Raw genomic sequence first — 57,159 nt, forward strand, 5'->3', positions numbered from 1 at the left:
CAGGGCATCCGCCATGCTTACATCAAACGTGGAACTCCACAGCTGAACGGCAAAGTCGAGCGATCCCATCGCTCAGACCAACAGGAGTTTTACCAGCTCCTGTCATACAAAGGCGACGTCGATCTCGAGGCCAAGCTCATCGAATGGGAAAACTTCTACAACTTCAACCGACCGCACGGTGCTTTCAACGGAAAAACACCCTATGAAGCCCTTCGCGAAAGGCTATAATCTCTCCCAGTCGATGTCCCGTTAGATCGTCAACCTTACACATAAATTTCCATGTCCCCGAAGGGTATGGTATTAAGTCATTGAAATATATGGTGAGCCCTGCTGGGTTCGAACCAGCGACCTACTGATTAAAAGTCAGTTGGGATAAATGTTTCACTGAATGTCATCTGCATTCACAATAGCTGTATACAGCATATAAACATTGAAAATAATACATTTTTATAAAGCATGCTGTTGCACCTTGTGTCATCCAATCTCACTCACTATGAAACCTAGGTGAAACCTTTTGAGATGAAGCATGGCAAAACGAGTTCCTGCGCTGACGGCTGTTGCGTTCGCTAAGATAAAACCTGATCCCACGAAGACTATAGAATTAGTCGATGGCGCTGTTGCTGGTTTGCGTTTGAGGGTGACACCTTCAGGTTCGAAGACTTGGTCACTTAACATCCGAGCAAATGGCGTAATGCGGCGCTTTGACGTGGGTAAGGAACTGGGTCTTGCCGATGCCCGAAAGAAAGCCGCAATGTTACGCCAACAAATAAACGATGGTGGTGACCCTACAGCGGAAAAGCGCGAGCAGCGCTCGAGGGCCGTTTCAGCGAAATTGGGTATTGGAACGTTCGAAGCAGTTATCGACGCATACTTTGCCGATGGAAATGGCGCAGGTTTAAAAAGTAAGGCCGAGCAGACCAAGCGGATCAAGCAGGTTCTTGCTGTCCACCTTAAGCGTCCCGCAAAAGACATTACTTCATCTGACCTGCAGCGTGCTGTTGATGCGTATAGTGCAAAAGTTGCGGCTGCACGGGCGGTTGGTTACGTTAAGCCTCTTGTAAAGTGGGCGCAAAAGCGCGGGCTGATGCAGGGCGTGTTTGATATTGAAAAGCCAATGCAAGACGCGCCCAAGCAAAGAGTTTTAACGGAAGATGATCTTGCCAGCCTTCTACCGACATTTACCGATCCCTATGGACGCTGCTGCCGGATGATTTTGCTAACAGGTGTGCGTCTTAATGAAGCCAGCAACGCAACGTGGGGGCAGTTTGATGTCGCGAATGCTATCTGGACAATACCCGGGGAGGCGCGAAAGGACACGCGGCTGCAAACGAAGCGAAGGGTGACGCCCAAGAGAGCGATGTCCATCCCGTTATCCCGACAAGCACTATTGCTACTGGAAGAAATTAAGGCTGCAGAACTATCACGCCGGGAGTTGGCAGGTAATGGTGATGACATTGCGCCAGGAGATATGGTTTTTGTCGGTCAGAAAGGCGGGAAGCTCGATAACTGGGACCGTTGGCTCAAAGCCCACTTTAAAAAATCTGGTGTTGACGCGTGGTCTGCACACGCACTGCGTCGAACGACGGCCACACTGGCGGGCGAAACGGGTGCTGCGCCACACGTCGTGTCTGTCATACTCGGACATGCGAACCTTGGGGGCCAGCTAGTCGCCGGCTACAACAAAAGTAGGTATGAGACCGAGCATGCCAAGGTCTTGCAGGATGTAGCGGATCGTATTGATCGGCTGCATCAACCAGGTCAGCAAACCGTTGAGGCGGCCTAGATGGTGAAGCGGTCAAGTAATCCTCCGAAGGACACAGTGAAGCTGCTACCTCCCTGGCACGAGGATATACTCGACGAGCACTTCAAGGGTCTGCCTGGTCTGTATGTTCGCCAACTTCTGGATAAAGCAAGCGCTGCTGATAGATCGGTATCTGCAACGAAACGTGTAAGCGAACGCCACAAAAAAAGGAATGAAGTCAAAAGCCTTGCGCGAGATTACTACCTTGCGAACCGAGATCGTTACAGGAGTAATAAAGAAGCGGCTAGGGATCTTTATAACCAATTTAAGTCTGCAGAATTTCGAACCTATGTAAACTGGGTTTCTAAATGGTCATCAGAATAATCACGCTACGCGTAGCGTGATCATGACCCTTTGCAGCTTGAAGCCAAGCTAGGCATCAGCGGGATAAATTCAATCTCGTGGGGATTCATAGTGGTCAAGCTGGTTTCATCAAAAAAGTCGGGCAGGCCGACGTTCGACTTCGGTCAGCTTTCGGATACTGCCTTCGTGCGTATTACGCAGATCGTAGGTCCATTGGTGCCGTGTTCGCGCTCAACTTGGTGGCGGTACGTCAAGACCGGGAGGGCGCCACAACCCTTTAAACTAGGCGCGGGCGTAACGGCTTGGCGCGTGGGTGATATTCGCGCCTGGCTGGCAGGTCAGCAACCATGACCCACCCATTGGTTCAATTCGCGCATCTACTCGACCCTTCGCCTAAAGTGAGGTTTAGCCTCGTCGCGATGCCGCACCGCGTCTCACGGGAGGCCTGCAATGCAGACTGCCAGTAAACAACTGCAACCCAGCCAAGACGTGATTGAGAACTTTCTCTCTGGCGTTGTTCAAACGGACATACATCTGGCTGCCATAACGCCTGACGGGGCTATATCAGGCAAGTACTTCGGTAGCGATGTGGAAGCTGCGACGAACTGGGCTGTGGATCAAAACGCGCAGGGGAGGGGGCTGTACTATACAGGCAACAGGTGCCACGCGGGCGTAACTATCAAGCCGACAAAGGCCGATATCACCTCGGCGCGGTTTGTATATGCCGATCTCGATCCCCCGAAGGATGGCTCGCCCTTCAATAAGGCTGCCGTAGTCAGTGCCTTGTTAAACTGTACCACTCCACCAACCCTCTTAAAAGACAGCGGTAATGGCATTCAGCCAATCTGGTTTTTAACGGACGGCTCAAAGGACTTCGATCGCGTTGAAGCAGTCAACAGGTCAATTGCGTCGCAGTGGGGCGGAGACAACTGCCACAACATCGAGCGTCTGCTTCGGTTGCCGGGTACAGTAAACTACCCAAATCAAAAAAAGCTTGAACGCGGCTGTGCTGAAATCCTATCGTGTGTGCTAAGCCAAGACCTCAACCTGACTTATACACTCGACGAACTTGAGGCAGCTTGGGGCCATGAAGCTGCTAAGCCGAAACCATCTCCCAAGGTAGCCATTGCGGTACCGAGCAACTTGACGCTGCTTGAAAGTGCCGACCTTAAGCGCGGAAGCATCGCGACGTTGTCGACCATGTTGGATGACCCAGACAAGCACTTCCGGGTGCCCGACCGTTCAAGCTGGGCTTACGGCATCGCGTGCCAAATGGTCGACGACGGCTACGGCGATGAAGAAATATTGGGCGTGCTTTTAAACCCAGCGAATGCGGGTTGTGCCCATATAGCCGATCAGTCTGATCCTACCCGTGCGGCCACGCGCGCCATTAGCAGGGCAAGGCAGCGCTATGTCCTTCCGCCCGGCGGTTCGATATTTGGAAACAAGACACTTTCCACCAGCAACCGGCCCAAGATTAAGATTGTAGGTGGCGACCTTGCCAACATGGCAGACCAAGCCGAGCAGTCTTTAATTGATGCTGACGTTGGTTACTATCAGGCGGGCGGCAGGATCGTTCGGATAGGCATTATTCCCAGTGCCAAGGTTTGCGACATGCTTAACGGACGCGTCCGGGTTTTTGATGTTGGTGAAGCAGAGTTGATCGAAGCATTTACGTCGATAGCTGACTGGATGAAGTTAGAAAAAGAGAGAGAGACCAAGGTTAACTGCCCGACAATAGTTGCTCAAACATACATGGCGAGGGGGGGTAAATGGAAGTTGCCACCTTTGACGGGTGTAATCGACATACCCACGATACGGCCCGACGGAAGCCTGCTTACTGTAAAGGGATACGATGCCAGCACTGGGCTACTGTATTCGCCCGGTAGTACAACTCTGCCAGTTATTGCGCAGTCACCGACAAAGGCAGAAGCGCTAGCAGCGTTGACTAAGCTGAAGGCGCCGCTCAGCAGCTTTCCGTTTCTGACAGACCCTGACGAAGCAGTAGCCTTATCTGCGATGTTGACCTCGGTTTGTCGGATGGCACTAAGTAGTGCTCCTCTACATGGGTTTTCTGCACCGACGGCAGGGTCTGGGAAGAGTATACTTGCCGATCTTGCCAGCATTCTGCGCACTGGCCGGGAAGCTGCTCCTATTGCTCAAGGTAAGACCGCTGAAGAACTCGAGAAGCGGCTGGGTTCAATGTTGCTTGAAGGTGACGGGTGCGTTGCCATCGACAACTGCGAAACGCCGCTTGGAGGAGAGTTTTTGTGTCAGGCGATTACCCAGCCCAGCTTAAAGGTGCGCCCGTTAGGTAAGTCGATGATGATAGAAGTGTCTACCGCTGCATTGTTCACGGCTACAGGAAACAATTTGACCTTCATCGGAGACATGGGGCGCCGCGCGTTGCTTTGTCAGCTTGATCCCGGCGTTGAACGGCCTGAACTGAGGAAGTTTGCATTCGACCCTGTGAAGGTTGTCAAAAATAGCCGGGGGGAGTTTGTTGCTGCCGCTCTTACCATCCTTCGTGCCTATCATGTAGCCGGGCGTCCGTTTCAGGTGGCCCCGCTAGGTTCCTTCGCTGACTGGTCGAATTTGGTCCGCAGTGCGCTTCTTTGGCTCGACTGTGCCGATCCTTGTGACACCATGGATAAGGTCCGCAAAGCAGACCCTGAACTCGCCCAGATAAAGCTGATGATGACCCAATGGGATCGCGTGAACGGCCAGAATGGTGTCACCACAGGCCAACTCACTGCACTGGCGGCAGAAATGGTGGAAGCTGGCACTGGTATCTTCGCGAAAAAACTGAAGCACCCAGAATTCAGGGACGCCCTGCACGCAGTGGCCAAAGATGGGCAGCATATTAACGGCAGGCGGCTTGGTAACTGGCTCTCAAAGCATCAGGATCGCGTGGTGGGCGGTAAAAAGTTCATCTCGACAGGCACGCGTGGTGGGCAGTTAGTTTGGCGCCTTGAGCATGTCGCAGCAGTTTCCAGGGCTACCACCCAATAGGGGGTTAGGTGGTTTAGGGGGTTATCTTTGGCTTATTCTTAAGAAAGTAAAAGGAGAAAGAGTATGATTATAAATAGTAAAGTGGGCGGAACTAAACCCCCAAAACAACCTAACCACCTCACCGGTGGGCGGATGCCGTCGCCTTCTAAGCTGGGTGCAAGGGGTATATTCCGCAACGCTATGCAGGAGCGGTTAACCAGTCGCCCATTTGACCGGATCAGCGCCTATAAAGTCCGTGAGAGCCGCAAAAATATTGAGCATGAACTTCGGGTCGTTTTGGGGCTTGAAGCCTATCTGTGGACAAAACCAAGTCGTCGTAATCCCTATGTGCTGGTGGGTTGCACACCGGAAGACAAGGCGCAGCGGTTGAAAAAGATCCCAGGTGTTATTGCTACGGAGCTTGGCGAGAACCTTATCCCAGCAATTGAAGCGCTGCACGTTGAAGGTATCCCGCGGCAGGATGTAGATGCATTCGTGGCGTCAATTAAATCGTCCGTCTTTAGGCTTCTTGACGACTGCGATAATGTGCTGGCGGTTACAGCGAGGTCAATCAGGGACGAATATGGTGCGGTTAGGAACGGGACATCGGGTTCAGAACAAATCTGCCGTGATGCACTGCGCATCGCCGACGTGGCTATGGACTTTGCAAAGAAGCATGGGGTGCTGTGATGGCCCAGCCCTTCAACCATGAGGTGAAGGTTTTTTGCAACTTCTCGTCGTCCTTCGGACCTTCTGGGGGATAAAATGCCTTTGAAAACGATACTATCAGGACGGGCAGCGCGTTGCACCGCGAAGGCAAAGAGCACTGGCGTCCGTTGTTTTCGGCTTGCGAACGCCAATATGGGCTGCCGGGTATGCCATGTCCACGGCGCCCGACGGCGCTCCACTATACGATGCGGCAAGGCGCACTGGGCCTACAAAGACGGCTTGGCAACTAAACAAAAGCGCGAACAAGACCGTCTTATTGCAGTTGAGCTAAGACTATTAGAGGACGTAGCGTTCCGCCTTGGCATTGCTTCCGGTCGCAGGTGGGTCGGCCGCAAACCGAAACTATAACTTCCCATTTTTGGGCAGATGTAAAAAGGCAGAAAAATTCGCCATCATCTCTCTGGACGACAAGAGACTGTTGCTATTGTGAGAGTTTAATTGTCAAACACGTCGGATGGGCCAGCAATTCTTTGAAGATCCGATTCTCAACTCACCATATGACCAACCCGGCCAGCACTGGGAACTCAGCAAGTCTGGGCAGCCGACCAACATAATCATCGACCAGCGGCGGCGTAGCGACCTAGTTTCGCCAATCCCCCCGTCGAAGAAGAATAAAGGCAAGGGGGACGTTGATACTAGTCTCTTCGCCGATGGAAATGACAGCGAGCGCTACAACCCGATCGAGTCCATCAACGGTATTCGTTCCGCTGTAGAAAGTTGGCGCCAGCTTCCTGAGAGCCAGTGGCAGGTTTCCCCTACAACCGCGCGGCTGCTTGGACATTGGCGCCATCATGAATTCCAAAACCAGCGGCCATTCTTTTGTCAGGTTGAAGCGGCCGAGACAGTCATTTGGATGACCGAAGTTGCGCCGAAGTCATCCGCCCAGGGCAAGCGCTTCTGGGAATTTCTTGAACGGGCTAACAAGGAAGCCAATCCCGAACTAATCCGCATGGCGCTGAAGCTGGCGACGGGCGCAGGCAAAACAACAGTAATGGCGATGCTAATCGCATGGCAGACGTTGAATGCGGTTCGGCACCCTAATAGCAAGAAGTTCACGACGGGTTTCCTTCTGATCGCCCCTGGCCTGACCATCAAAGACCGCCTGCGTGTCCTCCAGCCCAACGATCCGGATAGCTATTACAAGAGCCGCGAAATCGTACCCGACGACATGCTGGGTGATCTGGGTAAGGCCAAGATCGTAATTGCTAACTATCATGCATTTAAGCGTCGCGCCGAAGTTCCGCTGAATAAGGTGCAGCAGGCTGCTTTGCAGACCGAAGAAAAGCCTGAGACTGACGGTGCTATGGTACGCCGCATTGCTGGCGGCCTGATGGGCATTAAAAACATCTGCATCATAAACGACGAGGCGCACCACTGTTATCGTGAGCGCCAGCAGAGCGAAGAAGAAAAGCTAACTGGCGACGCTCTAGAAGAGGCTAAGAAGAATAACGAAGCCGCCCGGCTTTGGATTTCCGGCATCGAGACAATAAAACGCGAGTTGGGTGTCCGCATGGTTTATGACCTGTCGGCTACGCCGTTCTTCTTAAAGGGTTCTGGCTACCGCGAAGGCACGCTGTTTGGCTGGGCGGTAAGCGACTTCAATCTGATGGATGCCATTGAGTGCGGCATTGTGAAGCTTCCCCGCGTGCCAATTATCGATAACGTGCCGCAGAGCGATATGCCCATGTTCCGCAATTTATGGGACCATGTCGGTAAGAAGCTGCCCAAGAAAGGGCGATCGCAATCCGGCGTTATGGACCCGCAGAAGCTGCCGCCCGAACTGCTGACGGCCATCGACGCGCTCTATGGGCACTACGAGAAGACTGTCGACCTTTGGCGGGAGGCGAACATCGGCGTTGATCCGGTCTTCATTGTGGTATGCAACAACACGACGACATCCAAACTGGTTCACGACTATGTCGCTGGTTATGAGATTGAAGGGCCAGATGGTTCTATCCAACAAATCGCCGGGCGGTGTGAACTGTTCCGCAACTTCGACCCCAATGGCGTTGCCAAACCCCGGATGCGCACGCTGCTCATCGACAGCGAACAGTTGGACAGCGGCGAGGCCATAAGCAAAGAGTTCCGTGAAGCAGCCGCCGAGGAAATTGAACGGTTCCGAGCCGAAATGATCCAGCGCACCGGCGACGTACAAGCAGCGCAGAAGATTAGCGACGAGCAGTTGCTGCGTGAAGTTATGAACACTGTTGGCAAGCCTGACAGGTTGGGTGAAGGCGTTCGCTGCGTTGTTTCTGTCTCAATGCTGACCGAAGGCTGGGACGCCAACACAGTGACCCATGTCCTTGGTATCAGGGCGTTCGGTACGCAACTCTTGTGCGAGCAGGTGATCGGCCGCGCGCTTCGTCGGCAAAGCTATACTCTGCAAGCCGATGGGCGCTTCGCGGCCGAGTATGCCGATATTTTTGGCATACCTTTCGACTTCACTGCCCAGGCGGTGCCATCGAAGCCACACAAGCCGGTGGATACAGTTCACGTCCACGCTATCAGCCCCGATCGCGACGCACTTGAGATACGTTTCCCCCGGGTCGAGGGCTACCGCACCGAACTGCCTCAGGATGTCCTGCGGGCCGAATTCACCGAAAACAGTCGTCTGCAACTTGACCCAAATCTAGTCGGAGCATCGGAAACCAAGAACTCTGGCATAGTTGGTGAAGCCGTCGATATGACGTTAGAACATTTGGCCAGTGAGCGGATGTCCACTATCCTGTTCACGCTTACCGATCATATCCTCAAGAGGTACTTCACCGAGGCTGGCCAACCCCCGCAACTCCAACTATTCCCGCAGTTGAAACGCATCGTGCGAGAATGGATGGAAAACTACCTGACATGTGTCGGCCAGACCCATCCCGCTCAAGTGCTTTATCAAGTGATCGCAGATATGGCGGGTCAGCGCATTCATGCTGCCCTTGTCCGCGCCACGATCGATAATGGCAATGTCAAGGTGATCCTCGATGCCTTCAACCGCGAAGGGTCCAGTCGCCACGTCAGCTTCATAACATCCAAGCCGCGCGTCGAGACACAGCCCGACAAGTGCCATATCAACTATTGCGTACTGGACAGCGACTGGGAGGGCGAATTCTGCCGCGTGGTAGAAAAGCATCCCAAAGTTCTGGCTTATGTAAAGAACCACGCGATGGGTTTTGAAGTGCCATATAATTTTATGGGAGAGGTGCGCCGCTATCGGCCTGATTTCATCGTGAAGGTGGATGATGGGAACGGCCTTGACGATCCTCTCAACCTGGTGGTCGAGGTGAAGGGCTATCGCGGTGAAGACGCGAAGGAAAAGGCCAGCACCATGGAAACCTATTGGGTCCCCGGCGTGAATAATTTAGGTCGCCATGGCCGCTGGGCGTTTGCCGAATTCACCAATGTGTGGACCATGCAGACTGAACTGGACGATACTGTCACCCAGTGGCTGGATACCGTGCTGAAAGCGCGTGAAGCATGACCGGCGGCATCCTCTCAACCGCAACACGACCCTACCGTATTTTCCTGAAGGCAGCCCAATAATGGCCAAGAAACCGCTCTCCATCGACACACTGACCCATGAAGACGCGACGCGCCTGAATGCGCCGACGGCGGAACTGGAAGCCTTTGTCAGCAAGGAAATGAAGCGGCCGATCCAGGTCGCTTACGAACGTCGCAACCCTGATCTTGATCCGCAGTTGGTGTGGCGTGGCAAGGATATGGCCGACTGGTCCGACCTAGTAGTGGAGGCACCACCACTCTATATCCAAGAGAAGATCCACCCAAAGGCGATCATCGAAGACCTGAAGCGTTCGGCCGCACGTAAGGCAGAGCCAGAACCGATGGCGGACCTGTTTGCTGATTTCAACGGCATTCCGCCCGACGCGAAGACCGAATTCTATGCCCACGAGCAGCACTGGTCGAATCGGATGATTCTGGGCGACGGGCTGAAGGTAATGGCTAGCTTGGCTGAACGTGAGGGGCTGAAGGGCAGTGTGCAGAGCATCTTTATCGATCCACCCTATGGTATCAAATTCAACTCCAACTTCCAGTGGTCGACAACAGATACAAAAGTTCACGAAAGCAAAGCAGATCATCTAACACGTGAGCCGGAACAGGTGAAGGCGTTCCGCGACACCTGGCGTGACGGGATCCATTCCTACCTCACTTATCTGCGCGACCGCCTGACAGTGGCGCGCGACCTGCTAACAGAGAGCGGGTCTGTATTTGTTCAGATTGGGGAGGAAAATGTTCATCGCGTTCGGGCGTTAATGGATGAAGTGTTTGGGGAAGATAACTTTATCGGAATGATCTGGTTCCGAAAGAAAACCATGCCACTTGGAGCTACCTATCTGGAACGAATGGGTGACTACATAATATGGTTCGGTAAAAATAAAGATCGTACAAAATTTAGACGTCTTTTTAAAAAGATCGATATTGTTGGTGACTTCCATTGGAACTGGCGAGAAGCCGACGAAGTATCTCGCAGAAAATTTTCAAAGCAAGAACTCGAGCAGAACCCTGAAGGCGACCCATTTCGTCTTGTGTCAATGTGGCCGCCGTCTTTCAGTGCAAAGGATGTATATGCCGTTGACTTTCGAGGAAAGCGTTGGCTGCCTGGGGGCGGGCAGTGTTATCCTTCTGGCCCCGAAAAACTAGAACGTTTGATTAAGGCAAACCGGCTTGAACCGGAAGGTCAGTATCTTCGGTATGTGATGAAGTTATCGGATGACGATACTACCAAGCTGAATATGACTTGGACGGATACTGCAGGAGCACGAGACAAACGTTACATTGTCGAAACCAGTGAATTTGTCGTCCAACGCTGCATTTTGATGACTACCGATCCCGGTGACCTTGTGCTTGATCCCACTTGTGGCTCGGGTACTACAGCCTATGTCGCCGAACAATGGGGCCGCCGCTGGATAACGATTGACACCAGCCGCGTCGCAATGGCGCTGGCCCGTGCTAGGCTGATGGGTGCGCGTTATCCTTGGTATTTATTAGCGGACAGCAAGGATGGCCAGTTGAAAGAAGGCGAAGTCACCCGCTCCGTCCCGCGCGATGGGCAGACTTTTGGCAGGGTGCGGCAGGGGTTTGTCTACAAACGGGTGCCACATATCACGCTCAAATCTATAGCTAACAACGCCGAGATAGACACCATCTGGGAGCAGTATCAGCCTGGCCTTGAGGATCTACGTCATAAGATAAACCAAGCGCTAGGGACTACCTGGCAGGAATGGGAAATCCCGCAAGTGCTGACTGACGAACACCGCCAGAAGATCTCGCAGAACGAAGCGCAAGATGGGTTCTATACTGCTGATGATGGCCCGGAAAACTGGCTTTCTTACTGGTGGCGCGACCGCATCGACCGCCAGAAGGAGATCGACGCCAGCATCGCTGCCAAGGCGGATTCTGAATATCTTTACGATCAGCCTTACACCGACAATGCGCGCGTAAGGGTCGCCGGACCATTCACCGTAGAAAGTCTATCTCCTCACCGCGTACCAGCCGTGGACTTCGACGATAGCCTTTTCGATGAGATGGAAGCAACCGGTGGCAAGCGCGAGAAGCTCGGCGATGGAGGCGAAAGTGGCAACTTCACTAATATGGTGCTGGACAACCTTAAGAAGTCCGGTGTGCAGCAGTCGCATAAGGTCGACCGGCTGGTGTTCACCTCGCTGAAGGGTTGGCCCGGCCAATTTATCTGTGCTGAAGGAATGGTGCGTCAAAAGAGCGCGGACGAAGCTGCCGATGACGATACCGTCCCACAGAGGCGCGCTGCGATTCTCATTGGTCCAGAATATGGCACAGTCTCTCGCTCTGACTTGACCGCTGCCGCACGTGAAGCGGCCGAGGCAGGTTTTGACATGCTGATCGCGGCTGCGTTCAACTTTGATGCCCACGCTAGCGAAATGGACAATATGGGATCTCTGGCTGTTTTGAAGGCCCGCATGAACCCCGACCTGCACATGCCCGACTTGGCCAATACAGGGGCTGGCAACCTGTTCACTGTATTCGGTGAACCCGATGTGGTGGTGCATGAGGAGGACGATGGCCGTATCTCTATCGAGGTGCAGGGCGTTGACATGTACAAGGCGGGCGAAATTGTGAGCGCCAATGCCGATGACATAGCCGTGTGGTTCCTGGACACTGATTATGATTATGAAAGCTTCTTTGTGCGTCATGCGTACTTCCCGGGCGCGAACGACCCTTACAAGGCGCTCAGAACGACACTGAAGGCGGAAATCGACGAAGACGCCTGGGAGAGCCTGAAGCGCACCCGATCACGTCCATTCGAGCGCCCAGCCAGCGGTCGTGTGGCTGTGAAGGTCGTCAATCACCTGGGGGATGAGGTGATGAAGGTGTTGGAGGTATAACTTGGGACGCTATCGCCGCTCAGGACATTATCGTACAAACAGCAACGGTACGACTTTTTGGGTGAGTGGCCATAGAGTAGATAGGGACACATGGGGTTACTCATCGGCCGGACCTTCTATGGACGGATCTACCGAACGGAGAGACTTGTTCGGAGTTTCTCCGAGAAAAGCTAGTGGGAAAACGGACGGCACCATTCCGAGCTTTACAGTACCTAATGCTCGCTGCCCTGAATGCGGAGCATTAGTTTTCTTTTACCAAAACGCCTCTGGAAGTAGGGTTTTCTTCGACGACATTGGTCCACCTTGGCCGAAGCATCCTTGCACGGATTTTGTGGCTTCGAGTGGTAGCAAATCGAACCAGTCAGCAAAGACTGATACATCCCTATCGACCGCGGCGACATCGCGGGATGATCCTGAGGATTTGTTATCAATACTGCTGATGCCGGAAGAACTGACTGAAGACTACGCAAGTGAGCTTTTAGAGTTAACCAAGGATGGCTGGGACCGATGCATCGTCAAGAGAAAGACCATCAGGCATATCGGCGAGGCCAGCCGAATATACTATGTTGTGCATTCTGCGCTCGATCCAAAGGAGAAATCAGTTCGTTTTTCAACTGCATGGAGAGTGCCACACCCATTCGCTAAGGACACTGTCTACCTGAAGGGCAACCTTCTATCTTACTTTGATTTTGAGATTTTTGCACCTCGCGAAGTGATGATTGAAAGGAAGTTCACAAAAGCTGGTAGTGCAACGAAACGTCGCTCAAAAAAGCGGAAGGGTAAACGGAAAAAGACATGACGCTCCTCTATGCATCCACCTTTACTGACGCATTAGGCAAGTTATCTGCCCCTGAGCAGAAACAGGCCAAGCTGACGGCTTTCGATCTCCAAATGGATCCGCGTGGCAATGGGCTGCAATTGCACCGCATTGAAAAATCGCCTGGATTTTGGTCGGTCCGAGTTAGCGGCGATATTCGGATAGTCTTATTCAAAGACGCAGAAACCACACTGTTGGCTTATGTCGATCACCATGACGCAGCGTATCGCTGGGCGGAACGCAAGCGGGTAGTGGCCCATGAGCGCACAGGCGCGATGCAGTTTGTCGAAGTGCCCGTTGTTGCCGATGAGGTTGTACCTGTCCCTGTTGCGCAACCTGCACCGCAAGTGCCTACGACTATTCCGTTAGCAAAACCCTCCCATCAGCCCTTCGCTAACCTGACCGATGACCAGATGCTCGACGTGGGTGTTCCGCGCGAATGGCTAGATATCGTTAGGGCTACGCCTGAAGACGGCCTGTTCGACTTGCTGGATAAGCTGCCCGCTGAAGCAGCAGAGGCATTGCTGGATCATGCCACTGGGGGCAAGATCGAGGATCATGTTGCTGTTAAGTTGCCTGGCGCAGATCCTTTTGCCCATCCGGATGCCCAGCGCCGTTTCCGTGTTGTGGAGAACCTAGAGGAACTGAAGGCGGCTCTTGACCAGCCTTTCGAGAAATGGGCCGTTTTCCTGCACCCCGCCCAACGTGCTCTAGTAGAACGTAATTGGTCAGGCCCAGCACGGATTAGCGGCAGTGCGGGCACCGGCAAAACTATCGTAGCTTTGCATCGTGCAGCATTTCTGGCCAAATCGCGAGGCACGGGCGTATTACTGACGACATTTTCAAAGCCGTTGGCCTCTGCCTTAGCAAAGAAACGTGATATTCTAGCGCAATCAGAACCGGAATTGCGCGACTTAGTTACCGTGGCAGCGTTGGACCAGGCGGCTTTCGAAATTTACACCCGCCAATTTGGCCAACCCACCATGGCAACCGCTTCGCAAGTGCGGGCAGCGATCAAGGCTGCGCAGGATATAAGCCTAGGCACTAATTTCACCCCGCAATTTCTTTTTGAAGAATGGACGGAACTTGTTGACGCGTGGAATGTCACTGAAGGCTCTGCATATGCTCAAATACCCAGGTTGGGGCGCCGCACCCGGCTAGGTCCAGTGCAACGTGAAGCTGCCTGGCAGGTGTTTACCTTTGTCCAACAGCGGCTGACAGAGCGCAACGTTACCACCTGGTCGCAACTCTATGCGCGGCTGGCCGAATGGTTAGTCGAAAAGAATGGGCGGCTGTTGTTTTCTCATGTTGTGGTGGACGAAGCGCAGGACCTGTCTGTAGCCCAGGCGCGCTTTTTGGCTGCTATCGGCAAGCTGGATAAAGAGGCTATCTTCTTCACCGGCGATCAAGGTCAACGGATTTTCCACCTGCCGTTCAGTTGGATTAGCTTAGGTATCGATATACGGGGTAGGGGCCACAGCCTGAAGGTTAATTACCGCACGTCGCATCAAATCCGCTCTACTGCCGATAGGTTGTTACCATCGGTAATTGTGGACGTAGATGGGGTCGAGGAAGGTCGGCGAGGAACTGTCTCGGTATTCGATGGCCCAGACCCACAAATAATTTTGGCTGCTAACGAGGGCGAAGAGATCGAAATGGTGGCGGGTTACTTGAGGACCTGTTTAGCTGATGGGATGGAACGAGGCGACCTTGCGATTTTAGTACGTTCGCAACGGCAATTGTCGCGTGCACGGTCTGCTGCTGACGCGGCGGGACTGGATTATGACGGCCCAAACGGTGTCACAATCACTGCAATGCATGATGCCAAGGGGCTGGAATTCAGGGGCGTCGTCGTGATGGCCTGCGACGATGACGTTATACCGGATGGGGAGCGCATCGCCGCTATTGGCGATATGGCTGAGATGGAGTCGGTGTATGAATCAGAACGCCACCTGCTTTACGTCGCCTGCACCCGCCCCAGAGACCGGCTGATGGTTAGCGCGGTTGAACCTGGTTCAGAGTTCCTTGAGGATTTTAGGCATCGCCCAAGTTTGATCGGCTGATTAGAATAGCTGTAAAATAAAATGCAGCCAACTGAACGAGTAGAATAATATGTAAGAAGGAACTGTGGGTCCCATCAGCCAGAATAAGGGGGTGCGACCCCGGTAGGGTCTCGTTAGGTAGGTTTTTGAAGGGGGTAGGGGGGTAAGTTCACGAACCGGCTGGGCAGCGTGCTGAACGCCTGCAATGCAACGGTGAAACCTAGGTGAAACCTTTTTCCAACATAAATTTCCATGTCCCCGAAGGGTATGGTATTAAGTCATTGAAATATATGGTGAGCCCTGCTGGGTTCGAACCAGCGACCTACTGATTAAAAGTCAGTTGCTCTACCGACTGAGCTAAGGGCCCCCGCTTTGAACTATCATGGGTTCAAAGGAGAGCGCCCCCCCTAATGGCGGTGGGGGGTACGGTCAAGCGCCTTTGGTCGGTTTAATCGCGATTGCAGGTGACGAATGTTAAGGCCCGACACGGGGTCGCGCCAATCAGGGGCAATCATCGCGGCAGGTGTGAGGACAAAGCCGCGTGACCGCAGGCCCGGATGCGGAATGGAAAGTGCTGGATTGCTGTCGGCCCACATGCCGCCGGACCATAAAAGAATGTCGAGGTCCAACACCCGCGCGCGCCAGCTTTGGCCGCGACGGACGCGTCCGAAATGACTTTCGATTTCATGCAGGCGGGCAAGCAGGGCAGGCGGATCAAGTGCGGTTGCCACTATCGCCGCGGCATTGGCAAAGCGGCGTGACGATGGCCCCATCGGGCTTGACTGAATGATGGCCGAATGTGCGAACACATCAATGTCATCCATCTCCAGCGCAGCTATTGCCTGCGGGATGATGCGGTTTGGTGCGCCAATGACGGGATGTGGCTGATTTGAACCTATGCCAATAAGATAGAGATGCGACAGATCAAATATCCTGGGCCAAGCGGGTGTATAATGCGGGCCTGCGGTCGCGGAAGAAGCCCATGCTGGCGCGGTGCGCGCGGGCTTGGTCGAGGTCAAAGGTCGACACTAATATGCCGGTTTCAGCGTCGTCCAGGTCGCAGACCACATCGCCCCATTCATTGGCGATGAAGCTGGTGCCGTAGAATTTTTGCGCTGCCTGTCCGTGGTCATCTTCGCTGCCGACCCTATTGGCCGCAATCACGGGCATACAGTTCGACACGGCATGGCCAATCATCGCCCGCCGCCACATGTGCCGCGTGTCCAATGTCGCATCCTGCGGCTCTGCACCGATGGCTGTGGGGTAGAATAACAATTCAGCGCCCATCAATGCCATCGCCCGCGCACATTCGGGGTACCATTGGTCCCAGCAGATGCCGACACCAATGCGCGTGCCGAAGACGTCCCACACCTTGAACCCCGTATTGCCGGGACGGAAATAATATTTCTCCTGATAGCCGGGGCCGTCGGGAATATGGCTCTTGCGATACACACCCATGATTTCGCCATTGGCATCGATCATGGCGATGCTGTTGTAGAAATGCGCGCCGTCGCGTTCGAAGAAGCTGGCGGGGATAGCAACATTCAGGCGCTTGGCGAGCTTAGCCATGGCCCGGACGGCAGGATGTTCCAAGGTTGGCCGCGCGAGCGCGAAATGGGCTTCTTCCTGCGTTTTGCAGAAATAAGGGCCGGAAAACAATTCAGGCGGCAGGATAATTTGCGCGCCAAGGTCGGCTGCCTGCGACACAAGGTCGCTGACGGCATCGATGTTTTCGGCTTCGTTTGCCGACAAAGGCAATTGCAACGCGGCTACAGTGATGTTCCTAGTCATGCCGCGTCTATAGCCGCACGCAGAAACGCGCCGCAATCACCATTGTCGTCAGAGCGCATATTTTGCATGTTTTGTTTTTGGACAATATTTGACGCTACACTTAGCAAATGGGCGGCAGCGACACGCATTTGCGTCGCTGCCGCTACAAAATCATCAGTCCCGCTTTTTGAACAACAATGTCATCCGGTCTGTTTCGCCAATCGCTTCATATTTTGCGCGATCAACATCCTTCAAACGCAGCGCGGGCGGTAATGTCCACACGCCATCGGGCCAGTTTGCACTGTCCTTAGGGTTGGCGTTCACTTCGCTCTTGGCGGCAAGTTCAAAACCATGGATTTCCATGAAGTTGATGATGTCGGCTTCGCGCATATAGCCCTTACTGCCATTGGTGTAGCTGTAAGGCGCGTCCGCTTTCGCACGGTGTTGCTCAATGCCCAGTAGGCCGTCTGGCTTCAACAGATCGCGCATCGCCTTTATTTCCGAGTCCGCGATGTTCCAGTTGATCATATTGTGCATCATCCGCATCACCAAAATTCGATCAAAGCTGCCCTTGGCACCTTCCGGAATTTCGCTGAGGGAAAATGCGTTGAAGTCGGTTGCCGGACGGCCGGACACCGCCGCTACATCCGACGGGAATTTGGTAACTGCCGCAGCTATGCCCTGCTTTTGCTGGTCGCTGAAATATGTTTTTGTTCCGAAATACAGGCCAGTATATTTGCCATTTTCGTTCACGTAACGGCCAAGAATCCGCGACACCCATGCCCCGCCAGGGGCATATTCACCAACGACATGATCGGGATGAATACGAAAGAATTCAAAAGTCTCGGCAGGATGACGATACTGGTCGCGCTTTGCATCATTGGCACGGGCGGGGTCGACAAGTATCTTGGCTAACCGTTCCTGATGCGCCTTATGCATTTTGTCATGGTCGGCCTTCTTGGCACCATGATGGTCGGCAATTGCTGGAACGGCCAAAGTGGCGGCGGCGAGGGCGAATAGAAAAGCTTTTTTCATGGGAAATCCTCTTCTTGGTTGCGTGCTCCGGATATGGGTATGTGCGCTTAAAATTCCAATAGAGTTATGTCGGCACTTGTTGGCTGGAGCAATGAAAGCTGCCGCCGCCTGTCAATACTGCGTCCGCCATGACACCGACAACCTTTCGGTCGGGGAACAATGACGCCAAAACGGCAATAGCTGCATCGTCACTGCGCACGCCATAGATCGGCACGACAATTGCGGCATTGCCGATGTAGAAATTCATGTAGCTTGCCGGAACGGCTTCTCCATCCTGCAAGAAGCGCCCGACCGAAGGCATGAGGCTGACCCGGCACCCAAATGCTTCCGCGCGTTTCCGGGCATCTGCAAAAACGGCTTCATTGGGGTCATCGGACCCTGCGCCTTGCGGAATGAGGATATGGTTCGCACCCACAAAGCGAGCGAGATTGTCGATATGCCCATCGGTGTGATCATTCGCCAATCCGTCGCCCAGCCATAGCAGGCGTTCGATCCCAAGGTCATCGCGCAGCCGCGATTCAATCGCCTCCTTATCAAGCGAAGGGTTACGGTTCGGGTTCAACAAGCAATCGACCGTGGTCGCTGCCAAGCCATCACCGTCCACATCGATGGAGCCGCCTTCCAAAATCCAATCCGCCTTCGTGACGTCAAATCCCGCAGCAATAGCGAGGTCATATCCAATGCTTTTGTCGCCGGGATAATCGAAACGGTCCCCCCAGCCATTAAAGCCAAAATGGCGGGCGATACGCAGATCGCCGTCCTTCACGATAATACAGCCCGTGTCGCGTAGCCATATGTCGCCTATTTGCTGCTGTTCTACATGAACCCCGCTGTCCACAAGGTCCTTGGCAATCATTGCGGCTTCGGCGCTACCTGCGATCACATGGACAGCCTCCCCGTCGCCTGATGCGAGGACGGCGTTGGCAAATGCGGCAATCTGCAACTGGGCGCGATGCAGCGGTTCACCCCAAGCATCGGTCGAACTTGGAAAGCCGATCCAGACAGATTCATGGGGTGCCCATTCTGCGGGCATGCGAAACGCCATGGGTTATTTCCCGCTGCGGCTTTTGTCGCGAACGGCGCGGAATTCATCGCCTTCGTTCCAGTTTGGCCATGCATTGGTCATCGCAAGCATCCGGCCAACACGGTAATAAAGCTTCAGATCAGACATGACACCGGACCAGTCCCAATTTTCGTCAAATTCATCGCCGGGGGCGTGATAACGGTTCTTTTCATAATCATCTGCTGCTGCTTGGGCCGCTGCTTTACCGCCATTGACCAGATCATCGCCACCTTCAAAATAGACCATCGGCACGCCAAGTTTGGCGAAGCTGAAATGGTCGGAACGATAATAGAAACCTTTTTCTGGGGTCGGCTCCATTTCGGGCGTGCGACCTTCCGATTTCGCCGCCGCTTCCAAATAGGCATCAAGTTGCGACTTGCCTTTGCCAATGACGGTCAGGTTCTTGGCAGGGCCGGACATCGAAAACGCATCCATATTTACGCCGCCAACGGTCTGAGACAGCGGGAATACAGGGTTTTCGGCATAATATTTGGAGCCGAGCAGGCCGCTTTCTTCGGCAGTGACCGCAAGGAACACGACCGACCGGTCTGGTGCGCCAGCTTTGGTATAGCCCTCCGCAAGCGCAACCAGCGCGGCTGTCCCCGTGGCGTTGTCAACGGCGCCGTTGCAAATATCATCGCCATCCGCCGCGGCCGTGCAGCGCCCCAGATGGTCCCAATGCGCGGTGTAAAGCACATATTCGTCGGGCCGTTTTGTGCCTTTCATGACGCCAACAACGTTCTTGCTGGCTTTGCGCGCAATATCGTTGTCAAAGTTCAGCGAGGCGGTGAGGTTCAACGGCACGGCCTTGAACCCCTTTTGCTTTGCTGCAGCCATTTGCTTTTCCAGGTTCTGGCCTGCTGCGGCGAAAATATCCTTGGCGACGGATTTCTGAATCCAGCCATTGGCCTGAGTTTGGCTTTTGCCGCCATCTTTGGATTGTGCGAGGAACTGCGTCCCCGTCCAACTGGAATTGACGACATTCCAACCATAAGCGGCTGGCGCGGTGTCGTGGATGATCAAAACGGCAGCGGCCCCCTGACGCGCCGCTTCTTCATATTTGTAAGTCCAGCGGCCATAATAGGTCATGGCTTTGCCGCCGAAGGGACCATCAAGGCCGTCGTTTTCAAAATCGGGGTCGTTGACCATCACGACGACGGTCTTGCCCTTCACATCAACGCCCGCATAATCGTTCCATCCCTTTTCCGGGGCGACAATGCCATGGCCGACGAAAACCATATCGCTTTGCTTGATGTCGGTTTTGGGGGCTTCGCGATAGCTGCCGATCACATAGTCACTGCCATAGGCAAAAGACATGGCCTTTCCGTTCCGGTCGGCAATCCTTAAGGCTGAAACGTTTTTCGCGGTGATTTCGATCAGGGGGACGTCCTGTGTCCAACTGCCATTATTTCCCGGTTCGAGCCCTGCCGCTTTGAACTTTGATATCAAATAGGCGACTGTCTTTTCTTCGCCAATAGACCCAGGCGCACGACCTTCATACGCATCAAGCGACAATTCGCGGGTGACGTCCTGCATTGTCTTTTCCGACAGTGCAGGAACCGTTACGTCAGGCAGCGCTGATACCGCGACATCCGGCGATGCCGCCTTCTGGCACGCGCTGGTCAGGGCAAGCGCGGAAACAAGGGCCAAGGAAAGCAGGCGCATGGAAATCTCCTAAAGTGAAATATTATTGCGCGCCTTGTGCCAGACCCGTTCGTGCGGCTCAAATGAAAAAGGCGGCCACATGGACCGCCTTTTTTGTAATCTTTGCGTGGAAGATTAACGCGAATAGAATTCGACGACCAGATTTGGTTCCATCTTCACAGGATAAGGCACTTCATCAAGCGTAGGGACGCGTGCGAAGGTTACCTTGTCATTGCCATCAACGGCAACATATTCAGGAATGTCACGCTCGGCGAGGCCTTGGGCTTCGATAACCAACGCCATTTCCTTAGCTTTTGGCCCGAGGCTGATGACGTCGCCAACGGCAACCTGACGGCTGGCGATGTTGCACTTCACGCCATTGACGCGGATATGGCCATGGCTGACGATCTGGCGTGCAGCAAAAATAGTTGGTGCGAACTTGGAGCGGTATACGACCATGTCCAAACGACGCTCCAGCAGACCGATAAGGTTCTGCGACGTATCGCCCTTCATGTTGCTGGCTTCTTGATAGGCGCGCTTAAACTGCTTTTCCGTCACATCGCCATAATAGCCCTTAAGCTTCTGCTTGGCGCGCAGCTGGATGCCATAATCAGACAGCTTGCCTTTACGGCGCTGACCATGCTGGCCTGGGCCATATTCGCGCTTATTTACAGGGGATTTTGGACGGCCCCAGATGTTTTCACCCATCCGGCGGTCAAGTTTATACTTCGAGCTTTTGCGCATCGACATATTCAGTCTCCAATTGCTAACAACGTTGTTTCCGGTCCCGCGCGACACATTTGAAATGTGCCGGACACCTGCTTCACCGGAGTGCAGGGTCGATTGCGAAGCGGCGCCTATGGCCGTTGATGGGCGTTATGTCAACATCTGGCTCGACTTTACGGGGGCTGAACCGTAAAGGCGCTGCCATGAGTAGAACAGTCAGCCCAATTGAACCCGCCAAGTGCAATGATATGTCCGAAGTGCGTGCGGGTGTTGATTCGGTTGATGCGCAATTGGTCGAGCTTCTGGCTGTTCGCTTTGCGTATATGGATGCCGCCGCCCGGATTAAAACAGAACGCAACGCCGTGCGTGACGAAGCGCGCAAGCTGCAAGTTCTCAAAAACGTCCATGACGCGGCAAATGGCTCGGATATTCCCGTCGAGTTGGTTGCTGACCTGTGGGAGCGTTTGGTTGAAGCTTCTATCGCTTACGAACTCGATAAATGGGATGCCAATCGCGTCCGATAGTCTGGCCAGCGGTGGGCTAAAGAGCGAAAAACTCAACCTTCGGGCGGTCGCCGTCTATTCAACGTTGTGAGCACGCCGCGCAACGTCCTGACCTCAAGTGCATTCCATGCAGGCTTCGTCAGCAAATTGCGCAATGTGCGGCGGGTGACTGGCGCGCGGTCAATGGGCGTGAAATAATTCAGCGGCTCCAGCATGGCGTCCAATTGTGCAATAAGGCCATCCAATTCGAACTGCGTCGCAGGTGGCTCTAAATCCGTTTTGGGTGGGCTCGCGAGCGTTTGCGTTTTTGACCATTCATACGCGCACAGGATAACCGCTTGTGCCAAGTTCAGCGAACCAAATTCAGGATTAATCGGCACTGTAATGATGGCGCGGGCAACATTGACTTCGTCGCTTTCCAGGCCTGATCGTTCGGCCCCGAACAATATCGCGCTTCGCCCTATGTTGCCCAATACCTCTCGGGCGGCCGCTTCGGGGGTTATAACCGGCTTCGTCACGCCGCGCTTGCGCACCGTTGTGGCATAGACATGCGCAATGTCTGCGGTTGCCTCCCATAGTGTTGGAAAAACTTGGGCATTCGCTAACACAATGTCCGCGCCGGATGCCGCTGGACCTGCATTGGGGTTTGGCCATCCGTCGCGTGGGGCGACAAGACGCATTTCGGTTAGGCCAAAGTTGAGCATAGCCCTTGCAGCCTTGCCAATATTCTCGCCCAATTGCGGACGGCAAAGAATGATGATGGGCGGCGCGCTCATTTCAGCGCCGCTTCAACCACGCTTCCGGCGAAATCCTCAAAATCCTTGGCTTCGCTAAAGTCCTTATACACTGACGCGAAACGAATATAGGCAACGCTATCAAGCGCCTTCAACCCATCCATGACGAATTCACCAATGCGTTTGGTTTCGATTTCGCTTTCACCCAAGGTTTCAAGTTGCCGCTGGATAGCAGAGGCAAGCTTTTCGATTTGCGTACTGTCCACCGGGCGCTTTCGGCATGCGACCGACAGCGATCGTTCCAGCTTCTCTCTGTCGAACGGCTCGCGCTTGCCTTCGCTTTTGATCACCACCAACTCACGCAACTGAATGCGCTCAAAGGTTGTGAAGCGCCCACCGCAACCCTCGCACTGCCGCCGACGGCGGGTCGCGCTGTTGTCTTCAGTCGGACGGCTGTCCTTTACCTGGCTATCGTCATGTCCGCAAAATGGGCAGCGCAATTATTTTTCCTGATTCTTTTTCTTGTTTACGTGGCGGTAGGCAACAATAGCTGCACCAATCAATGCGCCTGTTGCCAGTCCGATTGGGGCAATGATACCGGCTGCAGCGCCGATGGCGGCACCACCCGCAACTTTCTTGACGGTATCTTGATCCGCTAAATGCTTGCCGGTGTGGAACGCATCCTTGGTCGCGCCCCACAATTCGTCCGCAGCCTCACCGACGTAATGCCGTGCCTGATTGGGTATGCTTTCGGCGGCCCGTTGTTCAGGCGTTTTGGCACCGCAATTGGCACAAAACTTAGCGCCGTCGCCATATGCCGCATCACATTCGTTACAAAATCCCATGGTCAATTCCCTTCTGTGTATTAGATGGGTAAGGCACCTGTGTAATTCAAGATGAGTAAATTGGGAAGCGGCTGCACAATTCGCGGACACGCAGTCGGACCTCGGCCTCGACCGCCGCATCGCCGTGCTCGCCCTTTTGACGCAAACCTTCAAGCACGTCAGAGATCATGTGGCCGATCTCCCGGAATTCAGCGACGCCAAAGCCGCGTGTCGTTCCGGCAGGCGACCCAACGCGAATACCGCTGGTTTTCATCGGCGGCAGCGGATCGTTTGGAATGCCGTTTTTGTTGCAGGTAATAGCCGCGCGCTCCAACGCCTCGTCAGCATCGCGTCCGGTGATGCCGAGCGGGGTCAGGTCAACCAACGCCAAATGCGTATCGGTGCCGCCGGAAACCAAGTTTGCGCCGCGTTCATGCAGTGTTGCGGCCAGAACCTTCGCATTGGCGATTGTCGCTGCGGCATAAGTTTTGAAATCGGGGCGAAGCGCCTCACCAAAGGCCACAGCCTTGGCGGCAATAACATGCATCAATGGACCGCCTTGCAGGCCCGGGAATACCGCAGAGTTGATCTTCTTGGCGATAGCCTCATCATTGGTCATGATCATGCCGCCACGCGGTCCACGGAGCGTTTTATGCGTGGTGTTGGTTACGACATGCGCATGCTCGAGCGGGTTGGGATGAACGCCGCCAGCAACAAGGCCGGCAAAGTGCGCCATATCAACATGGAAGATCGCGCCGACTTCGTCAGCAATAGCGCGGAAGCGTGCGAAATCAATAATACGCGGATACGCAGAACCACCGGCAATAATGATTTTCGGACGATGTTCCTTGGCAAGCCGCTCGACCTCGTCGAAGTCAATAAGATGGGTTTCTGGATTCACGCCAAACTGCACCGCGTTGAACCATTTGCCGGACATGGCGGCCTTTGCGCCGTGCGTTAAATGGCCCCCTGCATCAAGGCTCATACCCAATATCGTCTCGCCCGGTTTTACCAGCGCCAGCATGACCGCGCCATTGGCCTGCGCGCCGGAATGCGGTTGGACGTTGGCAAAGCCAGCATTGAAAAGCTTCTTGGCGCGTTCAATGGCTAATGTTTCAACTTCGTCCGAGGGCGCACAACCCTGATAATAACGCTTGCCGGGATAGCCCTCAGCATATTTGTTAGTGAAGACGGACCCCTGCGCCTCAAGCACAGCTTTCGACACAATGTTTTCGGACGCAATCAGCTCAATCTGGTTCTGCTCGCGGTCCAGTTCATGGGTAAGGCCGGCAAACACTTCAGCATCGGTTTCGGCCAAGCCGCGTGTGAAAAAGCCGTCGGGCTGAACATCGGAAAGATCGTGTGCGGGGCGCGTGCTCATGCTGGTTCCTTAGTCATGATGGGGTTGGATAATTTATCAACGCGCCGTTGGTGCCGGTCGCCACCAAATTCGGTTGAGAGAAATGCATCAACACAGGCCTTCGCCATTTCGATACCGATCAGGCGCGCGCCCATGGCAATGACATTTGCGTCATTATGTTCGCGCGACAGGCGTGCCGAAAGTGGTTCAGACACCAGCGCAGCGCGCGCGGTAGGATTGCGGTTTACGGCGATGGAAATGCCAATGCCGGACCCGCATAAAGCCACACCGCGTTCCGCCGAACCGTCGGCTATCGCGCTTGCAAGCCTGTATCCGTAATCGGGATAGTCCACTGAAGCTTCATCATGGGGGCCAAGGTCGGCAACATCATGTCCGGCAGCGCGCAGATATTCAGCTAGCGCTGATTTCAGCGCGAGAGCAGCATGATCTGAGGCGATGGCGATACGCATGGCACATCCTGTAGCAGCTTGAGTCGAACTTCGCCTGCCCTATGGGACCACGGCGCAAAAGGCCATGCTGAATTTCCCCGATTGCGAAGCTTATCCACCGTCTTTATGGATACGATTATGCTTAATGCCTTATTGTCCATCGCTATGCTGTCTGCTTTTCTGCTGCTTTATGGCGCGTGGAAACGCTGGCGGCAGGAGGGCGCTAGCCAGCAAATGTGGCTGATGGTCGCGGCGGTTTTAGTAATATTTGCTAATGTGGCGATTTGGGTGGTGCCGGATGAAAAGGGGCAGTCTTTGGTCACTGGGGCGGTTGATCGGCCCTGACTTGTTCACGCAGGGGCGCAGAGGGCGCGGAGATTGCAAAAGCTGATGTGATTCTGAACTTGTTTCAGAATCTTAATAATTGGCGACCACAGAAGTAAGACCCTGAACCAAGTTCAGGGTGACGGATGATAACAAGTTCAGAATGACAGCGGGAAAGCCTCCGCGTGCTCTGCGCCTCTGCGTGAAAAAATCACTTAATGGGCGAATTAGGGTCCAACCGGAAATCGAGATAGCTGTTCACCGACGCCATCAGCATGTCCATTTCATTTTCGAAGAAATGGTTTGCGCGGGGAATTTCGTCATGATGAATGGTGATGTGCCGCTGGGTGCGGAGCTTGTCGACGAGCTTTTGCACCGCGTTCGGCGTCACAACTTCATCATTCACGCCTTGAATGATGATACCCGATGAAGGGCAGGGCGCCAGAAAGCTGAAATCATACATGTTGGCTGGAGGCGCGACCGAGATGAAGCCACGGATTTCCGGGCGACGCATCAAAAGCTGCATTCCGATCCACGCGCCAAAGCTGAAACCGGCGATCCATGTGGTGGAAGCTTCGGGGTGGAAGCTTTGGACCCAATCGAGCGCAGACGCGGCATCAGACAATTCACCGATACCATTGTCAAATTCGCCTTCGCTTCGGCCAACGCCGCGAAAGTTGAATCGTAAGACGCCAAAACCGCGCGCCACAAAGGTTTTGTAAAGCTGTTGCGTGATGCGATCGTTCATTGTCCCGCCCGCTTGCGGATGCGGGTGCAATATCATTGCAATCGGAGCTCGTGGGCGCGGCGGCGGCGAAAAACGGGCTTCAAGGCGGCCTTCTGGACCTGGAATAGCAATGGCGGGCATATAAAATTTCGATTCTAAGAATGTGTGCCGAGCGGTGCCCGACGGATCGGGCTTTGCATGAGTTGGAAGCGGTATATAGAAGCAGTGACGATTTTCGCAACTGTCATGGAAATTATGCCCGACCAAAGCCGCATCTATCTTGATCATGCCGCCACGACGCCCGTCATTCCGGCGGCGCGTGCGGCGATGGCCGAAGCCATGGTGCACTGGGCCAATCCGTCATCGCCGCATCAAGAGGGCAGGGCAGCCCGCTTTGCGCTAGAGGACGCACGCAGGCGGATTGCAGCCGCGCTGGATTGGGATGGAGAAGTCATCCTGACGAGCGGAGCCAGCGAAGCGATTGCACTTGGGCTTCGGGGCACAACCGCGGTGGCGAGTGCGGTGGAGCATGATGCGGTGCTGGCGGTGGCTGGGCCGAACCGTTTGCCGGTAGGGGATGATGGGCAGGTCGATGTCGGTGCGATTATTGGCAACGCCCGATTTGCCGTTCAATCCGTGAACAATGAAACTGGCGTCATCCAGCCCATAAAGGAGATTGCGGGCGCTGTGCGGGCCGTTGGCGGCATATTCTTCGCCGATTGTTCCCAGAGCGCTGGAAAACTGCCGCTCCCCGATGCGGATATGATTGCGGTCTCGGCGCATAAATTGGGCGGACCGCCGGGCATGGGTGCATTGCTCGTGCGCAATCTTGGATTATTGTCACCGACGGGTGGTCAAGAGCAAGGCTACCGACGCGGGACGGAGAATTTGCCTGCGGCGATCGGATTTGCAGCGGCGCTTGAGGCGGGGTTTTTGTGGATGGAAAACGCGGTGCGCCTCCGCAAAACATTGGAGGTCGCGGTTGTCGAATCTGGCGGCGTTGTCATTGCATCGGAAAGCAACCGGTTAGCAACCATCGGCAGTTACCATATGCCAGGCGTTGCCGCATCGAGCCAGCTTATCAATTTCGATATGGCGGGGATCGCAGTTTCTGCGGGCAGCGCCTGCTCGTCGGGGACGCTGAAAACCAGCCATGTGCTGGGTGCGATGGGATGGGATGATAGATCCGCGTCCGAAGTCATCCGCGTCAGCTTTGGCGCTGCCACGAATGACGTTGACATCACCCGTTTCATCGATGTTTGGCGCAACATTGCCGCCCGCGCAAAAGCCGCATGATATATCTAGACTATCAAGCCACGACGCCGCTCGCGCCCGAAGCCTTTTCGGCAATGGAGCCTTGGCTAAAGACCGGATTTGCGAACCCGCATAGCATGCATGCAGCGGGCAGAGCAGCGGCAGCGGCGGTTGAGGTCGCCCGCGATCGGATCGCGGCTTTGTTGCCGCCCGGCGGGCGCGTTATCTTTACCTCAGGCGCGACAGAAGCAATAAATTTGGCGATTATGGGAACTGGTCTGCCGGTCAGCGCCGCTGCGACTGAGCATGCGGCGGTTCTGGATTGCGTAAAGCATTTGGGTGGTAATATCCTCCCCATCGACTTGCGATGGGGAGGTGGCAGTTGCCTTGCAACTGACGGAGGGGCTTCTTCAATATTGGGACAGGTTGTATCCAGTTCCCCTCCACCGCTCGACCTTGTCGAGCGGTCCCCCTCCCCATCGCAAGTCGATGGGGAGGAATTGCTCGCCATCATGCTTATCAACAACGAAATTGGAACCATTCAACCTATTGCCGATCTCGCCGCCGCCGCCCACGCTCAAAATAAGCTGTTCCTATGCGATGCCGTGCAAGCATTTGGCCGTATGCCTATTCCAGACGGCCCGGACATGATCGCGATTTCCGCGCATAAAATATACGGACCAAAGGGCATCGGCGCTTTGTGGGTGCGCGATGGCGTTTCACTGGCCCCACAAATGCTGGGCGGGGGGCAAGAGCAAGGCATGCGCTCTGGCACGCTCTCACCTGCTTTATGTGCTGGCTTTGGCGCTGCTGCAAAATTGGCGGCAGAAAGGATGGAAACAGATGCGGAGCATGTCTCCGCCCTGTGGGACCGCGCTTTGGCAGCGTTCGCAGACTGGACCATCAATGGCGCGACGAATGAGCGCTATAAAGGTAACCTCAACATCCGCCGCGAAGGTATTGACGCGGGACGGCTGATCTCGGAATGCCGAAACATCGCATTTTCCGCCGGCAGCGCATGTGCAAGCGGGTCCGGTCGGCCAAGCCATGTGTTACGCGCGATCGGTCTGACTGACGCACAGGCAAAATCTTCCATCCGCTTGGGCTTTGGCCGCTATACGACGGCTGCAGAGATTGATATTGCAGCCGAGGCTATCAACCGAGCAGCAGAGGCGATGTTATGATCACAGTCACGTTCATCAATGCCGACGGCGAATCGCGGGAGGTGCAAGCGGTTGACGGCCAGAGCTTGCTTGATCTCGCGCAAGCCGCCGGACAGCCGCTTGAGGGCACCTGCGAAGGCCAAATGGCGTGTTCCACCTGCCATGTGATCATTGATAAGGATTGGTTCGACAGGCTCCCCCGCGCGGTTGAGGATGAGGAAGATATGCTTGATCTCGCTAGTGGCGCACGACGCACGAGCCGCCTGTCGTGCCAAATCATCCTGACGCCCGAACTTGACGGGTTGCTTGTCCATGTTCCGGCGGAAAGCCGAAATATGCAGGGTCTGTGACCGCCTTCACTTCCCATTCACGAAAAAGCGCCTATATGTGTCGTTGCCGGGTTCGCCCGGCTATGGTGATAAATTGCGATGTGCAATAGGTGCAGCGGACCCGGGGGCGGTACCCGGCAGCTCCACCAAAATCTCTGTTTGTCAGAGGTCTTGGAGGGGCTGAACTAGGATCGACGTGCGTTGAAAAGCATTGTTTTTGCCCGGCATGAATAAGCCGTGAAATGGTTCATAACCAATAGGTGCAAACGATAACTCAGCACTTGCTCTCGCAGCGTAATTTTGGGCCTCACGGTCTGAATTTACACTAAAAGAACGCGGCCGAACCGGCCGGGCAACAGAAAGGTTACAGCGGCCCCCCGGAGCCGGGCAACAGAATCCGGGACCTTTTTTATACGCGCGTGCCGGGCAACAGAATCCCCCCGCTAACGCCACGCATTTGCAGCGACAGGGATGTTTGAGTCCTATTTGCAGATTAAAGTCCGAACTGCGCGCTTCTGGTAAGACTTTCGATGGTCAGGCGAGCGCGATAAGGTCCGTGGCTCTCAACAACGCCAATCGCGCCGACCGGACCTTATTCAACAAGTCGGGGTCGCCAAGCTGGTTCGGCGCAATGGTTTCGGGCCAGTGCGCGGCAACAACTTCCTTTATGGTGTCCAGTTTTTTCGCATCGGCGATAAAGCGTGGGTCAACGGTTGCAGGGTCGGCAACGACACGCAGGCGCAAGCAGGCCGGGCCGCCGCCATTTGCCATCGATTGGCGCACGTCCACCGGTACAAGCTTGCGGATGGGGCCATTACCGTCGATCATTTCGGTCAGCCAGCCCCAAACCCGCGCATTTTCTTGCGCTTCATTGGGCAGGATAAGCGCCATGCCGCGGTCGGGCAGTGTCACCAACTGCGCATTGAATAAATAGCTTTGAATGGCGTCTGCGAGGCTAACGCGGTCTGCTGGGACGATGATGATCTCTGCCTCAGGCATAAGTCGTTTGATGTCGGCATAGGTCTGTTCTGGGTGCTCAAACGCCTGTTCATGCGTGAAAAGCACGCGTTCATTTGCCACGGCGACGACATCATTGTGAAACGCCCCAGCGGCGATGGCCATTTCGGATTGCTGCACGAACAAAGTTTTGGCCGGATCAAGCCGGTGCGCACGCGCTATGGCCTTTGACGCCTCAATATGCTGCCGCGCAGGGAAGGGCCCGCCGGTTTTGCCATAGACAAATATTTCGATACCCGCTGCATCATGCGATACACATAAACGCATGAAATTGGCTGCACCTTCGTCGCCAAATGGCGCTGGCACCGGTCCATTCACCGCAAAATACCGTTCGTTCGCGAAGGCCAACTGCAACTGCGCCAGCGTCCCTGTCCACTCATGGCTTCGGTGGGCCATGGTGAGCAGATTTGCCGCCGACAGATGGCATTTGCCATCGGCTGTGTCCGGTGCAGGCGAAACGGTAGCTGCGTTTGCCGCCCACATGGACGAAGCCGAAAAAGCGGCAGCCCGAATATGTGGCTCCGCCGATTGCATATCGGTTGCAAGTCCGCTGAGCCAATGGTGGTTTGGTCGGTCGAGCGGCATGAAGAATCCTTGTGCCAGCCCAAGAGCAATGTTGGCGCGCATTTTCTCAATGCCCTGCAACGCCGCAGCTTTGGGGTAAGATGCCGCGCCAGCGTTGTTTGACGATGCCAAATTGCCAAGGCTTAGCCCGGCATAATTATGGCTTGGACCTATGATTCCGTCAAAATTGATTTCGAGCAAAGCCATTAAGACCGCTCCACATAAGTCACCTGATCGCCTACCGAAATATTCAGCGCCCGCGCACATTCCGCATCCATAATGACGTTATCGCCGCGATCATCAATCCAGCCATAAGCGGCCTTAAATGCGTGCAAGCGGCCTAAGGTAAGCAACTTTTTTTGGTCGCTTTTCTGTTCGCCTGCGGAATGGCTTATCTCCGTTATCGTCACATCCTTTGCCTCGCGGATGCTCCGGATTTGGTCCGTGCGGGCGGTCATGGTGGGGCCGCCGTCAAAAATGTCGATGTAATTTTCCCATGCGAATCCCTCATTTTCCAGCATACGCATGGCCGCGCGGCCAGAAGGATGCGGCACGCCAATAACGGTCTTTGCGCTTTCCTGAAGCATGGCGATATACACTGGGTGCTTGGGCATGAGGTCGGCGATGAATTGGTTGCCGAATTTCCCATTGAATTCGTCTGCTTCTTGAAAGCTCATCCCGAAAAAGCGTCCGGCAACACCATCCCAAAAAGGAGAGCCTCCCGCCTCGTCAATCACGCCGCGCAATTCGGCAATGGTTCTGTCGGCGAACCTTTCGCGGTGGTTACGAATGAAAAGATAACGGCTGCGCGCTATCAGCATGCCTAGCCCGCCAGCGCGTTCACCGGGGTGCAGGAACAAACCGCCGACTTCGGTGGTGCCTTCAAGATCAGTCGAGAGGTTGAGAATGTCCGCCCGGAATGTGCGTTCCAATTCCACACTATGCTGAGTCAGCGCGCCAATGCGATAGCTGTAAAAAGGCCATCTCTGTCCAACTTTGCCAAAGATCTGGCAAGTGCCGCGCACTTCGCCGGTGAGGCTGTTCTGCAATACAAACACATAGAGGTCGTCGGCAACATCATCCGCCACTCGGTCAAATCCAGCGGCAGACCGTTCCAGTTTTTCGGACAGCGCTTTCTTGTCCGGCGGCAGGTTGGTGAAACCACCGCCGGTGCGTTTCGCCATTTCGTAAATTGGTTGCAAATCGCCCATATTCGCCGGGCGGATGAGGAAAGTCATAAGGCCCCTTTTTCTGATAAACGCATGATGGTCAGTGCGGACAATTGCGCGCGCTCGGTTAGGCTTTCGACGATGAGGAATTCATCCTTGCTGTGAATATTGCCGCCGCGAACGCCCATCGTATCGACCACCGGGACGCCACAGGCCGCGATATTGTTACCATCGCACACACCGCCGCTGGAGCGCCAAGCGATGGATAGACCGAGATCAGCACCACATTGTTTGACGAGGCCAAATAGCTTAGCGGCTTCGTCGTCGATTGGCTTGGGTGGGCGACCAAAACTGCCATGCAGATGGGCGCGCACCTCATGTTCGCGTTCGATGTCGGCGATGATCCGATGCAAATCTGCCTCAGTTTGTGTCACAATCTTCGGAGTGCGTGGCCGGAAGTTCACGCGCAATATTGCGTGATCGGGCACGACATTATTAGGACCGCCACCTTCGATTTTGGCGGGGTTAATCGATAGCCCTTCGCGCGAGAGCCGCTTGAGGCGAAGCGCGAGATCCGCTGCCGCCAATACCGCATTGCGGCCATCATCGGGGTTGCGGCCAGCATGAGCGGCTATGCCTGAAAAAATCACCGAGAAATTGCCACTCCCGCCACGTGCCCCAGCCAGCGTGCCGTCGGGCAGTGCAGGTTCATAGGTCAACGCTGCCAACTTGTTCTGCGCAAGCTCGGCAATCAGTTTCGCGGATGAAGGTGAGCCAACTTCCTCATCGCTGTTAATGAGGACTTGGTACCCTGTACGCGAAATTTTTGTCGAAAGTTCCATCGCGCGCAATGCGGCGAGCATGACGGATATGCCGCCTTTCATGTCGGCAACACCGGGACCATTTAGGACGCCGTCATCTAACCAGCGCAGCTTCTGAAACTCATGGTCTGCAGGAAAAACCGTGTCCATATGACCCGTGAACAACAATTGTGTTGGCGCATGAGGGCGCACGGTAACCAAAAGATGTTGCCCATGCGCGACCGTTTTGATCGATCCGTCGGCTAGTACGCGGTCGACCGGTTCGGGATTAACCAGAGCAACCTCGCCAGGAAGAACCGAAAACGCGTCGGCCAACATTTTCGCGGTCGTCGCTAAGCCATCGAGATTGCTTGAACCGCTGTTCACCGCGGACCAGCTTTGCACTTGCTCAAGCATGGAGCGCTGTTGAATTGTTTCAAGAACCTGTCGTTCGCTGTCGGTTAGCCTATGCATGACCTGATCTTAGCTTTGGTCGCTTAAAAGGACCACCCCTAGCGTATGGGATTATCCAACTTCCCGTGCGAGCGCGCACCATTCGGCTATGTTTATGGTTTCAGGACGTCGATCTTCGGCAATGCCGGTTTTATGGAGTGCCTCCAAAGCGCCAGGGACGCCCTTCAGGCTTTGTCGCAGCATTTTGCGCCTCTGCCCGAAGGCGGCACCCGTCAGATTTTCCAAAACGGACATTTTAACGCCACTGGCCGCGTCCTTTGGCGTGATGTGCACTACGGCGGACATGACCTTTGGCGGCGGGGTAAAAGCGGAGCGATGGACTGGCATTGCAATTGACGCATTCGAACGCCACTGCGCCAAAATCGCTAAGCGGCCAAAAGCGCTGGTGCCAGGGGAGGATACTATCCTGTCAGCAACTTCGCGCTGGAACATAAGCGTCAGGCTTTTCCAAATTGGTGGCCATGCATTGCCGCTAAGCCAGCCAACGGCCAGTGCCGTCCCAACATTGTAGGGCAGGTTGGAAACGATGTGAAATGGCGCGCCGATTTCGGCAAAAGGATCGATTTTGAGGGCGTCCCCTTCAATAAAGCGCAATTGGCCGGGAAATGCCTCCGCCAACTCGGCAAGCGCTGGTAAGCAGCGATGGTCGCGCTCTACGGCCACAACATGTGCGCCAGCGCGTAACAGCGCGCGTGTGAGGCCACCGGGACCTGGTCCTACCTCATACACATGCTCGCCCGCCAACGGGCCGGGAATAGCTGCGATGCGATCCAGCAGCTTCTCATCAAAAAGGAAGTTTTGGCCAAGTGCCTTGCTGGCAGACAGGCCATGGCGGGCAATGACGTCCCTAAGTGGGGGCAGCGAAACCGTCATCAACCACCATCGGTGGCGGCAAGGCGGTGTAATGCCGCTGACTCCGCCATTTTGATTGCTGCGATCATCGAATATGGCAGGGCTTTGTTTTGGCCAGCGATATCGAAAGCCGTGCCATGATCTGGTGATGTCCTGACGACGGGCAATCCAAGAGTGATGTTGACAGCATCATGGAAATACAGCGTTTTCAGGGGTATAAGCGCTTGGTCATGATAAGCGCATAAGGCGGCGTCATATTGTGCGCGCGCCTCGGCATGAAACATCGTGTCGGCAGGCAGGGGGCCTATGACGTTGAATCCTTCACTCCTGATCTGCGCAATGGCGGGCTCAAATATTTCAAGCTCCTCGCGGCCCATATGGCCCGATTCTCCGGCATGGGGGTTGAAACCAGCGACCGCGAGCCTTGGATTTTCAATTCCAAAATTGCGCTGCAATCCCTTTGCCGTGGCGCGCAGGCGTTGACGGATCAGCCGAGCATCCAGCGTCGTTGCTACATCGGCCAGCGGGATGTGTGTCGTCATTGGGACCACACGCAGGTCCGGGCCGGCGAGCATCATGATCGCATTATCCTTGGCTACGCCGCAGCGTTCAGCAATAAATTCAGTCTGGCCAGGATGCGTAAACCCAACGGCATAAAGCTGCGATTTGGAAACGGGGCCAGTGACCAAAGCGGCGGCGCTCCCTGCCCGGGCAAAGCCGATCGCCATTTCCAGCGCTTGGTATGCACAATGCGCACCGTCCAAGTCCGGAATGCCGGGGACGACCGAAAGGCAGTTGTGCAGTTGAATGACGGGAAGGGCGGTATCGAAATGCTTGAACGTATCCGCTGGGTCTTCAATGCGGACAACTGGGCCGTGCCAGTGCGGCGCGAAACTTCCAATGTCGCCAATGGCAAAGAATGGCGCCAAGCCAGAGGCGTGACGGGCTTCCCACGCTTTTCCTATAATCTCCGGCCCGATACCAGCCGGATCACCGACCGAAATGGCCAGCGGCAGTTCCAATCGGCCGGGCGGCATCAGTTATATTCGATAACCGCATCGCGGCGCAAATCGCGTAGGTAAATGCGGGCGCGCTTGTTCACGCGCTCTTCTTCCAATCGCGACATGATTTCGTCGAAACTTTCGGACGCAGCCTCTTGCGGTGCGTCGCGACCACATAGGACGAACACGCGAACGCCATCTTCCAAAGATCCATAAGGTGGCGTTGATTGGCCAACCTGTAAATCGAGCATAACCTGCTGCAATGGAGCGGGTAGTTCGCGGATTTTGATACCGTCTCGGTTAACCACATCGGCGCCAAGTTTGCGTGCCATCTCGTCCGCGACACCGCAGCCAGAAATTTGTTGTGTTTCTTCGCTGAACGTCTTGATCAATGGCGTTACTTGAGCTTCCGTTGTGCCCTTCGGGAAGTTGATTGCAATTTGCTTCAAGCTTAACACGGAGTCTCTCGGATCAGAGGTCGCCACCTGACGCTTATCGATCAGTAACAGGATCGAGATACCGCCAGGCGATGCAACGGCGTTAACCTCGTTACTGTTCATGCTAGCTGCTGCCGTGGCCAGTGACTGAGGTAATTGCGCGAGCGATAACCAACCGAGATCCCCGCCGACGGATGCAGTGGACGCTTCAGAAAACTGACGAGCGTAAGCTACAAAATTGCCGCCTTGGCGCAATTGATCAATTATTTTTCGCGCGTTTTCCTGAACTGCCGGCAAGGTTTCAGGCGTCGCCGCCAAATAAATTTCGCCCAAGCGATATTCCGTCGTGCCTTTGGTTGCCTTAATGCGTTCAATGATAGCGTTCACTTCGTCGTCGCTTACATTGGCAGATGGGCGAACGTTGCGCGAAAGCAGTCGGCTCCAAGAAAGTTCGCCCTTAATTTGCCGCTTGAGTGTTGCGACCGACGCACCAATGGATCCCAGATATTTTTCGACCTCGTTTGCTGGGCGGTTAAAGTTCTGCTGGGCGACACGGTCGAAATATTGATTTACTTCAGCCTCAGTGACTTCAATTTCATTGGCTGCTGCCTCTTGGATCTGCAGTGTTTCATCAATCAAATTCGTCAAGATTTGTGCGCGAAAACGGGCGAGTTCTTCGGGCGGTAATTTGTTTTCATTCGCCGCTACGATGAGCGCTAGGCGATGATCAATGTCGGTACCCGTGATGATTTCACCATTTACCTGCGCGGTCGCACGACGCACATTGGGGTCATTTTTGCCGAACAACTGCTGCCCTTCGGGTATATCCAAATTGGACTCAGAGGCGATAGTATCAGAGGCCGTTTGCGCAATTAGTGGTGTCAGTGCCGTTGCAGAAACGAGCACGGCAACTAAGGACAGGCGCGTGAATAACTTCATTGATATTGATCCAATACAGTATCAGTTTCGGACGGCCAATTAGCCAATGCCTGCTGAACAACAGATGAGCGGCCAGAAGCCCGTCAGAATATTTCTTAACGACGCCTTACACACCCAGATTGCGAAATGCCAGACGGAACAGGAAGCTGTTGCCGCGCTGGGAATCGCCCACAGGCTGATAGTCACGCCGCCACGTTAGGCTTAGCGATAAGCAATCGTCATCATAAGAGACGCCAAGCCTGTGCCGGATTGGGTCGAAGCCATCCGAGAGTATTGTGGGGTCTTCGTTGGTACCGGTAAGGTCAAGAATGGTCGATCCAAAAACCGACCAAAAGCGCGCCACACGTACACGACCAGCGAGCCGAATTTCTTCGCGGTCCTTTAAATCTTCTAGCGTCGGACCAATGTTGCGCTTCAACTTAAGATAGCCAGCCTGCAAATAGGTTCCGCGCGAACCGACAGTGGCGTCGATTTCGTTACGCCGGAAGGCTAAATTGTCCTTATCCAGTCTGAAACGGTGCGTTAACTTTACGATGTTTTTAAAGCGAAATTCTGAACGGCCGACAATGTCTGATGCTTCGTCCGACAGTCCTGTCCCGTCAGGGAAGATCGAAGCTTGGTTGGACAGGCGATAGCTTTGGCCCAAATTAACGTCGGCCGTAAAATAGGTTTTCCGTAAGGCCCAGTCAAAACCATATGTCACGCGATAATCGTCTTCGAACCGGTCATAGCCTGGAAACCGGTTCAGCGCGAAGATATTGCTATCCTCAAGGTCGACAGCCCGCGAATCTTCGTTTGGCATCTTCAGATTGCTAATGGTCGGCGCTGCCACGACCTGAAGGCGTGGCGTGAAAATCTGCGTACCGCCAAAGGCCTGTCCTATGAAAGGCCATTTAACGTCTGCCGCCGCTGCAAATATGCTGCGCGTTTGCCAGCCTGTTTCACCGCGGTAAATTGCCGTTAACGTGCTTGCATTGTCGTCACTGTTGTAAACATCGCCCCGCGCAAGCATTATAAAGCTCACTTCTTGACCAAGGCCATTAATTGTCCGCAAGTCCCATTTGGCAGAGGCAAAGGCCCGTTGTGTGTCTTGTCCCTCCGTGCGGGCAATGGCTAGGCTGTTGGCCTGAAGCTGGATAGTTCCCCCAACCACCGGGGCATCCATACGCAAGCGGTAATCTAGTTCGGGCAGAGCAATGGGCGCAATCCCCTGCGGGTCGGCCGTACGCAAGGTCTGTACAGCCCAGCCTGCCAATGAAAAGTAGCTGTTCTCCCCGATGCGTTCCGCCGAAAATGTCGACCGCAGCCTGTCGTCGCGGCTTATGTCATAGCGCCGAAGGAATGTTCGGTCGGATGCATAGCGACCGGATGCCGAAAATGACCAATGTGGGTCGAATTGAAACCGGCCAGCGCCCTCCAGATATCCCCGAAACACATTTGACCCAACAGAGGTTGCAACGCCGCTGGTGCTAATGCGGTCGCTATATGTGCCATATGCCGTCAGGTCGACTGCGCCATATTTTTCCAATGACCGAAAATTCACGCGGCCCAAAGGCGCTGCATCGGAAAATGCAGTGACTGATCCAGTAAAATCCCGATTTTGGGTGATGCGCCAATAATAAGATTGCCCCAGCTCAACGCCGTTGTTGCGGGAGAAACCAATGCTTGGGACGAGAAAGCCGCTGCCCGCATTTGTACCGACAGGGTGCGATAAAAACGGTAACGGTATAACAGGCAACCCAAAAAGCTCGATACGCGCGCCTTCGTAATCAACACGTTTCTTGGCGGGGTCATAGACGACTTTGACGGCCTTTACCTCCCAGCTTGGCCTCTTCGGGCAGCCATTGGCGGTTTCGACGCTACATGCGGTGTAGGCTGCATAGTTTAGCGTATAGACTCCATCTTTGCGTGCGCCGCTATTGGCGGCGAGGCGGCTCTTGTCGGCCAGCACCACCAGCAGATTGTTGATAACGCCGTCTTTTAGGGCGTCAGTAAGCCCGATTGTGTCGCCATAAGCGACGTCGCCTTCTGGTCCAACCGTCCGGATATTGCCCTCGGCCACAACTCGGCCGGTTGTGCGGTTCCATATAATGGAGTCTGCGCGGACGAAATACCCGTCGCGATTTGCAATTACGTTGCCTTTGGCCGTTACAACTTCGGTATTCGAGTCATATTCCACAACCGCCGCAGAAAACCCAATCTGGTCGCTGGTCTGCTGCGTTGGTTCGGCGGATGCTGCGGTTTGGGCCATCGCGATTGCTGGCAACGAACCGCATCCGAGCAATATCGGCATCAGCAGAATGCGAACAAGGGTGGGCCGGGGGGCGGGAATAATCATAAAAACCAAACTGCCCTTTATCGCCGCTATTGCCGTGGGTCCACCCATGTTGCCACGCATGGCATTATTTGCGGCTAAGCGCTGGCATATTCTGACCATCTTTTGCTTTAATCGGAACGGATAATAGGCCTATAGAAATGTCAAACATGACACCCAGCGGAAAGGCTGTTTATTTCCATGAAAATCAATTTTATCGATGCGCGCCCCAAAGATGCCGACGTGATCGCATTTATCGTTACCAAAAGCACTTTTGCCGATTTCGAATTTCCCTTGGAAAAAGCGGACATTATTCACGCGACCGCAAAGCTTGCGCGGTTTGAAGGTGTGGCGGGGCAAAACTTCCTGTTGATCAACGAACAAGACGGCAAGTTGGTGCGCATCATGCTGCTTGGTGTGGCGGAAGGTGAGGCGGCGGATTACCAGAAAGCTGGCGGAGACATTATCGCCAAGGTGCAGACATCTGGCGCAAAGCACATTGCCCTTCATGGGGCTAATTTGACGGCGCAGTTCGCGGCAGAGGTTGCTTTTGGCGCAACGCTGCGCAACTGGCGGATGGACAAATATCGCACCAAATTGGCCGAAACGTCAAAGCCGACGGTGGAGTCGTTCACCGTCGTTGCTGCGCCTAAAGAAGCCAGCGCGCATTGGACAAGTTACCAAGCGGTCGCGCAAGGCGTTGTCTTGACCAAGGAATTGGTGACGGAGCCTGCAAATATCATTTATCCAGAAAGCTTTGTTGATCGTTGCCAGCATTTAAAAGAACTGGGCGTCGAAATCAGCGTGCTGGATGATAAGGATATGGCGGCGCTTGGCATGGGGGCGCTGTTGGGCGTGGCGCAAGGCTCACGTCGCCCGGCACGGCTGTTGGTGATGAAGTGGGACGGCACCGACGGCGCGCAGCAACGGCCAGTCGCCTTGGTCGGCAAGGGTGTGACGTTCGATACAGGTGGTATTTCCATCAAACCAGCCGCAGGCATGGAAGATATGAAATGGGATATGGGCGGTGCCGGCGCGGTTGCAGGTGCCATGAAGGCATTGGCGGGACGCAAGGCCAAGGCCCATGTCGTTGGCGTTTGCGGCCTTGTGGAGAATATGCCCGACGGTAATGCGCAACGTCCCGGTGATATCGTTACGTCCATGTCGGGCCAAACGATTGAGGTGCTGAACACCGATGCAGAAGGCCGCCTTGTTTTGTGCGACGCGCTCCATTGGGTGCAGGAGAAGTATAACCCAGAATATATCGTCGATTTGGCGACACTGACGGGCGCGATCATCGTGTCGCTTGGCAGTGAATATGCGGGGCTATTCTCGAACAGTGACGAACTTGCCGATAAGCTCACGGCAGCGGGTAAGGCATCAGGCGACCCTTTATGGCGTCTCCCCTTGTCAAAGGCTTATGACAAGATGATCGACAGCCCGATTGCCGATATGAAGAATATCGGCGGGAAAGGCGCAGGCTCCATTACCGCCGCGCAATTTTTGGGCCGCTTCATTAAGGACGGCGTGAAATGGGCGCATCTTGATATTGCTGGCACCGTGTGGGCCGACAAGCCGGGCCCCGTATGGGACAAGGGCGCAACCGGATTTGGCGTGCGTTTGCTTAATCGCTTCGTCGCCGACAATTTCGAAGGCTGATGTAGCGGCATCATGCAGGTCGATTTCTATCAGCTCACCCGCGATCCTGCTGAAAAAATACTCGCCCTCATCGCCCAGCGTATATTGGACGATGAAGGGCGGTTATTGATCGTCAGTGACGACAGCGTGCAATTGGACGCCATATCGTCCGCGCTTTGGACGGCAAAGGCGGACAGTTTTCTCGCGCATGCCAAGGCAGGTGAGGGGGAGGATGCCCTGCAACCCATATTGTTGTCACATGATGTCGCAGCCACGAATAAAGCGCGGTTTGTGGCCATTGCCGATGGAAACTGGCGCCCGATTGAAAAAGAATTCGATCGCATTTTTTACCTCTTTCCGCCCAGCCACACCGACAACGCGCGGGCCGCGTGGCGCAGCTTAAGCGAAGGCGTGGAGCGACGTTACTGGAAACAGGACGGCGGTAAATGGGTGCAAGGCCCATAAAGCTTGCCAAAAAGGCCAAGCATCGTTATCTGCGCGCCAAATTCACCCCTATATATTTGGAGTATCTCATGGCGGTTACGCGCACATTTTCGATCATTAAGCCCGACGCAACACGCCGCAACCTGACAGGTGCCGTGACCAAGATGCTTGAAGAAGCCGGCCTGCGCGTCGTGGCTTCAAAGCGCATCCACATGTCGCGCGCACAAGCCGAGGGCTTTTACGCCGTACACAAAGAACGCCCGTTCTTTGGCGAACTCGTCGAATTCATGATCAGCGGACCAGTGGTCGTGCAAGTGCTTGAAGGCGAAAATGCCATGCAGCGCAACCGCGACATCATGGGCGCAACGAACCCTGAAAATGCGGAACCCGGCACCATCCGCAAGGAATTGGCCGAAAGCATCGAAGCCAACACCGTCCATGGTTCGGACAGCGATGAAAACGCCGCCATCGAAATCGCCTATTTCTTCAAGCCTGAAGAGATTGTTGGTTAAACTATTCTCGAAAAGGCGATTTTTTCCATAAATCGTCGAGTACTTGCAGTGTATCTTCACTGATCCGCTCGGCAGGCGGCCAAGGACCGTCTGCCGACATCGCGCGAAACTCTTTTTCGCGTGCAACTTCAGTAGGCCAAAGCGCAATTGCGACTAGTTCTTCATTTGCGCCACGACCAAGGCATGAGCCAAAAGACCCATGCTCGGACCCTTGGCGTGTTACTTCGCACCAACGATTTCGAAAATCAGTCTCATGTTCAGGAGCCACCCGCCACCGATAAATGGCAATAAATCCGGTGCTAGCGTTAGAATTCATTGGCCACATCCATAAGCCTAGTCAGCTTCTTCGGCGCAACAGCGCGCCAGCTTTTGGCGATCCAGTCGCCAATATGGTCCCAATCGGTGTCGCCAAGGTCCAGCCTGATTGCCACCCAGCCATCCCCGAAATAGGCAGGGCGGTAGTAACGCCCGGCGTCGCTGTCGATCAGCATCGCTTGCTCCTCCGCGCCGCTGATTTTGACCAGCAAGGCAGTCTTGCCGTCGCCGTGATGGTCGATAGACACATAAGCGAATTTCTTGCCACCAACGATGCCGAAGCACGGCATGCCGTGGGACATAACTTCATCGGCTTCAGGCTGGGCGAGGGCGAGGGTACGGACTTGCGCCGTCAGATATTCCGGGTTGGTGTCGCGCGCGACAAAATCTGCCAGCGTCTTGGGGTATAATTGATACTCCGCCATTTTAACGCGGTCGGCGAGCGTATCTGCTGTGTCGCCGGACAAAATCGCCACTTCGATTTGGCCAAGCACGGGGCCATCGTCCAATTCCGCCGTGACCAAATGCACGCTGGTTCCCGCGACTGTGTCATTAGCGTCAATAGCTCTTTGATGGGTGTGCAGGCCCTTATATTTAGGCAGCAAAGACGGGTGGATATTGAGCATGCGTCCATCCCATTTTGCGACAAATTCTGTAGACAATATCCGCATATATCCAGCCAAAGCGACATAGACCGCACCGGCTTTGACGATCGCGTCATGCATGACCGCGTCATGCGCGGCACGGTCAAGGCCGATATGTGATACCGCAAAGGTCGGGATACCCTCTGTCGCCACGACTTTCAGCCCTTCTGCATCTGGGTTGTTGCTGGCGACCAGAACAATTTCATAGGGGCAGCTTGGCAATTTAGAGGCATATAACAAAGCCGCCATATTCGTGCCCGCGCCGGAGATCAGGACGGCGACTTTGGCTTTCATTTGCTCTCCCCTCCCGCAGGCGGGAGGGGTCGGGGGAGGGCTTCCACATTAAACGCTGCACGCGAAGCTTCGGTTCGCCCCACCCCTAGCCCCTCCCGCAGGCGGGAGGGGGATAAAGGTAGTTTAGCCCACATAAGTCGCAGTCCAATCGGATTGCGCGCTCCATGTTTCGACAGAGCCCTTAACGGTGCAGCCCTTGTCACCTGCTGCAATGTGACCGATATTAAACACCGTCTCACCAGCGGCCTCTAGCGTGGCCGTGACGTCGGCCACATCCCCGTGCGCCACGACGACAGCCATGCCGACACCACAGTTAAATGTCCGCGCCATTTCCTCGGGCTCGATATTTCCCTGTGCTTGCAAAAACGCCATCAGGCGCGGCTGTGTCCAAGCGTCCGCGTTGACATGCGCATGAAGCCCCGCTGGCAAAATGCGCGGAATATTCTCAAGCAAACCGCCGCCCGTAATATGCGCCATCGCGTGGATTTTGCCCGTGCGCACCAGCGGCAGCAAGGATTGCACATAGATACGTGTGGGCGCCATCAGCGCGTCGATCAAGATGACATTCTGGTCGAACAGAGCGGGGCGATCCAGCTTCCAGCCCTTGTCCGCCGCAAGTCTGCGCACCAACGAAAAGCCGTTGGAGTGCACACCCGACGATGCAAGGCCCAAGATGACGTCGCCCGCTTCAATTTTGTCGGCGGTGAGAACTTGGTCGCGTTCCACCGCGCCGACGCAAAAGCCAGCAAGGTCATAATCACCGTCGGAATACATTCCGGGCATTTCCGCGGTTTCGCCGCCGATCAGCGCGCATCCAGCCAGTTTGCAGCCCTTAGCGATGCTGGCCACGACGGACGTCGCAACCGCATTGTCCAGCTTACCAGTCGCATAATAATCCAAGAAAAACAGCGGCTCTGCGCCCTGTACGATCAAGTCATTTGCGCACATCGCAACGAGGTCGATGCCGACGCCTTCATGCCGTCCGGACTCTATTGCTAGCTTCAGCTTTGTGCCCACACCGTCATTGGCCGCGACCAGCAACGGGTCGTGAAACCCCGCTGCTTTCAAATCGAAGAACCCGCCAAATCCGCCAAGGTCGGCGTCCGCACCTGCACGACGCGTTGCTTTGGCCAGTGGCGCAATGGCGCGCACCAGGGCATTGCCGGTTTCGATGGAAACACCCGCCTTGGCATAGGTGTAGGATTCTGGGGTTTGATCTTTTGCGTCCATTTGACGCCGTTAGCGAGAACAGGCTTGGAATTCCACGTCTATGTCGCCTAAAGGTGACGAGATGACAAATTTGCCCAAGAATTGGTTCCGCATTGCTGCAATCGGCTTGCCTTTGGCGCTGGTTGGCGGTGGCATCGTCGTTGCGCAAATTGAAGGGCCAAAGCGCGGTATTGCGCCGATTGCGAGCGCCGGCGACTTTGAAGTTACCGGCGTTTCGGTCAACGTGGTTGGCGACAACGCCTTTGAAGCACGAAAAAAGGGATGGGAGCAGGCGCAGCGCATTGCATGGGCGGCGTTGTGGCGCAAAACCCATAATGAAGTAGGGGCTGGCCTGTCCGATTCGACATTGGACGGCATTACCGCCGCGATTGTGGTGGAACAGGAACAAATTGGCCCACGCCGTTATGTTGCAAAGCTGGGCGTCCTATTTGACCGTGCGCGCGCAGGTCAGTTGCTGGGCGTCAGCGGCGTTGCAAGGCGTTCTGCGCCTTTGATGTTGTTGCCCGTGACCTATTCCGCAGGTGCACCCACGGTGTTTGAACAGCGGACATCATGGCAACGAAGCTGGGCCAAATTTCGTACCGCAGACAGCACCATCGATTATGTCCGCCCAAGCGGGGCAGGTGGCGAGTCGCTTTTGTTAAATGCAGGCCAACCGGAACGCCGCAGTCGCATTTGGTGGCGCACGATCCTTGACCAATTCGGTGCGGCGGACGTTATCATTCCCATCGCGCGGATTGAACGGCAATGGCCGGGTGGTCCAGTCATAGGTCGTTTTTCGGCGCGTTATGGTCCCGATAACAAGTTTCTGGGTGCATTCACGCTGCGCACGACGGGCAGCGCTGGCATTCCTGCGATGATGGATCAGGCAGTGATGCGGATGGATCAATTGTTCCAATCGGCCTTAGCCTCAGGGCGCTTGCGGGCGGATGCATCTTTGGTCCTTGAACCCGAAGTGGTTGAGGGCGAGGATTTGGAGAGCGAAGTCGAAGACGCTGCGGCTTTGGATGAAACTGGCGCGCCGTCACAGGAACCCGCCGCGCCATCGCTTGATGACGTCGTCAGATCTATTGTGCCAGAGGGGCAGGCCCCTTCTGCGCCTCAGCCCCGGCCATAAGCGCATTTAGCGGGTCGATGCGTCAAATTGCTTTGCCCTTGGATGAGTTGCGCGGTGGCGCGTCGTCCAGCCTCATCATCACGGATTCGAATGCAGCGGCCTTTGCCGGACTGTCCAAGGCGGCTAGCTGGGCCAAGCGTTGTGCGATCTTAACTGGGCCAGCCCGCTCCGGAAAAACGCTGATGGCGCGGTATTTCTCGGGACAGAATGGCACTGTCATCGATGAAGCCCAAGCCAGTTCCGACGAAACACTTTTCAATGCGTGGAACCGTTCACAAGAAAGCGGCGTGCCATTGTTATTGATATCGCGTTGGCAACCTGCGGAATGGAATATTGCACTGCCCGATTTGCAGTCGCGATTAGGCGCGGCAATGTTGCTCGACATTGCGCCGCCGGATGATGAGATGATTGAACAATTGCTGCAAAAACAGCTCGCCGACCGGGGCGCTGCGATCAGCATCGATGCCTTAAGCTATGTGAAGCGGCGTATCAAACGTAGCTATGTTGCCATTGAGAAATTTGCGCGATCTGCAAACGCCATGGCGCTCTCGGAAAATGCGCCCGTAAATTTGACCTTGGTAAAAAAAGTTCTCGAAGACTGATCTAAGTTCAGGATCTAAGCCGGCGTTTCGCGCACCATATCTTCTTCATGTGTGAGGGTCATCTTGAGCTTGCCGTTGACCACGGCAAAGGCCAACCGACCTTCCACAAGATCCAGAGCATCGCGCCCGAATTGGTCAAAACGCCATCCCGTTAACACTTCAAGGTCTTCGCGCTCGCCCGCAGCCAAGCGCTCAAGTTCTTCCGTCCGCACAATCAAGCGCGGGGCTACGTTGATTTCGCGTGATCGGATTTTGAGTAACAGCTTTAGCAGATCCGCGACCAGCGAACCGTCTTTGCCACCGCTAGGGGACGATCGGGCACGGTCTGGCAAATTGTCACGCGCCATAGGCTGGCTCGCTTCAATCACTCCGATCAGACGCGCACCTATGTCATTGTCACGCCATGCGGGCGAAAGGCCACGCACTTTGGGCAGATCCGCCTGACTTTTGGGGGGATGCGCGGCGATATCGGCCAGCGTTTCATCCTTCATAATGCGGCCACGCGGGATATTCTTGCGCTGCGCCTCTTTCTCGCGCCAAGCAGCCATGGCTTGAAGCCGACCAAGCACGTCAGGTTTGCGCGATTGCACCTTAATCCGTGCCCACGCGTTTTCAGGGTCATTGCGATAATTGGCGGCGTCGGAAATGCGCTCCATCTCGTCATTCAACCACGCGCCACGGCCAGTAGTTTTAAGCTTTTCCAACATCATCGGAAAAATAACCGACAAATGCGTTACATCCGCAATGGCATAATCGATTTGGCGTTTGTCCAGCGGACGCCGCGACCAATCGGTAAAGCGGGCGCCCTTGTCCAACTGGATACCCATCCACAGGTCGACAAGGTTCGAGTAACCGACTTGTTCACCCTGACCCAGCGCCATGGCGGCAATTTGCGTGTCGAACATGGGGTGCGGGGTTTTGCCGGTCAGGTTGAAGAATATCTCGATATCCTGGCCACCTGCGTGGAAAACCTTTAACACATCCTCATTTTCGCACAGCAGCTCAAGCATTGGCGTCAGGTCAAGACCTTCGGCCTTGGGGTCAATCGCCGCGGCCTCATGGGCGTCGGCCAATTGCACCAAACATAAGTCGGGATAATATGTATTTTCCCGCATAAATTCGGTGTCGACCGCAACAAAAGGCGATTGTGCAAGGCGTGCGCATAATTCGGCGAGGCGTTTGCTGTCAGTGATGAGTGGATGAATCTGCATTGGGCATCGCCCTAGCACCCATTCACGACTTGACAAAGTGCCGCTGCACTGTTGACAGGCCCGCTTTCCACAGCTTTTTTGAATTGAGTAAACAATGCACGCTTATCGTACGCACAAATGCGCCGAACTCCGCGATTCCCATGTGGGCGAAACCATCCGCCTGTCGGGCTGGGTCCACCGTAAGCGCGACCATGGCGGCGTGTTGTTCGTCGATTTGCGGGACCATTATGGCATGACCCAGATCGTCGCCGATACCGACAGCCCCGCTTTACCGATATTAGAGGCGTTGCGCCTCGAAAGCGTCATCACCATTGATGGCGAGGTGAAGGCCCGCAGCGCAAGCACGGTCAATGCCCATCTGCCGACCGGGCAGATTGAAGTTTTTGCCCGCAGCGTCACGGTGCTGAGCAAGTCGGAAGAACTGCCATTGCCAGTTGCCGGTGAGCAAGAATATCCCGAAGAAACGCGATTGAAATACCGCTTTCTCGATTTGCGCCGCGAAACGCTCCACGCCAATATCGTCAAGCGCACGCAGATCATTCGCGAAACGCGCCGCCGGATGGAAGATATCGGCTTCACGGAATATTCAACGCCCATCTTGACTGCATCCAGCCCTGAAGGCGCGCGCGATTTCCTCGTGCCAAGCCGCATCCACGCAGGCAAATTCTTTGCGCTGCCGCAAGCGCCACAGCAGTATAAGCAGCTGTTGATGGTCGCCGGCTTCGACCGCTATTTCCAGATCGCACCATGCTTCCGCGATGAAGACCCGCGCGCCGACCGTTTGCCGGGCGAATTTTACCAGCTTGATCTGGAAATGAGTTTTGTCACGCAGGAAGAAATCTGGGACACGATGGAACCCGTGATGGCGGGCGTGTTTGAGGTATTTGCCGACGGCAAAAAAGTGACACCCGCCGGACAGTTCCCGCGCATCCCGCATTCAAAGGCGATGCTGGATTACGGCACTGACAAGCCGGACTTGCGCAACCCGCTGATCATCCACGACGTTACGGACCATTTCAAAACCTCGGGCTTCGGTCTGTTTGAACGCATTGTTGACGGCGGCGGCGTTGTCCGCGCTATTCCTGCGCCAAAAACAGCGGATAAGAGCCGTAAATTCTTCGACGACATGAACGAATGGGCGCGCAGCGAAGGTCACGCCGGACTAGGCTATGTGACCCGTAAGGGTGGCGAGTTTGGCGGCCCAATCGCCAAGAACCATGGCGAAGAGGGAATGCGCGCGCTGTACGACGCGATCGGCCTTGGACCTGATGATGGTTGCTTCTTCGCCGCTGGCAAGGAAGAGCAAGCGGCAAAGCTGGCTGGCGCGGCGCGTACGCGGACGGGCGAGCAACTTGACCTGATTGAAAAGGACGCGTTCCGTTTTTGCTGGATAATCGACTTCCCATTCTACGAATGGAGCGAAGAAGACAAAAAGGTCGACTTTGCCCATAACCCCTTCTCAATGCCTCAGGGCGGGCTACAGGCGCTCGAAACGCAGGACCCGCTCACCATCAAGGCCTATCAATATGACATGGTCTGTAACGGCTATGAGCTTGCCTCAGGCTCGATCCGGAACCAGCACCCCGATTTGATGGTCAAGGCGTTTGAACTGACTGGGCTGACGCAGGCCGACGTTGAGGCGCGCTTTGGCGGCATGTATCGCGCATTCCAATTTGGTGCGCCACCGCATGGCGGCATGGCCGCAGGGGTGGACCGGATGGTCATGCTTTTGTGTGGCGTTCAGAATTTGCGTGAAATCACCTTGTTCCCGATGAACCAACGGGCGGAAGACCTTTTGATGGGTGCGCCGTCGCCTGCGATGGCCAAGCAACTGCGCGAATTGCATATTCGCGTGGTGGAGCAGCCGCCCAAGGCCTGATTTCAGGGATAAGTTGAGCAGCAGGATCTGTCCCTTTTGGGGACAGAGCTGCGCTTTCGCTTGTTTGTCCGCGCAATAGATGCTGGAAAGCTAGAATGTCTATCGACCTTTCCCAGTTTGAAGCCGGTAAAATATATGACGGCGCTTATGATAAGGACCTGAAAAGTCTTCAGGACCGCTTGTCCGAGCTGCAGGCACTGCACATTCTGCATGAAGCGCGCACCTTAATCATCGTCGAAGGCTGGGATGCCGCAGGCAAGGGTGGTGCAATTAAGCGCATGACCTCTTTGCTTGACCCGCGATTTTATCAGGTCTTCCCTATTTCTGCGCCAACCTTAGAAGAAAAGGACAAGCATTTCCTGTGGCGCTTCTGGAATAAATTGCCGGGCAAACGGGAAATCAGCATTTGGGACAGAAGCCATTATGGCCGCGTACTTGTGGAACGTGTTGAGGGATTTTGCACCGAAGCCGAATGGCGGCGCGGCTATGACGAAATCAACGAATTTGAATCGCGCCAAGGCGAAATCGGCACGAAGATTATCAAGATATTCTTGCATGTGACTGCTGAAATACAAGACAAGGTTCTGACAGAACGGCTGGATGATCCAACCAAAAGGTGGAAAGTCACTGCAGAAGATTTTCGCAATCGCGAAAAGCGGGAGGAATATCTCGACGCGCTAAAGGATATGTTCAAGCGCACGCATACGCATTGGGCACCTTGGACCGTTATCGACGGCAATAATCAAAAGGCGGCTCGGATTGCGGTCCTTACGCATGTTATCGCAGAATTAGAGAAGAGTGTGCCGCCGGAATTTCCAGAGGCTGATCCAGCGGTCGTGGCTTTGGCGCAGCGGACGATTGGCTATTCCCCCAAGGGATAGTCTATCCGTATTATTTCCCATTCTTTGGGCCCTGTCGGCAAATTCACAGTTTTGACATCCCCCACGCGCGCGCCGCGTAAGGCGCGGGAAAGGGGTGCGTTCCAGCCTATGCGTCCGTTGCTGGCATCCGCTTCATCGTCGCCAAGGATTGTGATCGTGCGTTCCACGTCATCGACATCCGCAATCGTAACGCACGCGCCAAAATATATGCGGCTTCGGTCCTCTTGCTTGGATGGGTCGAGTATTTGGGCGACTTTCATCTTTTTGGACAGCTGACCCAATTCCCGGTCAATCGCGCGGAGCTTTTGGCGGCCATAGATATAATCGCCATTCTCGCTTCGGTCGCCATTGCCTGCGGCCCAATGGACGATTTCAACCACTGCGGGTCGGTCGATGGCGAACAGCTGTTCATAGCGTTCGCGTAAGGCCGCGAATCCGGCTGGGGTAATCGGGTTGGTGCGTTCGGCCATGCATCCGCCTTAGCCGTTCGGGGCGAGGAGAGTCGAGAGAGCCCAGAAGTGCGGCGTGACCTAGCGATACCTTGACCCCGCTCGAGCCGAAAGGGTGGGTATTAACCCGGCGTTGGCTTGCCCAAATAGGTGCTGAGCGGCGTTGCCGAGCGCACGCGTGCCTTTTCGGGGTGAAGATGGTCATACATCACTGCATTTTCCAAAACGCGATAGACATAATCGCGGGTTTCGCTGAGCGGGATTTTCTCAATCCAATCCATGATATCGATACTACCTGTGCGTGGGTCGCCATAAGCACGGAGCCATTTGTTCACATTGCCTGGACCGCCATTATACGCAGCGATGGCCAAGGGATAACTTCCGTCATAATAATCGAGCATGCGCTCAATATAGGTGGCACCCAAGGCGATATTGTAATCGGTATCAACGGTCAGCGCATCAGGACGATAGGCCATTGAGATTTTGCCCGATGTCTCCCGCGCTGTTCCGGGCATCAACTGCATCAGGCCGCGGGCCCCTGCGTGGCTGACGGCGGCGCGGTCAAACTGGCTTTCCTGACGCATGATTGCATGGGCGAGCGTCCAGGTCTGGCTATGCGCCGCTGGAACATTGACGGTGGGGTAGCTGTTACCCAGCAAATCTGGGATGCCATCGGTGCGCGCTGCACGACCCGCCATGACGGCCAGATCCGGACGGCCAAGCTTTTGCGACAGGCCAATCGCAGCCGTATATTCCTCACGGTCATCCGCGTGGCGGGCAATGGCCCTGAAAAAGTTGCTCTGGTCACGCCAGCTGCCATATTTTGCGGCCAGGGCTGCTGCCAAATGCACAGGGGGAACATTGCCGTCCGCCAGAATTGGCGGGGTGGCTGCCACGCGCGGAACTTGCGGCAAGGGACGACGCAGCTGCTCCAAGGCCAACTGGCCAAAAAAGCTCTCATAAAATGCCGCTGCTTTTTCATAATAGCCCGTCGCGCCTGACGGGTCTCCCGCCTTGGCTGCGGCCTTGCCAGCCCAGTAAAAACCCCTTGATCGCGTTTGTGCAGTTTTTGCGGCAGTCGCATAAAGTTCGAACATTTTTACGGCATCACGCGGGCGGCCCAAGCGGTGCATAGCCACCGATCCGGCCAGCCAAGTGAGGCTGGTATATCGATCACGCGTAGCCAGATCCTGATCCGCCAATATAAGGCCAGCAGGGACGGCGTCGTCCACACGAGAGGCGATGCGATAGGTCATGTCATATTGACCATCATTTTCAGACGCGCGTGCTTGCGTCAGCAGCAATTGGTACCAATCCTTGAGGACGGGCACGGGTGCGGCCAGATTCCGTCGGTTTGCAAGCAATTCGCGCACAGCCAAGCCGTTACCAGCGGCCCGCATTGCGTCCGCTTGGGCCGCCAGAAGACTGGCTTCGCTGCTTGCTAAAGCGCCTGCCTCTTGCACCTTTAAGTCGGCATCGGGGGACTTTATCCGCATTGCCAATGCCGCCACAAATGCGGGGCGACGCTGCGGCGAGGTAAAAGCGATCCAGCGTTCGGCGCCGCGCGTCAACCCTGACCACAGCAACCGGTCGACTCGTGCATCATGGTCAGCAGAGGTCAGCGTGCCGCGGGCAATGCGGAAAACCCGTCCTTCATCTTCGTCGCTCAATGCGCCGCCGCGCCATGCCTCGCGCGCTTGCGCTTCACCGCGGGCCTTGTCGCCAACACTATCCAGCGCCAACGCAAATTTTGCGCGACCTTCATTGCTGACTGGCGGCAACCGGTCAAAATAAGCCACGACTTGGTTAGGAGAGTAAGACAGGGGATTGATCGCCTGTTCCGCTTTTTTGCGCATGTCATCGGCATTTGGCCAATCGGGGTAGAGCATCAAAAATGAGGCGTAATCGTTAAAGCTATAATTGCCGGGTGCGCTTAACATTTTCCAACGCTGCAGCGCGGCGGGGATTTTACCCTCGCTTGGGTCGTAAATGACCAGTGTAGACAATATTTGTCCGGATGGCGTGGATATTTGTCCGGTGCCGGTGCCGCTTTGCCATATAATCCCGTCGGATTTCTGTGCGGATGCGGACGCAATAAATGGAATAATCAGCACGGATGCGGAAATGAGATGCTTTACCATGCCGGACATATTATGGACCCCATCCTTATCAATTGCTGAACAAGCGACTGTAGTAAGCTTAGCGTTCAATTTGGATCAGAATGAAAGTCTTATAATATGTTCTCCGGATCAATACCGGCTCTAGTGACTCCTTTTTGCGACGGAGCGTTTAGCGAAAAGCATTTTCGTGCGTTGATCGATTGGCAAATCGAGCAAGGCTCAAGCGCGCTTGTGCCCGCAGGAACCACTGGAGAGGCGTCGACGCTGTCTAACGCGGAGCATCATCGCGTTATTGAGATATGCATAGAGCAAGCTGCTGGACGCGTGCCTGTTATCGCGGGTTGCGGATCAAACGACACGAACAACGCTGTTCTGCACCTCAACTTTTCCAAGAAAAGCGGGGCTGCCGCCGGATTGGTGGTTGCGCCTTATTACAACCGGCCAAACCAAGAGGGTATTTACGCGCATTTCGAACATATGACGAAAAAGAACGAACTGCCGATACTGCTCTACAATGTGCCGGCGCGTACGGTGACGGATATCAAGCCAGAAACCGTTGCCCGTCTGGCAAAGTTACCGACCGTAATCGGCATTAAGGATGCCAGTGGCGACATGCCGCGCGTTACCGATCATCGTTTGGCTTGTGGGCCGGACTTCTGTCTGTTGTCAGGGGTCGATGAACAGTCGCTTGCGTTCAATGCGGCGGGAGGAAAAGGCTGTATTTCGGTGACGGCGAATGTCGCGCCGAAACTATGCGCTGAGTTTCAAGCGGCCTGTGCCTCAGGTGACTATTATTTGGCGCGTGAACTGAATGACAAGCTCTATCCCCTCCATTTGTCATTGTTTTCTGATGCGTCCCCTGGTCCAATCAAATATGCTTTGTCTCGGGTAATCGAAGGCTTCCCGACGGAGTTGCGTTTACCAATGACGCCGCCGAGTGAGGCAAGTCGTCGTCAGGTTGATGCCGCTTTGGAGAATGCAGGTCTCATCTAATGACTCGTCCAAAGCCGGAAGCATTTAACAAGGTCAAAACGGTCGCCGAAAACCGGCGGGCGCGGTATGACTTTCATATCGATGACAAATATGAAGCTGGCATTGTCCTGACTGGTACGGAGGTAAAGTCCTTACGCTTTGGCGAGGGCTCAATTGCCGAGAGTTATGCCGAAGTTCGTGATGATCAAATTTGGCTGATTAACGCCAATATTCCAGAATTCAGCCACGGAAACCGTTTCAATCATGAACCGAAGCGCCCACGCAAATTACTCCTTAATGAACGTGAAATAAACAAGCTACATGGAGCTGTAATGCGTCAAGGTATGACGCTCGTTCCGCTGTCGATTTACTTCAACGGCCGGGGCAGGGCGAAAGTGGAGCTGGCGTTGGCAAAGGGTAAAAAGGCCCCAGACAAGCGTGCGACGGAAAAAGAGCGCGATTGGAAGCGGGAACAAGGAAGAATTATGCGGGATCGCGGATGAGCAAATTCAACGCCTGGTTACATAAGCAAGCGCCGACTCGCGACAGCTTTGAACGCAGCCGTTTTCTGCGTCCTTTTGCGCAACGTGTTTTCCACCCGGCATTGTGGCGATTTACGCGCCGGTCGGTGCCGCGCGGCGTCGCGCTTGGCCTGCTCGTCGGCATTTTCCTTTTGGTACCTGGTGTTCAAATTGCCGGCGTCGCATTATTGGCGTTGCCGCTCCGCGCCAATATTCCAATCGGCGCGGCGATGACTTTTCTCAGCATGCCAGCGACCACGCCGTTCATATTTTTTGGGTCGATCTATGTTGGTGAATCCGTTTTGCGGCTAAACAACGGTTCCGGGCGCTTTTACGAACTCGTTGAAACGGCCGCGCCCTTATCTGCTTGGGGCGACTATGTCTGGAATGAAGCGCCGCTTGCACTCGTTCAGGGGATAGCTGGGCTCGCCATTATTTCAATCGTTGCTGCGGTCGTTGGTTACTTCGTTGCTGCTTGGTTTTGGCGCTGGCGGGTAAGTGCCAAATGGCGCCGCCGGTCGAAGTCACTTTCGTCGGGCAGATAATGCACTGGTTGGATTAAAGCAGGGAAGTTGGTTCTGTTTAGCTGTGATTTTATTTCAACGGAACCTGCTGCGCAAAACGGTAATTCCATGTTTCAGCCGTGGCAAAACAATGAGAAGCGAAGCCAATAACAGCATTGAGTGCGTGATTATGTGAACGTCAATCCCGAGCTCCTCAGCCCAATGCGCCGCCGTAACCACCGCAAAGAGCGCGTAGAACGCAGCGTAGATAGTCAACATCGTTGCAAAAAGCGCAAAAACTACCGGTAAAACGCGCATATGCCTGCTCCTGCGGCCAAGCATTTGATAACCTGCCCCATCAACACACGTCAATCGGCTTCGATGCAACTTAATGTAAATTATATCAGATGGTTGATGTATTATTCAGTTTCAAGAAATTCGCACAGCCCATTGGAAGAACCTGCATGGCGATTACGAAATCTTGACAAATGGTCCGATGCGTTCCAGCCCAAGGCTATGGTAAACTGTACCTTAAGTCTAAGCAGCATGATTTTATCGGGTAAGGGGCCAATTTGAACAAGATATCGCCGCCGACTGCGCGAAACGATCAGTCTCGACAATGTCGCTTTCTTGGCTAAGCCGTTTTCCGTCCAGCAAATTGCCGAGGCGGTCAACGACGTGCTTGCGCAGGGCAATTAGGTTAGGTACTGAAAAACAACATGTAAATTTATTTGTTCCACTCTTGTTCTTTTAGAACAGAAAGCGTACAAAGGATGCGTTCCGGGGAAGTCCTTCGGAGCAGGCATGACGCTAAGGAGTGGAAAAATGGCAGCAAGTCTCAAGATAATTGATGGGAATCAGGCAAACGGTATGAAAAATTCGGAACGTGAAAAGGCCCTAGAAGCAGCTTTGGCGCAGATTGATCGCGCATTCGGCAAGGGTTCGGCGATGAAGCTTGGCAGCCGCGAGGCGATCAGCATTGATGCCGTCTCGACCGGCTCGCTTGGGCTGGACATTGCGCTTGGCATTGGTGGATTGCCCAAGGGACGCGTGATTGAAATTTACGGTCCTGAAAGTTCGGGTAAGACGACATTGACCCTGCACGTAATTGCAGAGGCGCAAAAGGCAGGCGGTACAGCGGCCTTCATCGACGCAGAGCATGCGCTTGACCCCGGCTATGCCAAGAAGCTTGGCGTAGACGTAGATAATTTGATCGTGTCGCAGCCGGATACCGGTGAACAAGCGCTCGAGATTGCCGACACGTTGGTGCGTTCAAACGCAGTGGACATCATCGTGATCGACTCGGTGGCGGCACTTGTTCCGCGCGCAGAAATCGAAGGCGAAATGGGCGACAGCCATGTGGGTTTGCAGGCGCGCTTGATGAGCCAAGCGCTGCGCAAGATTACAGGTTCAATCAGCCGTTCGAACTGCATGGTCATCTTCATCAACCAGATTCGTATGAAGATTGGGGTGATGTATGGTTCGCCAGAAACCACGACGGGCGGCAATGCCCTGAAATTCTATGCATCGGTGCGTTTGGATATTCGCCGCACAGGCCAGATCAAGGCAGGCGAAGATATTGTTGGCAATGCGACCCGTGTGAAGGTTGTAAAGAATAAGGTCGCGCCGCCATTCAAACAGGTCGAATTTGACATCATGTATGGCGAAGGCATTTCCAAAACGGGTGAACTGCTCGATCTGGGTGTGAAGGCGGGATTGGTCGAAAAATCGGGTAGTTGGTTTAGCTATGATTCGATCCGTATTGGCCAAGGTCGTGAGAATTCGAAAAGCTATCTGACCGAAAATCCGGAGGTTGCGGCTCGGTTGGAAGCAGCCATTCGCGGAAAGACAAAAGAAGTCGCTGAGGTCCTGATGACCGGGCCAGACGCGGAAGACGACGCTTAAGATTTTTACGAACAAGCGCGGCCTTGCCTGAGGCTGCTGCTTTTGGCCCGTCCTGGTCCACCCCGGGGCGGGTCATTTATATGCTGGTTGGTAGATGCTGCCTTTTTCTTTGCGTGCCGCATCGGCGGACGCACGGGCCTAAGTTCTTGACAGGCACATTGGCTGGGGCACAACGGTCGGCATGAGGCCCGTCATTCATCTTATCGGTTTACCGACTGATCAAAACAGTTCGTTCGCGCGTGGGGCCGCATTGGCGCCACCGGCTATCCGCGCGGCATTGTGGAGCGACCGAGGCAATCTATCCGCGCAATCCGGCCTTGAAATTGGCACTGACGTCATGCTCAAGGACCTCGGAGATTTGCCCTTATCGGATGTTGACTGCGCCGCCGATGACGCATTGATTCTAAAGGCGGTGACCGAAACCGTGAACGCAGATGCTATCCCGTTGTTGCTGGGCGGTGATCATGCGGTGACATACCCCATCGTTGCGGCGCTGGCGGCGCGTTATGGACCGCTGAACATTCTGCATTTTGATGCGCATCCGGATATATATGCTGATTTCGAAGGCAACCCGCGCAGCCATGCCTCGCCCTTTGCGCGCATATTGGAAGCGGGTCATGCAAAGCGTATCGTGCAGGTCGGCATTCGCACGTTGAATAGGCACTGCCGCGAACAGGCGGATCGGTATAATGTCGAAATTCTGCCGATACTCAATTTCGAAGTCGCGATGGTGCCCATCCTTGATGGCCCGTTGTATATCAGCATCGACCTTGACGGCATTGATCCTTCCGAAGCGCCCGGCGTGGCACATCCAGAGCCCGGCGGCTTAACGATCCGCGAAGTCCTGTCCATTATCGCCAAGCAACGCGGGCAGATTGTCGGCGCAGATATTGTTGAACTTAACCCCGCGCGGGACGTGAACGACATTACCGCCATCGTGGCCGCCAAGCTGGTGCGCGAAATCGCCGCGCAAATGCATCAAAATTACGACCATCCATAAGGAAGCAACCATGACCATCATCTTACACCATCTCAACAATTCGCGTTCGCAACGTATCTTGTGGTTGCTCGAAGAACTGAACCTTCCTTATGAAATCCGCCATCATGCGCGTGATGCTGTGACCAATCTTGCGCCCGAAGCGCTTTTGAACGTGCACCCTTTGGGCAAGTCGCCGTTGATTGAAGATGACGGCAAAACCATTTCCGAATCTGGCGCAATCGTCGAATATCTGTGCGAACGGCATAATGGCGCACATCTTGTCCCTGTTCGCGGCACGGATGCACATATCCGCTATCTGGAGTTCATGCATTTTGCCGAAGGCTCGGCGATGACGCCGATCTTGCTGAACCTGTATACGGCCCGTTTGGGCGATGCTGCTGCACCCTTGCATCCGCGGAT

Annotated in this window: 52 protein-coding genes, 1 tRNA gene and 1 other RNA gene (1 of these 54 only partly in view); 28 read left to right on the top strand and 26 right to left on the bottom strand. The window is 54.8% G+C overall.

The genetic code is table 11. The features are described from left to right. The 9 genes from Q0O07_RS05055 to Q0O07_RS05090 all read left to right on the top strand — a co-directional run. The coding region (locus tag Q0O07_RS05055) for an integrase core domain-containing protein (protein ID WP_295491175.1) at positions 1 to 228 on the top strand (228 nt) is incomplete at its 5' end. A 298-nt stretch (positions 229 to 526) separates the two neighbouring features. Beyond that, positions 527 to 1,783, top strand: coding sequence for an integrase arm-type DNA-binding domain-containing protein (locus tag Q0O07_RS05060; protein WP_295491176.1), 1,257 nt, complete (start codon positions 527 to 529; stop codon positions 1,781 to 1,783). Between the two features lie 507 nt (positions 1,784 to 2,290). Further along, complete coding sequence (locus Q0O07_RS11225; protein ID WP_367271047.1) at positions 2,291 to 2,455, top strand: helix-turn-helix transcriptional regulator; 165 nt, start codon at positions 2,291 to 2,293, stop codon at positions 2,453 to 2,455. 99 nt (positions 2,456 to 2,554) lie between these two features. Continuing rightward, a complete protein-coding gene (locus tag Q0O07_RS05065) occupies positions 2,555 to 5,116 on the top strand; it encodes a hypothetical protein (RefSeq protein WP_295491177.1) in 2,562 nt (853 codons plus the stop codon). 63 nt (positions 5,117 to 5,179) lie between these two features. Beyond that, positions 5,180 to 5,785 carry a hypothetical protein gene (locus tag Q0O07_RS05070; RefSeq protein WP_295491179.1) on the top strand — a complete coding sequence of 202 codons (606 nt, stop codon included), beginning with the start codon at positions 5,180 to 5,182 and terminating at the stop codon, positions 5,783 to 5,785. A 493-nt stretch (positions 5,786 to 6,278) separates the two neighbouring features. Beyond that, complete coding sequence (locus tag Q0O07_RS05075) at positions 6,279 to 9,293, top strand: BPTD_3080 family restriction endonuclease (protein WP_295491181.1); 3,015 nt, start codon at positions 6,279 to 6,281, stop codon at positions 9,291 to 9,293. 61 nt (positions 9,294 to 9,354) lie between these two features. Then, the gene (locus tag Q0O07_RS05080; protein ID WP_295491183.1) at positions 9,355 to 12,192 is read left to right on the top strand and encodes a site-specific DNA-methyltransferase; all 2,838 of its coding nucleotides are present in this window, start codon (positions 9,355 to 9,357) and stop codon (positions 12,190 to 12,192) included. A gap of 118 nt (positions 12,193 to 12,310) precedes the next feature. After that, positions 12,311 to 12,991, top strand: a complete 681-nt coding sequence (locus tag Q0O07_RS05085) for a hypothetical protein (RefSeq protein ID WP_295491185.1) — start codon at positions 12,311 to 12,313, stop codon at positions 12,989 to 12,991. After that, complete coding sequence (locus Q0O07_RS05090) at positions 12,988 to 15,072, top strand: 3'-5' exonuclease (protein WP_295491186.1); 2,085 nt, start codon at positions 12,988 to 12,990, stop codon at positions 15,070 to 15,072. Before Q0O07_RS05085 ends, Q0O07_RS05090 begins: the two co-directional genes overlap by 4 nt. 270 nt (positions 15,073 to 15,342) lie before the next feature. Here Q0O07_RS05090 and Q0O07_RS05095 read toward each other — a convergent pair. The 7 genes from Q0O07_RS05095 to rpsD all read right to left on the bottom strand — a co-directional run bounded on the left by Q0O07_RS05095 (position 15,343) and on the right by rpsD (position 21,313). After that, positions 15,343 to 15,418 (bottom strand) — tRNA-Lys (locus tag Q0O07_RS05095). Positions 15,419 to 15,458: 40 nt separating this feature from the next. Further along, positions 15,459 to 16,070 carry a 2-amino-4-hydroxy-6-hydroxymethyldihydropteridine diphosphokinase gene (folK, locus tag Q0O07_RS05100; protein WP_295491187.1) on the bottom strand — a complete coding sequence of 204 codons (612 nt, stop codon included), beginning with the start codon at positions 16,068 to 16,070 and terminating at the stop codon, positions 15,459 to 15,461. Beyond that, the gene (aguB, locus tag Q0O07_RS05105; RefSeq protein ID WP_295491188.1) at positions 15,976 to 16,842 is read right to left on the bottom strand and encodes an N-carbamoylputrescine amidase; all 867 of its coding nucleotides are present in this window, start codon (positions 16,840 to 16,842) and stop codon (positions 15,976 to 15,978) included. Before aguB ends, folK begins: the two co-directional genes overlap by 95 nt. 153 nt (positions 16,843 to 16,995) lie before the next feature. After that, a complete protein-coding gene (locus tag Q0O07_RS05110; protein WP_295491189.1) occupies positions 16,996 to 17,856 on the bottom strand; it encodes a methyltransferase in 861 nt (286 codons plus the stop codon). Positions 17,857 to 17,920: 64 nt separating this feature from the next. Next, a complete protein-coding gene (locus Q0O07_RS05115) occupies positions 17,921 to 18,901 on the bottom strand; it encodes an agmatine deiminase family protein (protein ID WP_295491191.1) in 981 nt (326 codons plus the stop codon). A 3-nt stretch (positions 18,902 to 18,904) separates the two neighbouring features. After that, a complete protein-coding gene (locus Q0O07_RS05120; RefSeq protein WP_295491192.1) occupies positions 18,905 to 20,584 on the bottom strand; it encodes a M28 family metallopeptidase in 1,680 nt (559 codons plus the stop codon). 114 nt (positions 20,585 to 20,698) lie between these two features. Then, the gene (gene rpsD / locus Q0O07_RS05125) at positions 20,699 to 21,313 is read right to left on the bottom strand and encodes a 30S ribosomal protein S4 (RefSeq protein ID WP_295491195.1); all 615 of its coding nucleotides are present in this window, start codon (positions 21,311 to 21,313) and stop codon (positions 20,699 to 20,701) included. A gap of 179 nt (positions 21,314 to 21,492) precedes the next feature. Between rpsD and Q0O07_RS05130 the strand changes: the two genes are divergently transcribed. Continuing rightward, a complete protein-coding gene (locus Q0O07_RS05130; protein ID WP_295491196.1) occupies positions 21,493 to 21,813 on the top strand; it encodes a chorismate mutase in 321 nt (106 codons plus the stop codon). A gap of 32 nt (positions 21,814 to 21,845) precedes the next feature. On the opposite strand, the gene Q0O07_RS05135 is transcribed toward Q0O07_RS05130, so the two are convergent. From Q0O07_RS05135 to rpiB, 5 genes are read right to left on the bottom strand one after another with little or no spacing between them, the layout of a single operon-like run. After that, complete coding sequence (locus Q0O07_RS05135; protein WP_295491197.1) at positions 21,846 to 22,568, bottom strand: RNA methyltransferase; 723 nt, start codon at positions 22,566 to 22,568, stop codon at positions 21,846 to 21,848. Next, on the bottom strand, positions 22,565 to 23,026 hold the full coding sequence (nrdR, locus tag Q0O07_RS05140; protein WP_295491199.1) for a transcriptional regulator NrdR: 462 nt from the start codon (positions 23,024 to 23,026) through the stop codon (positions 22,565 to 22,567). The genes Q0O07_RS05135 and nrdR overlap by 4 nt, the downstream gene beginning before the upstream one ends. Beyond that, positions 23,027 to 23,371 (bottom strand): zinc ribbon domain-containing protein, encoded by a 345-nt coding sequence (locus Q0O07_RS05145; RefSeq protein WP_295491201.1) that lies wholly within the window; start codon positions 23,369 to 23,371, stop codon positions 23,027 to 23,029. 46 nt (positions 23,372 to 23,417) lie between these two features. Beyond that, positions 23,418 to 24,731: a serine hydroxymethyltransferase gene (gene glyA, locus Q0O07_RS05150; protein ID WP_295491202.1), complete on the bottom strand. Its 1,314-nt coding sequence runs from the start codon at positions 24,729 to 24,731 to the stop codon at positions 23,418 to 23,420. Then, positions 24,728 to 25,180, bottom strand: a complete 453-nt coding sequence (rpiB, locus tag Q0O07_RS05155; RefSeq protein WP_295491205.1) for a ribose 5-phosphate isomerase B — start codon at positions 25,178 to 25,180, stop codon at positions 24,728 to 24,730. The genes glyA and rpiB overlap by 4 nt, the downstream gene beginning before the upstream one ends. Before the next feature lie 117 nt (positions 25,181 to 25,297). Between rpiB and Q0O07_RS05160 the strand changes: the two genes are divergently transcribed. Next, positions 25,298 to 25,504 (top strand): hypothetical protein, encoded by a 207-nt coding sequence (locus tag Q0O07_RS05160; RefSeq protein WP_295491206.1) that lies wholly within the window; start codon positions 25,298 to 25,300, stop codon positions 25,502 to 25,504. Between the two features lie 190 nt (positions 25,505 to 25,694). Here the strand turns inward: Q0O07_RS05160 and Q0O07_RS05165 are convergent, their stop codons facing one another. Further along, positions 25,695 to 26,351 carry an alpha/beta hydrolase gene (locus Q0O07_RS05165; RefSeq protein WP_295491208.1) on the bottom strand — a complete coding sequence of 219 codons (657 nt, stop codon included), beginning with the start codon at positions 26,349 to 26,351 and terminating at the stop codon, positions 25,695 to 25,697. 114 nt (positions 26,352 to 26,465) lie between these two features. Here Q0O07_RS05165 and Q0O07_RS05170 point away from each other — a divergent pair, with 114 nt between their 5' ends. The 4 genes from Q0O07_RS05170 (at position 26,466) to ssrA (ending at position 29,327) form a co-directional block, all read left to right on the top strand. Then, positions 26,466 to 27,506: an aminotransferase class V-fold PLP-dependent enzyme gene (locus Q0O07_RS05170; RefSeq protein ID WP_295491359.1), complete on the top strand. Its 1,041-nt coding sequence runs from the start codon at positions 26,466 to 26,468 to the stop codon at positions 27,504 to 27,506. Next, positions 27,503 to 28,648 carry an aminotransferase class V-fold PLP-dependent enzyme gene (locus Q0O07_RS05175; RefSeq protein WP_295491210.1) on the top strand — a complete coding sequence of 382 codons (1,146 nt, stop codon included), beginning with the start codon at positions 27,503 to 27,505 and terminating at the stop codon, positions 28,646 to 28,648. Before Q0O07_RS05170 ends, Q0O07_RS05175 begins: the two co-directional genes overlap by 4 nt. Continuing rightward, positions 28,645 to 28,977: a 2Fe-2S iron-sulfur cluster-binding protein gene (locus Q0O07_RS05180; protein ID WP_295491211.1), complete on the top strand. Its 333-nt coding sequence runs from the start codon at positions 28,645 to 28,647 to the stop codon at positions 28,975 to 28,977. The genes Q0O07_RS05175 and Q0O07_RS05180 overlap by 4 nt, the downstream gene beginning before the upstream one ends. Positions 28,978 to 28,983: 6 nt before the next feature. After that, positions 28,984 to 29,327: a transfer-messenger RNA gene (gene ssrA, locus Q0O07_RS05185) on the top strand. A gap of 163 nt (positions 29,328 to 29,490) precedes the next feature. On the opposite strand, the gene Q0O07_RS05190 is transcribed toward ssrA, so the two are convergent. From Q0O07_RS05190 to Q0O07_RS05220, 7 genes are all read right to left on the bottom strand, one after another. Then, a complete protein-coding gene (locus Q0O07_RS05190) occupies positions 29,491 to 30,744 on the bottom strand; it encodes an N-succinylarginine dihydrolase (RefSeq protein ID WP_295491213.1) in 1,254 nt (417 codons plus the stop codon). Then, positions 30,744 to 31,775, bottom strand: coding sequence for an arginine N-succinyltransferase (locus Q0O07_RS05195; RefSeq protein ID WP_295491214.1), 1,032 nt, complete (start codon positions 31,773 to 31,775; stop codon positions 30,744 to 30,746). Before Q0O07_RS05195 ends, Q0O07_RS05190 begins: the two co-directional genes overlap by 1 nt. Next, on the bottom strand, positions 31,772 to 32,980 hold the full coding sequence (locus tag Q0O07_RS05200) for a hydrolase (protein WP_295491216.1): 1,209 nt from the start codon (positions 32,978 to 32,980) through the stop codon (positions 31,772 to 31,774). The genes Q0O07_RS05195 and Q0O07_RS05200 overlap by 4 nt, the downstream gene beginning before the upstream one ends. A gap of 51 nt (positions 32,981 to 33,031) precedes the next feature. Continuing rightward, a complete protein-coding gene (gene rsmA, locus Q0O07_RS05205; RefSeq protein WP_295491217.1) occupies positions 33,032 to 33,853 on the bottom strand; it encodes a 16S rRNA (adenine(1518)-N(6)/adenine(1519)-N(6))-dimethyltransferase RsmA in 822 nt (273 codons plus the stop codon). Beyond that, positions 33,853 to 34,869 (bottom strand): 4-hydroxythreonine-4-phosphate dehydrogenase PdxA, encoded by a 1,017-nt coding sequence (pdxA, locus tag Q0O07_RS05210; protein ID WP_295491218.1) that lies wholly within the window; start codon positions 34,867 to 34,869, stop codon positions 33,853 to 33,855. Before pdxA ends, rsmA begins: the two co-directional genes overlap by 1 nt. Beyond that, the gene (locus Q0O07_RS05215) at positions 34,869 to 36,209 is read right to left on the bottom strand and encodes a peptidylprolyl isomerase (protein WP_295491220.1); all 1,341 of its coding nucleotides are present in this window, start codon (positions 36,207 to 36,209) and stop codon (positions 34,869 to 34,871) included. Before Q0O07_RS05215 ends, pdxA begins: the two co-directional genes overlap by 1 nt. A gap of 106 nt (positions 36,210 to 36,315) precedes the next feature. Next, positions 36,316 to 38,460, bottom strand: coding sequence for an LPS assembly protein LptD (locus Q0O07_RS05220; RefSeq protein ID WP_295491222.1), 2,145 nt, complete (start codon positions 38,458 to 38,460; stop codon positions 36,316 to 36,318). A 264-nt stretch (positions 38,461 to 38,724) separates the two neighbouring features. Between Q0O07_RS05220 and Q0O07_RS05225 the strand changes: the two genes are divergently transcribed. The 3 genes from Q0O07_RS05225 (at position 38,725) to ndk (ending at position 41,117) form a co-directional block, all read left to right on the top strand. Beyond that, positions 38,725 to 40,182: a leucyl aminopeptidase gene (locus tag Q0O07_RS05225; protein WP_295491224.1), complete on the top strand. Its 1,458-nt coding sequence runs from the start codon at positions 38,725 to 38,727 to the stop codon at positions 40,180 to 40,182. Between the two features lie 12 nt (positions 40,183 to 40,194). Further along, positions 40,195 to 40,626, top strand: coding sequence for a DNA polymerase III subunit chi (locus Q0O07_RS05230; protein WP_295491226.1), 432 nt, complete (start codon positions 40,195 to 40,197; stop codon positions 40,624 to 40,626). 68 nt (positions 40,627 to 40,694) lie between these two features. Then, positions 40,695 to 41,117, top strand: a complete 423-nt coding sequence (gene ndk, locus Q0O07_RS05235; protein WP_125230003.1) for a nucleoside-diphosphate kinase — start codon at positions 40,695 to 40,697, stop codon at positions 41,115 to 41,117. A gap of 305 nt (positions 41,118 to 41,422) precedes the next feature. Here the strand turns inward: ndk and purN are convergent, their stop codons facing one another. Both purN and purM read right to left on the bottom strand, forming a co-directional pair. Further along, positions 41,423 to 42,370, bottom strand: a complete 948-nt coding sequence (purN, locus tag Q0O07_RS05240; RefSeq protein WP_295491228.1) for a phosphoribosylglycinamide formyltransferase — start codon at positions 42,368 to 42,370, stop codon at positions 41,423 to 41,425. Between the two features lie 123 nt (positions 42,371 to 42,493). Beyond that, positions 42,494 to 43,600 (bottom strand): phosphoribosylformylglycinamidine cyclo-ligase, encoded by a 1,107-nt coding sequence (gene purM, locus Q0O07_RS05245; protein WP_295491229.1) that lies wholly within the window; start codon positions 43,598 to 43,600, stop codon positions 42,494 to 42,496. Between the two features lie 61 nt (positions 43,601 to 43,661). On the opposite strand from purM, the gene Q0O07_RS05250 reads away from it, so the two are divergent. Beyond that, positions 43,662 to 44,717, top strand: a complete 1,056-nt coding sequence (locus tag Q0O07_RS05250; RefSeq protein WP_295491231.1) for a heavy-metal-associated domain-containing protein — start codon at positions 43,662 to 43,664, stop codon at positions 44,715 to 44,717. 17 nt (positions 44,718 to 44,734) lie between these two features. Beyond that, positions 44,735 to 45,319 carry a DnaA/Hda family protein gene (locus Q0O07_RS05255; RefSeq protein ID WP_295491232.1) on the top strand — a complete coding sequence of 195 codons (585 nt, stop codon included), beginning with the start codon at positions 44,735 to 44,737 and terminating at the stop codon, positions 45,317 to 45,319. Positions 45,320 to 45,333: 14 nt separating this feature from the next. Here Q0O07_RS05255 and rnd read toward each other — a convergent pair whose 3' ends face one another. Next, entirely contained in the window at positions 45,334 to 46,530 is a 1,197-nt protein-coding gene (rnd, locus tag Q0O07_RS05260) for a ribonuclease D (protein WP_295491234.1), read from the bottom strand. A 94-nt stretch (positions 46,531 to 46,624) separates the two neighbouring features. Here rnd and aspS point away from each other — a divergent pair, with 94 nt between their 5' ends. Then, entirely contained in the window at positions 46,625 to 48,409 is a 1,785-nt protein-coding gene (gene aspS, locus Q0O07_RS05265; protein WP_295491236.1) for an aspartate--tRNA ligase, read from the top strand. A gap of 95 nt (positions 48,410 to 48,504) precedes the next feature. After that, the gene (locus Q0O07_RS05270; RefSeq protein ID WP_295491238.1) at positions 48,505 to 49,290 is read left to right on the top strand and encodes a polyphosphate kinase; all 786 of its coding nucleotides are present in this window, start codon (positions 48,505 to 48,507) and stop codon (positions 49,288 to 49,290) included. On the opposite strand, the gene Q0O07_RS05275 is transcribed toward Q0O07_RS05270, so the two are convergent. Next, the gene (locus tag Q0O07_RS05275; RefSeq protein WP_295491239.1) at positions 49,272 to 49,760 is read right to left on the bottom strand and encodes a GreA/GreB family elongation factor; all 489 of its coding nucleotides are present in this window, start codon (positions 49,758 to 49,760) and stop codon (positions 49,272 to 49,274) included. The two genes, Q0O07_RS05270 and Q0O07_RS05275, sit on opposite strands and share 19 nt — an antisense overlap. A gap of 101 nt (positions 49,761 to 49,861) precedes the next feature. Beyond that, positions 49,862 to 51,889, bottom strand: a complete 2,028-nt coding sequence (locus tag Q0O07_RS05280; RefSeq protein ID WP_295491240.1) for a lytic transglycosylase domain-containing protein — start codon at positions 51,887 to 51,889, stop codon at positions 49,862 to 49,864. A gap of 87 nt (positions 51,890 to 51,976) precedes the next feature. Between Q0O07_RS05280 and dapA the strand changes: the two genes are divergently transcribed. The 3 genes from dapA to Q0O07_RS05295 are packed head-to-tail and all read left to right on the top strand — an operon-like array spanning position 51,977 to position 53,897. After that, positions 51,977 to 52,852, top strand: coding sequence for a 4-hydroxy-tetrahydrodipicolinate synthase (dapA, locus tag Q0O07_RS05285; RefSeq protein WP_295491241.1), 876 nt, complete (start codon positions 51,977 to 51,979; stop codon positions 52,850 to 52,852). Beyond that, complete coding sequence (gene smpB, locus Q0O07_RS05290) at positions 52,852 to 53,334, top strand: SsrA-binding protein SmpB (protein ID WP_125230014.1); 483 nt, start codon at positions 52,852 to 52,854, stop codon at positions 53,332 to 53,334. Before dapA ends, smpB begins: the two co-directional genes overlap by 1 nt. Then, entirely contained in the window at positions 53,331 to 53,897 is a 567-nt protein-coding gene (locus Q0O07_RS05295) for a DUF2062 domain-containing protein (RefSeq protein ID WP_295491242.1), read from the top strand. Before smpB ends, Q0O07_RS05295 begins: the two co-directional genes overlap by 4 nt. 54 nt (positions 53,898 to 53,951) lie before the next feature. Here Q0O07_RS05295 and Q0O07_RS05300 read toward each other — a convergent pair whose 3' ends face one another. After that, positions 53,952 to 54,173: a hypothetical protein gene (locus Q0O07_RS05300; RefSeq protein WP_295491243.1), complete on the bottom strand. Its 222-nt coding sequence runs from the start codon at positions 54,171 to 54,173 to the stop codon at positions 53,952 to 53,954. A gap of 507 nt (positions 54,174 to 54,680) precedes the next feature. On the opposite strand from Q0O07_RS05300, the gene recA reads away from it, so the two are divergent. From recA to Q0O07_RS05315, 3 genes are all read left to right on the top strand, one after another. Then, positions 54,681 to 55,760, top strand: coding sequence for a recombinase RecA (gene recA, locus Q0O07_RS05305; protein WP_295443637.1), 1,080 nt, complete (start codon positions 54,681 to 54,683; stop codon positions 55,758 to 55,760). Positions 55,761 to 55,941: 181 nt separating this feature from the next. Next, positions 55,942 to 56,760: an agmatinase gene (gene speB, locus Q0O07_RS05310; protein ID WP_295491245.1), complete on the top strand. Its 819-nt coding sequence runs from the start codon at positions 55,942 to 55,944 to the stop codon at positions 56,758 to 56,760. Between the two features lie 10 nt (positions 56,761 to 56,770). Further along, a protein-coding gene (locus Q0O07_RS05315; RefSeq protein WP_295491247.1) for a glutathione S-transferase crosses the window boundary here: on the top strand, positions 56,771 to 57,159 show its 5' portion. The gene runs 238 nt beyond the window's last position; the window shows 389 of its 627 coding nt (coding positions 1-389); it begins with the start codon at positions 56,771 to 56,773; its stop codon lies beyond the right edge, outside the window.

This window comes from Sphingorhabdus sp. EL138 (assembly GCF_945890115.1).
GTDB lineage: Bacteria > Pseudomonadota > Alphaproteobacteria > Sphingomonadales > Sphingomonadaceae > Sphingorhabdus_B.

What these genes read in the sequence shown, in the direction of transcription:
- Q0O07_RS05225 (WP_295491224.1), top strand. Translation starts at nt 38,725, where the DNA reads ATGAAAATCAATTTTATCGATGCGCGCCCCAAAGATGCCGACGTGATC.
- purN (WP_295491228.1), bottom strand. Translation starts at nt 42,370, where the DNA reads ATGAAAGCCAAAGTCGCCGTCCTGATCTCCGGCGCGGGCACGAATATG.
- Q0O07_RS05170 (WP_295491359.1), top strand. Translation starts at nt 26,466, where the DNA reads ATGCCCGACCAAAGCCGCATCTATCTTGATCATGCCGCCACGACGCCC.
- Q0O07_RS05090 (WP_295491186.1), top strand. Translation starts at nt 12,988, where the DNA reads ATGACGCTCCTCTATGCATCCACCTTTACTGACGCATTAGGCAAGTTA.
- Q0O07_RS05195 (WP_295491214.1), bottom strand. Translation starts at nt 31,775, where the DNA reads ATGACTTTCCTCATCCGCCCGGCGAATATGGGCGATTTGCAACCAATT.
- Q0O07_RS05145 (WP_295491201.1), bottom strand. Translation starts at nt 23,371, where the DNA reads ATGGGATTTTGTAACGAATGTGATGCGGCATATGGCGACGGCGCTAAG.
- speB (WP_295491245.1), top strand. Translation starts at nt 55,942, where the DNA reads ATGAGGCCCGTCATTCATCTTATCGGTTTACCGACTGATCAAAACAGT.
- Q0O07_RS05085 (WP_295491185.1), top strand. Translation starts at nt 12,311, where the DNA reads ATGGACGGATCTACCGAACGGAGAGACTTGTTCGGAGTTTCTCCGAGA.
- rpsD (WP_295491195.1), bottom strand. Translation starts at nt 21,313, where the DNA reads ATGTCGATGCGCAAAAGCTCGAAGTATAAACTTGACCGCCGGATGGGT.
- Q0O07_RS05160 (WP_295491206.1), top strand. Translation starts at nt 25,298, where the DNA reads ATGCTTAATGCCTTATTGTCCATCGCTATGCTGTCTGCTTTTCTGCTG.
- Q0O07_RS05110 (WP_295491189.1), bottom strand. Translation starts at nt 17,856, where the DNA reads ATGAAAAAAGCTTTTCTATTCGCCCTCGCCGCCGCCACTTTGGCCGTT.
- Q0O07_RS05215 (WP_295491220.1), bottom strand. Translation starts at nt 36,209, where the DNA reads ATGAAGTTATTCACGCGCCTGTCCTTAGTTGCCGTGCTCGTTTCTGCA.
- Q0O07_RS05295 (WP_295491242.1), top strand. Translation starts at nt 53,331, where the DNA reads ATGAGCAAATTCAACGCCTGGTTACATAAGCAAGCGCCGACTCGCGAC.
- aspS (WP_295491236.1), top strand. Translation starts at nt 46,625, where the DNA reads ATGCACGCTTATCGTACGCACAAATGCGCCGAACTCCGCGATTCCCAT.
- Q0O07_RS05300 (WP_295491243.1), bottom strand. Translation starts at nt 54,173, where the DNA reads ATGCGCGTTTTACCGGTAGTTTTTGCGCTTTTTGCAACGATGTTGACT.
- Q0O07_RS05180 (WP_295491211.1), top strand. Translation starts at nt 28,645, where the DNA reads ATGATCACAGTCACGTTCATCAATGCCGACGGCGAATCGCGGGAGGTG.
- Q0O07_RS05270 (WP_295491238.1), top strand. Translation starts at nt 48,505, where the DNA reads ATGTCTATCGACCTTTCCCAGTTTGAAGCCGGTAAAATATATGACGGC.
- purM (WP_295491229.1), bottom strand. Translation starts at nt 43,600, where the DNA reads ATGGACGCAAAAGATCAAACCCCAGAATCCTACACCTATGCCAAGGCG.
- recA (WP_295443637.1), top strand. Translation starts at nt 54,681, where the DNA reads ATGGCAGCAAGTCTCAAGATAATTGATGGGAATCAGGCAAACGGTATG.
- Q0O07_RS05075 (WP_295491181.1), top strand. Translation starts at nt 6,279, where the DNA reads ATGGGCCAGCAATTCTTTGAAGATCCGATTCTCAACTCACCATATGAC.
- Q0O07_RS05230 (WP_295491226.1), top strand. Translation starts at nt 40,195, where the DNA reads ATGCAGGTCGATTTCTATCAGCTCACCCGCGATCCTGCTGAAAAAATA.
- Q0O07_RS05165 (WP_295491208.1), bottom strand. Translation starts at nt 26,351, where the DNA reads ATGCCCGCCATTGCTATTCCAGGTCCAGAAGGCCGCCTTGAAGCCCGT.
- aguB (WP_295491188.1), bottom strand. Translation starts at nt 16,842, where the DNA reads ATGACTAGGAACATCACTGTAGCCGCGTTGCAATTGCCTTTGTCGGCA.
- Q0O07_RS05120 (WP_295491192.1), bottom strand. Translation starts at nt 20,584, where the DNA reads ATGCGCCTGCTTTCCTTGGCCCTTGTTTCCGCGCTTGCCCTGACCAGC.
- Q0O07_RS05065 (WP_295491177.1), top strand. Translation starts at nt 2,555, where the DNA reads ATGCAGACTGCCAGTAAACAACTGCAACCCAGCCAAGACGTGATTGAG.
- Q0O07_RS05175 (WP_295491210.1), top strand. Translation starts at nt 27,503, where the DNA reads ATGATATATCTAGACTATCAAGCCACGACGCCGCTCGCGCCCGAAGCC.
- rnd (WP_295491234.1), bottom strand. Translation starts at nt 46,530, where the DNA reads ATGCAGATTCATCCACTCATCACTGACAGCAAACGCCTCGCCGAATTA.
- Q0O07_RS05280 (WP_295491240.1), bottom strand. Translation starts at nt 51,889, where the DNA reads ATGTCCGGCATGGTAAAGCATCTCATTTCCGCATCCGTGCTGATTATT.
- Q0O07_RS05200 (WP_295491216.1), bottom strand. Translation starts at nt 32,980, where the DNA reads ATGCATAGGCTAACCGACAGCGAACGACAGGTTCTTGAAACAATTCAA.
- smpB (WP_125230014.1), top strand. Translation starts at nt 52,852, where the DNA reads ATGACTCGTCCAAAGCCGGAAGCATTTAACAAGGTCAAAACGGTCGCC.
- Q0O07_RS05070 (WP_295491179.1), top strand. Translation starts at nt 5,180, where the DNA reads ATGATTATAAATAGTAAAGTGGGCGGAACTAAACCCCCAAAACAACCT.
- rsmA (WP_295491217.1), bottom strand. Translation starts at nt 33,853, where the DNA reads ATGACGGTTTCGCTGCCCCCACTTAGGGACGTCATTGCCCGCCATGGC.
- Q0O07_RS05275 (WP_295491239.1), bottom strand. Translation starts at nt 49,760, where the DNA reads ATGGCCGAACGCACCAACCCGATTACCCCAGCCGGATTCGCGGCCTTA.
- Q0O07_RS05060 (WP_295491176.1), top strand. Translation starts at nt 527, where the DNA reads ATGGCAAAACGAGTTCCTGCGCTGACGGCTGTTGCGTTCGCTAAGATA.
- Q0O07_RS05080 (WP_295491183.1), top strand. Translation starts at nt 9,355, where the DNA reads ATGGCCAAGAAACCGCTCTCCATCGACACACTGACCCATGAAGACGCG.
- Q0O07_RS05135 (WP_295491197.1), bottom strand. Translation starts at nt 22,568, where the DNA reads ATGAGCGCGCCGCCCATCATCATTCTTTGCCGTCCGCAATTGGGCGAG.
- Q0O07_RS05130 (WP_295491196.1), top strand. Translation starts at nt 21,493, where the DNA reads ATGAGTAGAACAGTCAGCCCAATTGAACCCGCCAAGTGCAATGATATG.
- rpiB (WP_295491205.1), bottom strand. Translation starts at nt 25,180, where the DNA reads ATGCGTATCGCCATCGCCTCAGATCATGCTGCTCTCGCGCTGAAATCA.
- Q0O07_RS05115 (WP_295491191.1), bottom strand. Translation starts at nt 18,901, where the DNA reads ATGGCGTTTCGCATGCCCGCAGAATGGGCACCCCATGAATCTGTCTGG.
- Q0O07_RS05250 (WP_295491231.1), top strand. Translation starts at nt 43,662, where the DNA reads ATGACAAATTTGCCCAAGAATTGGTTCCGCATTGCTGCAATCGGCTTG.
- pdxA (WP_295491218.1), bottom strand. Translation starts at nt 34,869, where the DNA reads ATGCCGCCCGGCCGATTGGAACTGCCGCTGGCCATTTCGGTCGGTGAT.
- Q0O07_RS05190 (WP_295491213.1), bottom strand. Translation starts at nt 30,744, where the DNA reads ATGGCTTTGCTCGAAATCAATTTTGACGGAATCATAGGTCCAAGCCAT.
- Q0O07_RS05255 (WP_295491232.1), top strand. Translation starts at nt 44,735, where the DNA reads ATGCGTCAAATTGCTTTGCCCTTGGATGAGTTGCGCGGTGGCGCGTCG.
- Q0O07_RS05220 (WP_295491222.1), bottom strand. Translation starts at nt 38,460, where the DNA reads ATGGCCCAAACCGCAGCATCCGCCGAACCAACGCAGCAGACCAGCGAC.
- dapA (WP_295491241.1), top strand. Translation starts at nt 51,977, where the DNA reads ATGTTCTCCGGATCAATACCGGCTCTAGTGACTCCTTTTTGCGACGGA.
- ndk (WP_125230003.1), top strand. Translation starts at nt 40,695, where the DNA reads ATGGCGGTTACGCGCACATTTTCGATCATTAAGCCCGACGCAACACGC.
- glyA (WP_295491202.1), bottom strand. Translation starts at nt 24,731, where the DNA reads ATGAGCACGCGCCCCGCACACGATCTTTCCGATGTTCAGCCCGACGGC.